This is a genomic window from uncultured Bradyrhizobium sp., assembly GCF_936928535.1.
Lineage (GTDB): Bacteria > Pseudomonadota > Alphaproteobacteria > Rhizobiales > Xanthobacteraceae > Bradyrhizobium.
In genome coordinates this window covers 5,001-60,757 of sequence record NZ_CAKZHY010000052.1, presented here as the reverse complement: position 1 = coordinate 60,757, position 55,757 = coordinate 5,001, and the positions used below count along the sequence as shown (strand labels likewise).

The window sequence follows — 55,757 nt, the reverse complement described above, 5'->3', positions numbered from 1 at the left end:
GGCTGTCGGGAGCGGTGTCGATCCGCGCTCACAACGTCATGTCAGGCATGGTCGATTCCAAGTCCCAGTCCGAGGATATCGGCCTGTTCCCGCGCGCCGTCAAAATGGTCAGCGCCACCGACCGGGTGTTCGATGCGATCGTGGTCAACAAGGCCCGCGCGAGGGAAGAGCTGGAGAGCGACTGGACCTCGACCATGAACCTCGCCGAGCTGCTGCTGGAGGCGCACCAGATCCCGTTCCGCGTCGGGCATGGCTTTGCGTCACAAATGGTCAGCTATGCGCGGCCGCTGGATCTCACGCCCAAGACCATCCCCTTCAATGAAGTGACCGACCTGTTCGCCAAGACGCTTGCCAAATTCAACATGCCGGCAAGGCCGTTCCCGATGAGCGAGGCCGAATTCAGGGAGGTGATGTCACCGGAATGGATCGTGACGCACACCAAGGGCGTCGGCGGTCCGCAGCCGGAGGAGACTGCGCGGATGCTTAAGTCGTCGCAGCAGCGCCTCGATGCCGACAAGCTCTGGCTTGCCGCCCAGCGCGACAAGCTCACCAAGGCCGATACTGCGCTCGACCAGGCGTTTGCGACGCTGCTGCCGAACGGCGCGGCGAATTAACAGCGGACCGGGGCGCGTCATGCCGCGCCCCGCCCACTCACATCACTTCGCCATGTAATCGAACGCCACGCTGCCGAGCCCGAGCGTCAGGTCCGCCTTGAAGTGCAGCGCCGAGATCACCTCGCGCACCGGCAGGCGGGCGACATCGCAGAGCGCGTGAGGAAACAGGCCGAGCGCGGCGGGGCCGGTCCAGGCTTCCTTCAGCGTGATGTCCTCGAGATGGAAGCGCACCAGCTCGCAGATCCGGGGGGTGCCGTCGACATGCGGGATAATCTTCAGGATGAAGTTCGGCGTCTTCATCGGCTGCAGCACCGCGTCAAGGTCCACCTTGCGGTGCTTGTAGCCCATGGTCGCGGAGGCACAGAGCACCGAGCCGTAATGCAGCGAGCCGACCAGCACGTCGCTCTCGACCTCGATCTTCGGCCGCGCCAGCTTCTTCGGAAAGCCCCACAACTCGCGTCCGCCGGCGATCGGCCCCTCGTCGTCGAGATACATCGCGTGGGTGTAAGCGCCGAGCTCGCCCTTGAAGCGGACCGGGATCACCTGCCCGGTCTCGGTGTAATCGCCGAAGCCAGTCGAGTCGGGCATGCGGATGAATTCGTATTTCACCACCGGCTCCGCCACCTCAAGCGGCTCGGGCACGATGGCCGCAAGGGCTTCTGGATCGGTCCTGTAGGTGATGATGAAATACTCGCGGTTGAAAAAGCGATATGGCCCCGGCGGGAACGACGGGTTGGTGAGCGGCATCGAATAGGCGGTGCGGCGAACGTCCTCGATCTTCATGGGAGCCCCATCTGTCGTTGGTTCGACGGATTATGGAGCGGGCCGGGCGTCGAGGCGAGATCGTAAAAGCAGCAGCAATCGTCACATCCGCGTCAAAATGCGCGGCCTTTGATGCTACTTCTTCTCGAGCGGCGGAGCGACCTTCTCGGCGGGCGCCGGCGGAAGTGCCGGTTTGGTCGCCGCACCCTGCGTCTGCGGATCGGGGCGCGCCGGCTGGGGAGCAGGCGTGGTGGGACGCTCGCCGCCGGGCTTTGCCTCGGCGGGCATCTTGTCCTGATCGGTTGATGGGGTGCCCTGGAGCGGCTGCGTCGCCTGCGCCAGCTCAGTCCTGCTCTCGGCGCGAATTTGAGCCAGTGATATCACCGAGACAACGACGCCCGCTGCGAACAGCGAGCCGGCAATTGTGAGATCGAGCTTCTGGTTTCGCTTGTTCTGGCTGGGCATGTCGATCACCGCCTTTTGTCCGGGGGATCAACGAATTTCCACGATTGCAGTTCCACGCGTCGCTAGGCGGGAACCATGGTTCGGGGCGCTCAAATGCCGCGCTCAATCCGTGGTGCTGACTTCCCAGGTGGCGTGACGGACCCCCGGCAGGTGCTGGAGCTCGGTTGCCACCGCGTTGAGCTCGTTCGGATCGACCGCGGTCGCAACCAGCTCCGCGACGATCTCGATCAGATCGTCACCGGTCTCGACAATCTCGACATCGGCGACCGGATATTTTGCGTCCTCGAGCTTGTCGACGAGCCGGTCGCGCATGTCGGGCAAGGCGTCCAGCGCAACCGCGAGCTTGAAGTAATAGGTCGCCTCAAGCGACTTCACGTTCAGCGGAATGCGGTTGATGGCATTGACGAGGGGGCGTAGCAGCGTGTTGCCGGCAATGATGAACACGGTGAGCGCAGCCGCCTGCGCGACCATGTCGGCCCCGGCGCAGGAGCCGACGGCGGCGGAAGCCCATAGCGTCGCCGCGGTGTTGAGGCCACGGACGTCCATGCCCTGCTTCATGATGACGCCGGCGCCAAGAAAGCCGATGCCGGAGACGACATAGGCGATCACGCGGACCGCGCCGTCTGCGCCATCCAGATGCATGGCGAGATCGACGAAGGCGGCGGCGCCAACGGCGACCAGCACGTTGGTGCGCAGGCCCGCGGTGCGCTGGCGATATTGCCGCTCGGCACCGATCAGCGTGCCCAGCACGAAGGCTGTGAACAGGCTGATCAGGGTGTCGGCAAAATCAGCGAGCTGGAAGGTCGTGAGAAATCGCATGGTCCCCTATACGGCGGGAACCATGACAGATCAAAGCTCCAGCAGCCCGCCGTCCCCATTTTCGTGGGCGAAGGCGAGCAGCGTGCCCTTGGCGTTCCAGGCGAGCCCGGCGACCGGCGGCGCGCCATTGCGGCGGACCAGGATCTCCGCGCCGTCCTCCATCCGCACCATCAACACGGTGCCGTCAGCGTAGCCGCAGGCCAGGATGTCGTTCTTCGGATGGCAGGCGACAACCGAGACGCGGGCCTGCAGCGGCGCGAGCATCGCAGGCTCCTTGCCCATCGGGCCGTCCTTGGTGGCGAACGGCCAGATGATGACGGTGTCGGCGCCCGAGGTCGCCAGCCCCTTGCCGCCCGCGCTCCAGGACATCGAACGGACGCGGCCGGGATAGCCGGTCATGCGCATGTGCCTGTTGTCGGCAAGGCGCCAGCCATGCAGCGCCGCCTCATGCATCGAGGTGACCAGGAATTTGTTGTCCGGGCTGAAGGTGACGCCGAGATGCGAGCCGGCCCAGGGCAGGAATTCGGCCGACCCCTCCATGTTCGGAAACCACAGGGTGGCGCCATTGTAATGCGCGATCGCAAGCCGCAATCCCTTCGGCGCAAACCCAAGCCCGCCGACGGTCGAGGGAACATCGAGCGACTTCTCGGCCTTGCCGCTCTTGACGGTCGCCGTCTTGCCGGCGGACCAGGCGTAGGCGCCGTCGGGATGCAGCGCGACCGCATCGATCCAGCGCCGCTTCGGATCGGTCGCGAGCAGCGTCACCTCGCCCTTGGCGTCGACCGAGACGACCTTGCCGTCGTCGCCGCCCATCACGAGGCGCTTGCCGTCGGAGGCGACCGAGAGAATACCGCCGCTGTGCACGGCGACTGTAGTGACGTCGCCCTTGTCGTCGACGAACGCGACATTCTCCTCACCACCGACGAAGGCGGCGCGGGGGCCAAGGAAATGCACCGAGGTCACGCCCATGCCGAGCGCAACAGGCTTGACGCGGTCGGTGACGGAGACGATCGAGGCGGACTCGGGGGCCGGCGAAAACTCTTTCATCACGAGACGATGCAGCTCTCGAAGCCTTCGCGAATGGCCTTCTCCGGCAATTCGCGACCGATGAAGACGAGGCGGCTCTCGCGCTTCTCGCCGTCCTTCCATTTCCGCTGGTGGTTGCCCTCCAGCATCATGTGGACGCCCTGGAAGACGTAGCGGTCGTCGTCGTCGTGGAAGGCGAGGATGCCCTTCGAGCGCAGGATCTTGCCGCCCTCGACCTGCACCAGGTTCTGCAGCCAGGGCATGAACACGTTCGGATCGAGCGGCTTGTCGGTCTTGAGCGACAGCGACTGCATGTCCTCGTCGTGATAGTGCTTCAGGCCATGGCCGTGATCATGGTGGTGATGATCGTGGTCGTGATGGTGGTGATGATCATGATCGTGGTCATGATCGTCGGCCTCCAGGAATGAGGGCTCGATGTCGAGGATGCGGTCGAGGTCGAACGCGCCGCGATCGAGCACGTCGGCCAGCGCCACCGAGCAGCGCTCGGTGCGATGCAGCTTCGCATAGGGGTTGATGGCGCGGATGCGGGCCTCGACCTCGGCAAGCTCCGGCTTGGTCACGAGATCGGTCTTGTTCAGCACGATGACGTCGGCAAAGGCGATCTGGTTCTTGGCTTCGGGCGCGTCCTTCAAACGGTCGGACAACCATTTTGCGTCCGCGACCGTGACCACCGCATCGAGCCGGGCGTTCTTCTGCACGTCCTCATCGACGAAGAAGGTCTGGGCGACCGGCGCCGGATCGGCAAGGCCGGTGGTCTCGACGATGATGGCGTCGAACTTGCCCTTGCGCTTCATCAGGCCGTCCATGATGCGGACGAGGTCGCCGCGCACGGTGCAGCAGATGCAGCCGTTGTTCATTTCGAACACTTCCTCGTCGGCGCCGATGATGAGGTCGTTGTCGATGCCGATCTCGCCGAATTCGTTGACGATGACGGCGTATTTCTTGCCGTGGTTTTCCGACAGGATGCGGTTGAGGAGCGTGGTCTTGCCGGCACCGAGATAACCGGTCAGGACGGTCACGGGTATTTTGGAGGCGGTCGCTTCAGACATGAGAACTCCGGGTCGGGCTTTTCCGCGCGACGCACGGCGGGGTGGCCCCCTGCCCTATTGGTCAAGCGCGCTGGTCAGGGCCTTTATATTGTGCCTGACCATATCAATGTAAGTGGGTGCAGGCCCCTTTTCGCCGGTCAAACTGTCCGAAATCAGGGTCCCGCCGACCTTGGCGCCGGTCTCGGCCGCGATCCGCCGGATCAGGCGGTCATCGCTGATATTTTCAAGAAAAACCGCCGGGATCTTTTGGGCCCTGATCTGGCCGATAATGGTGGCGATGTCCCGCGCGCTGGGCTCGGTTTCCGTGGAGACGCCCAGGGGGGCCACGAACTGGACGCCATATTCGGCGGCGAAATAGCCGAAGGCATCGTGGGTCGAGATCACCTTGCGCCGTTCGGCCGGAATTTTGGCGACGGCGTCGCGGACCTCGCGGTCGAGCGCTTCGAGCTTTTCCAGGTAGGCCTTGGCCTGGGTACGGAAGACATCCGCATCGTCAGGATCGGCGGCGGCCAGCGCATTGACAATATCGGTGACGTACATCCTGGCGTTGGGGACGGACTGCCAGGCATGCGGATCGGCGGCCGAGCCGAGCTTCAGGGGCGCGATGCCGGCGCTCGCGGTCACCACCTGCGCCTTGCTGCCTGCGGATTGCACGAGGCGCGGCAGCCAGCCTTCCAGCCCGAGCCCGTTGACGATGACGAGCTTCGCCTCCGCGATTCGTTTCGCGTCGCCCGGTGCCGGCGTGTAGACGTGGACGTCGCAGTCGGGGCCAACCAGCGTGGTCAGATTGATGCGGTCGCCGCCGATCGTGCGGACGAAATCACCGAGGATCGAGAAGCTCGCAACGACATTGAGCCGCTCAGCCGCGTGCAACGGCGAGCCGATCAGCAGCAGGGCAAACAGCAGCAGGACGCGCATCGTCACGCCTCTAGATGCCGGCCGGGAAACAACTGCCTGACGATGCCGCCGACGCGGCCGAACAGGACGGAGACGATGTAGAACACCGTTGCCACCAGAATGATCGCAGGGCCCGAGGGCACGCGGGTCTGGAATGACAACACGAGGCCGGCATAGCCGGAGATCGCGGCCGCGACGACGGCGATGCAGATCATCACCGTGAGATCGCGGGACCAGAACCGTGCAATGCCTGCTGGCAGGATCATCAGGCCGACAGCGAGCAGCGTGCCGAGTGCCTGAAAGCCGTTGACGAGATTGACCACGACCAGCGCGAGGAAGGCGAGATGCGCGGCGCCGCCGGCCCGGCTGACCGTGCGCAGGAATAGCGGATCGACGCTCTCGATGACCAGCGGGCGATAGATCACCGCGAGCACCAGCAGCGTCACGGTGGCGTTGAAGGCGACCACCAGCAGCGTCTGGTCGTCCATCGCGAGGATGTTGCCGAACAAGACATGGAGCAGGTCGATATTGGTGCCCTTGATCGAGACGATGGTGACGCCCAGCGCCAGCGAGGCCAGATAGAAGGTCGCGAGCGATGCGTCCTCCTTCAGTCCGGTCGAGCGCGCGACCACGCCAGCGAGGATCGCGACCGCAAAGCCCGCAATCAGCCCGCCGGCCGTCATCGCGAACAGATTGAGGCCGGAGAGCAGGAAGCCGACCGCGGCGCCGGGCAGGATCGCATGCGCCATGGCATCGCCGACGAGGCTCATCCGCCGCAGCATCAGGAACACGCCGATCGGCGCGCCTGCCAGCGACAGCGCGATGACAGCAGCAAGTGCGCGCCGCATGAACTCGAACTCGGTGAATGGACCGATCAGCGCGTCATAAATCATCTGGGATCACGCCGCCCGCGAACGCGCATCGTCAGCCGCGCAGGCGGTGGCGCTGTCGTCGAACGCTTCGCACATCCGCATCGCGACCATCAGGTTTTCAGGAGTCAGCACCTCCGCCGTCGGGCCCCAGGCCACGGGGCCGCGCGCGAGCACCAGCGTCTCGCTGAAGTGGCTGCGCACCATCTCCATGTCGTGCAGCGCTGCGAGCACGGTACGGCCCTCGTGATGCCAGTGCTTCACCAGCGCGAGCAGATCGGCAATGGTCTTGCTGTCGATGGCGTTGAAGGGCTCGTCGAGCACGATCAGCCGCGCGTCCTGGAGCAGCACGCGCGCAAACAACACCCGCTGCATTTGGCCGCCCGAAAGCGTGCCGATGGGGCGGTTCTCGAAGCCGTTGAGGCCGACCGAGGCGATCGCGCGAAGAATCTTTTCGCGCGCGGCCTTGCCGATGCCGCCGAACAGGCCTGTCCCGCGCCACAACCCGGTACTCACGAAATCGAACACCGAGATCGGGAAGCTGCGGTCGATGTCCGCGCTCTGCGGCAAATAGGCGATGTCACGGGCATCCAACCCGCCGAGATGGATGCTGCCGTCGAGCGGCCGGAGAATGCCGACGATGCCGCGCAACAGGGTCGATTTGCCGGCGCCGTTGGGACCGATCACCGCGACCAGCGCGCCTGAAGCGATCTCGCCACTGAGATGATGCACGGCCGGGTGACGGTCATAGCCGAGCGTGACGTTGCGGAATGCGACCTGGGCCATGGTCACCTCATCGCCAAGAAGACGATGCCCCAGAGCACGGCACAGGCGGCAACCGCGGCCGAGAGGCGCCCTGCCATGGTCATGCGCAGGATCGACCAGGGCGCGTCCTGCGCCGGATGCGGCGAGGCCGCATCGTGGACATGGGCATGGGTGTGGTCGTGCCCGTGCGAATGCCCGTGGTCGTGGGAATGGTCATGGGTCTGGCCAGGAGAATGACCCGGGGCATGGTCGTGATGATGGGGGTGGGACGCGGCGGGAACCATGTCCAAGACGTTATATTATAACATTACGCCTGTCCACGTCCTCGCTCAAGCGGGGTCCCAAAGCGCTCTGTGCCGGGCAATTCCGTACAGCAAAAAAGGCGGCCGCGTCCGCGACCGCCTTTTGTTTGTGTCATTCCGGGGCGGCGTAGCCGAACCCGGAATCTCGAGATTCCGGGTTCGATGCTGCGCATCGCCCCGGAATGACGAGCAAGCCTTACGCCTTGTCGAACAGGGACTCGACGTATTCCCAGTTCACGAGGTTCTCGACGAACGCCTTCAGATAGTCCGGACGGCGGTTGCGATAGTCGATGTAGTAGGAGTGCTCCCAGACGTCGCAGCCGAGGATCGGGGTGGCGCCGTGCACCAGCGGATTCTCGCCGTTCGGGGTCTTGGCGATTTCGAGCTTGCCGTTCTTGACCTGGAGCCAGCACCAGCCGGAGCCGAACTGGCCGACGCCAGCCGCCTGGAAATCGGTCTTGAACTTCTCGAAGCCGCCGAGGTCCTCGTTGATCTTCTTCTCGAGCTTGCCCGGCAGCTTGGTGCCGCCGCCGTTGGGCTTCATCCAGCTCCAGAAGTGGATGTGGTTGTAGTGCTGGCCGGCATTGTTGAACACCGCGGGGTTCTTGCCGAACGAGCCCTTGACGATCTCCTCAAGGGACTTGCCTTCCCATTCGGTGCCCTTGAGCGCGTTGTTGCCGTTGGTGACGTAGGCCTGATGATGCTTGTCGTGGTGGAATTCCAGCGTCTCCTTCGACATAAACTGGCCGAGGGCGTCATAGGCGTAAGGGAGTGGGGGCAGCGTAAAGGTCATGGGTTCTTGTCCGCAACTGATGGGGAACGTGTTGTAACGGTCACCCCTTATAGAAGGTTCCGCCGCCGTTAAATACCGCCAATTTGCGCAATTGGATCATGCGGCCGCTTGGCCGGATTGCATAAAATCGACGCACGCGTGCGCAGCATTTCGACGAACTCCAAAATATCATTGCCTTTGAGGCGCTTATGGGAGAACGAACCTACCACGGCGCGAAGAGGCGAAAGAGAAGGCCATGAGCATCGAGATCGACATCCTCAACGGCGATGCCTCGTGGAAGATCGCGGAACCGCTGCATCAGGCGGTCTGGGGACCGCAGCAGATTGCGGGCAAGTCCTGGGCCCACGTCAAATGGGCCAATGCCGATCCGCGCGTGCTGATCGAGACACCCGAGGATGGCCTCGTCTGCCATGTCGGCATCTACTTCCGCACGGTCACCTGGAATGGACAGAAGGTGCATGTCGGCGGCATCGGCGGCGTCTGCACGCGCGAGGATCGCCGTAATAGCGGCTATGCAACGATGGCAATCGACGCGGCGGTGCATACCATGCGTGCCAACGAGGCAGTTCGTTTTGCGATCCTGTTCTGCGAGCCGCACAATTTCGCATTCTACCAGGCCCGCAGCTGGCTGCCCTTCAAAGGCGAGGTCTATTGCGAGCAGCCGGAAGGACGAATCCGCTTCGACCACATGGCGCCCTATGTCTTCAACATCGTGCGCGCACCGACCCTCGGCACCATCGACCTGTGCGGCCTGCCCTGGTGAGAGATTCGCCGGCGGCAGATGCGCGCGGGGATTTGATACTATCAGGCGTTGCACGATTGTATTTTGCTGCTACTGAGACGCCTCTATTCTGAGGTCCCCTTCCCATGTCCCGCAGATTTGCCGTTCTCGCCGTCCTTCTGGCTGCCCTGTCGGGCGCGACGACCGTCCAGGCCCAGAGCGCCGGGGCGAGCGGGACCTGGCTCACCCAGGCGGGCGATGCCCGCGTCAAAATCAGCAAATGTGGCGGCGGCATCTGCGGCCATATCGTCTGGCTGCGCGAGCCCATGGACACCGCGACCGGGCAGCCCGCGACTGACAGCAAGAATCCCAATCCGGCACTCGCCAAGCGGTCGATGATCGGACTGCCGCTGTTCTCCGGCATGCAGCCCGCAGGACCGAACAAATGGTCGGGCCAGATCTACAATGCCGACGACGGCAACACCTATGCGAGCAGCATCACGGTGACATCAGTCGAAACATTGCGGGTCGAAGGCTGCGTCGGCGCCCTCTGCGGCGGCGAAACCTGGACGCGGGCGGGACGCTAGCTCGCGGCCACCATGGTCTTCAGCACCGTAGCCGCCGAGGCATAGCCGCCGCGCGCGCCGTCGATGAAGTGCACATGATCACTGCGCAGCGCCGAGGGCGTGAAGCAAGTCATCATCGCCGCGTCCTGCTGATAGAGGCCATAGCGAACGACGCCGTCGCGCGCAGCGGTGGCGAGGCGATCGCTCAAGGCGCGCTCGAGCTCGCTCGTGCAGTCGAGGATCATGCGCAGGCCGTCGTCATATTTGCGGAAGTCGGAATTCTCGACCACCTGGCGCTTGTAGACTTTTGGCAGGAAGCCGCCGGCCTTGATGTCGAATCGCATCAGGACATAGGCAAAAAACGTGAAGGCGAGCAGGCGGGCGCGGCGCTGGAACAATGACCCGCCACGGGTCGCCCGCGCCTCATAGTCGAGCCCCTGCGGCGGCCATTTCAGCGGCGGCCCCTGCGGCGGCACGGGGCGACCCGCATCCGGACTGCGCTCGACCAGATGGATGATGTCCTCGATCACCCTGCGGAAGGCGCGCGGGTCGACCCCGGCAGCCGGCATCACCAGCACCGAAAGGATCAATCCGCGCGAGGCCGGGATCACCTCGAAGCGGCAGGACAGGCCGGAGAGATCCGGCTGCGTGCCCGGGGGCGCCTCGGCCACGGCAAACTCGCCGCGTTTCATCGCCGCGTCAGCCCAGGCAAGCCCGCCGCCGGAGAACATGGCATAGGACAAATTGGCCGACGGGCCGAAACGCGCAACGCGCACGTCGAGCCCCTTGGCGCGAATGGCACTGACGGGTACCAGCGCGACCCGCATCTTCAGATCAAGGTCTTCCCGCACCCAGGTCGCGGTCGCGGCCAGCGCTTCGCGCGCCAGCGCGAGATCATCAGGTGCAACGGCAAAACTCGCGCCATCTCCGCCGAACACGAAAGGAAATTCGCGTCCTCCCAAGGCATTCGTCACCGCCGCGATCACGGCGGCCCCGGCCATGTTGACCGCCTTGTAGCGCTGCGCCGCGATGGCCTTCGTGGAATCGACGATATCGGCGACGCCGATGCACCAGTCGTCAGGCAGCGGTGAATACAGCGCGGGATCCATCAGGCTGGTGAAGCCCCGGAAGACACGGATACGGCTGTAAAAGGATTCGCCTGAGTTCATCTGACGATGCCGGATGGCTGGGACGCATTCGAGCGAGATACGTGGCAGGAGCCATCCGGGTTCACCCCGAGCGGTCCCATTCGAGGCCTTGATCTTTGGCCGAAATGGTGCCGGACGACAAGGTCGCGCCGCGCCGCAATGCCGCATCTCGTCATTGATCGACATCAAACAGCAGGTCGGGGATGACGCTTACGATTGACTGTCTATGGGTGACACGGGACATCAGGGGTGTCTGACTTCGGCAACAAGGATTCCGCCCGTCCGGTACGTCGACGTACCGGCCTCGACATCATCAGTGCCGTCAAGATGCCGGAAGACCTGACTGCGGCCGTGGACGCCTGGGCCGAGACCCAGCAATTGTCGCGTGCAAGTGCGATCTGCAAACTGGTCGAGCTGGGTCTCAAGATCGCTCCGGCAGCGTCGGCCTCACAGCAAATCACCATCGCATCCGACGCCGCCAGGATCGAAGAGATCGCCGTGCACGAGATCGAGGGACTGCTCGATCCCGCCTTGCCCGCAGACGAACGCGAACGCCGCATTCGCCGTCTGACCGAAGGGCCGCCGGAGTTCTCGCATGCTCGGATTGATCTGCCGAAACCGGAGACGTGAGCGCGGCCGCGCTAGTGCAGCTTCTCGTCCTGGCGCTTGCGCAGGCTCGGCGACGGCGCGACATGACAGCCGATCAGCCGCACGAACTGCTGCGGATACATTTCGTAGCCGTGGCTGCCGGAGTTTTGATGCGACATCGGCGGGCAGCGGGCAGCGTCCAGCTTCGCAGGCGATGGCTCAGCGGATACCCGGCCTTGACTCATAGCGTTGACGCTTGGCGTTGCCATGGACTGCTCCCTTTCGTTTAGGGCAGTTCGATTGACGTACCTCAATCGATGACGTGGCATCTTACGACCAAATCCGGCTCGTTGTCATTGTGCCGGATCAACGTCCTTTTATCGGACGGGTTCCGTCTCAGGCCGTGTTCCCGGCGTCGATCGTGAACACGGTGCCGGTCACGTTGCGACCGCCGTCGCCGAGCAAATATTCAACCATGCGCGCAACGTCCTCGGTTTCGGGCAGACGTCGCAGCGCGCTACGGCCGGCGATGCGCTTGCGACCCTCGTCGGAGAGATTGTGCGTGAGCTCGGTGTCGATGAAACCGGGCGAGATTGCGTTTACGGTGATGCCGAGCTTGCCGACCTCGCGCGCGAGCGAGCGGGTAAAGCCGGTCGCCGCCGCCTTGGTCGCACCATAAACCGAGAGGCCGTTGTAGCCGGTCGTCGCGATGATCGAGGAGATGTTGATGATGCGGCCCGCGCCGTCCGCCATCATCTGGCGCGCGACATATTTGGTGAGGATGATCGGCGACAGCACGTTGAGCTGCACCAGCGCCTCGATCTCCGAATTATGCATGGTGGCGAGCAGGCCTTCGGTGCCGAGGCCGGCGTTGTTGACGAGCCCGTAAATCGGGCCGAATTCGTCGCGCACGAGCTTTGCGAACGCCGGGATCGCATCGATCACCGACAGATCACACGCGCGGAAATGCAGACGTCCCTCGGAAGCGGCGATCGCAGACTTGAGCTCGTCGCTCTCGCGCCGTGCGGCCGCGATCACGTTGTAGCCGGCACCGGCCAGGCGCTTGCCGATCGCAAGGCCAATGCCGCGGCTGCCGCCGGTGACGAGAACATTATGCATCGGTGCGCGCCAGTTTGCCGGCCGGAGTGACGTCGAGCGCCTCGACGAAGCGGATCACCGCCGGCACCTTGTGCGAGGCGAGCTGCGTGCGGCACTGATCCAGGATCTGATCGCGGATCTCTTTCGCCCGCGCTTGATCGGTGCCGTCGGCGAGGATCACGTCGGCGACGACGATGCCGCCGGTGATCGGACTCTTCCGCGACTTCGCCCGTGACATCCGCACGTCGGCGTGACGGTTGATCACCGCCTCGATCTCCTCGGGATGGACTTTCAGCCCGCCGATATTGATGATGCCGCCGCGGCGGCCGACGAAATAATAGCGGTCGCCCCGCAGCTCGACGATATCGCCACTGTCGACGAAACCATCGCCATCGGTCAGGGCCGCCGCGTTGCGTCCGATATAAGCGTGCGCCGTGCGCGTCGAACGGATGCGCAGCGAGCCGTCCACGACCTTCATCTCGACGCCATTGCGATTGCCGAGATAGCTGGCCGGAAAGCCTTCGAGCCCGTCATTGACGGCAAAGCCCACGCCGGCCTCGGTCGAGGCGTAGGCATGGCCGACGGAGGAGTCGGGGAATGCCGCTTTCAGACCGTCGAGCACCGCCTGGTCGGCGATCTCGCCGGAGAGACGGACATAGCCCGGCTTGAATTGCGCGGCCGCGCCGCTCATCAGCAGCTTGCGCCAGTGCGAGGGCGTGCCCGAGATGTGGGAGACGGCGTGCGCGTTCAGCCGGGCAACATGATCTGCGAGCGCTTCATGCGGGTCCGACAGCACCATCGAGCCGCCGGAGAGGATGGCGCGGAGGAAGATCTGCAAGCCGCCATAGCGGCGGATGTCGTAGAACGTGGCCCAGACCGGCGCAGGTCCCCTGGCCGGACCTTCGGCAACGATCGCGCCGGTGAGCGCTTCCAGCGTGTGACCGACGATCTTCGGCACGCCCGAGGTGCCCGAGGTCAGCATCAGCCATTCGGTCGCGCGCTCGGTCTTCACCGGCGTGGCGGCTTGAAGCGGCAATTGAGCGGTGACGACGAGCGAGACGCCGGTCTCAGCCCAGCGATCGGGCTCATCGGTAACGACGGCGTCGATCCCGGCATCGGCGATCAACGCGTCGAGATAGGCCGGGTTGAGATCAGGCGGGCACAGCAGCATGCGGCGCGCGATGCCGTCGAGCTCGATCATGGCAAGGCCCGAGCGGAGCTGGTCCGACAGCTTGAGCAGCACGGCGCGGCCGGACAGCTCGCGCAAGCGGTCGCCCAGCACGGTTTGCGACAGGATGTCGGTCAGCGACACGACTTCGTGCGCATCCGAGATCGTGCGGCCCTTCCGCTCCGGGCTCAGATAGTCGCGGAGCGCAAAAATCTCACGCGGGGACATTTTCGTAGGCCCGCACGAAATCACCCACGGTAGCGGGGAACGCGGCGTCCTCGGAAATGGTGAAGGGGTCGACGCCGGTCTCGTCCTCGAGACGGGCGACAAGGATCGCGAAGGCAAGCGAGTCGAAACCCGTCTCATGCAGGGACAGATCGTCCGTGAGCGCGGGAAGCGTGACGTTCTGTTCCTTGGCGATCTGCTGGATCGCCTCGATGACCTTGGACCGTACCGACATGGCTGGCTCGCCTCTTCGTTAGTTAATCGACTGTATGTCTTGCGGCGGCTCTTGATGACCGCCTCCCATGGGCGTCTGTTTACCCGACAGAAGTAAATGGCCTCTTGGACAATTCAGATAAAATTGGACCTATCTGCCGATTTTGCTGCGGCTACAGTCTGATCGTACCGTCGACGATCTGCGCAAAATGACCTGAATCGAGCGCGACATACGCGCCGGATTTCGGCTCCAGCACGAACAGCGGCTCGGCGATCGCGGCGGGGTCAAACCCTTCGCGCGCAAGGTCGCTCTTCTTCTGCTTGAAGGTCTCGGTCGCATCGAGCTCGCGCGAGATGCGGATGAAAACCGGGCGAGCATAGGCCGGCAGACGCTGAGCGAGATGAGCCGGCAGCGCTTCGATGTCAAAGCCCTCGTTAACCACGATTGCGCTCATGCCGGCACGGCCGTCAGTGCCGGGAATGCCGACGCCATAGGTCGTGGCATCGACCACGCCAGTGAAATCGCGCACGGCGTCATTGACCTCCGATGTCGCGACGTTCTCGCCCTTCCAGCGGAAGGTGTCGCCGATGCGATCTACGAAATGGAAAAATCCCTTGTCATCGAGCCGCATCAGATCGCCGGTGCGGAACCAGGCGTCACCCCTGGCGAAGACGTCGCGCAAGATCTTCTTCTCGGTCTCGCCCGCATCGGTATAGCCCTCGAAGCGGCCGCCCCCCTCCTCGGCCTTGCCGATGCGGCCAATCGCCTCGCCGGCCTCGCCGCGGGCGCAGGCGATGCAGAATCCCTCGTCATTGCGCAACGGCGCTCCGCTGTCGGGGTCAAGCTTGACGAGGCTTGCCGGAAAGCGATGCGCAAGCAGCGGCGGGATGCGGCCGATGGCGCCCGGCTGGCCCTCGACGTTGAACAGCGAGAAATTGCCTTCGGTCGCGGCATAGAATTCGAGGATGCGCGGAATGGCGAAACGGCTCTGGAAATCCTCCCAGATATCGCCGCGCAGGCCGTTGCCGCAGACCAGTCGCAGGCGATGGCGGTTCTCGTATTCCGACGGCGGCGCCTTGAGCAAATAGCGGCAGAGCTCGCCGATATATTGAAACAGCGTACAATCGTGCCTGACAATGTCGGGCCAGAAGTTCGAGGCCGAAAACTTTTCCGCGATCACCACCGATCCGCCGGCGGCCAGCATGCTGCAGGGCGCCACGATGCCGCCGACCGAATGGAACAGCGGCAGGCAGTCATAGAGCCTGTCCTGCGGCGTCGCCCCAGTGAGGCCGGCGAACCAGAAGCCCCAATTGAGGATGCGGCGATGGCTGATGCTGGCGGCCTTCGGCAGGCCGGTCGTGCCCGAGGTGTAGATCAGCAGCGCGCGGTCATCGATGGTGACGTCGCCATGCTCCTCCGGCAACAGCGGCCCGTCATCGAGCGCAGCGAGGGCGACATCGATCGCCCGCTCGCTGCGGGCGTCGCCATGGGTCCAGATCTTTGTCTCGGTCTTCAGATGCGGCGTTGCGCTGTCCAGCGTCTCCGTCAACGCGTGTGCGACGATGAGATGGGTGGGTTTTGCCACATCGATGCAATGCGCGAGCGACCGGCCGACGAGCTTGGTGTTCAGCAGAGCCACCACGCCGCCGACGCGGCTGATGCCAAGCCAGGCTGCGACGTAGTCAATGCCATTTGGCATGATCAGGCCGACTGTGTCGCCCTTGACGACGCCCACCGAGCGCGCCCACCGCGCATAGCAATTGATGCGCTTCGACAGACCGTCATAGTCGAGCGCGGCATCGTCCGTGACCAGTGCGAGCCGGTCGGGCTGGCGCCGCGCCCAATCGTCGACGACGTCAGCGAACAGCCGGCCGGGCAGCGTCTCGATCCGCGCGGTCAGCTCGATCGCCTTCAGCCAGATCTTTGAGGCCGAAGGCGCACGCGCGGCCTTGGCTTGCTCGATGACGCCAGTGGTCATGCCGTTCATTCTTTCGGGCGGTATCCGCTTGTTCCCGCAAGCTTAGCCCGCGCACTTTGCCCAGGTGTTAAGAGACAAGGTAAAACTCGGTTAGCTCTCGATTAACCGCGATCATCCTTTACCAAGTCAGCGGGATCGGCGTGCGGCCTGGCGCAATTCTTGCGATAGCAAGTCCAGTCATTCGGACGCGCCGCGCGCGCGATGAACTGGAGGCCACGATGATCAGCAGGCGACGTTTCGTTCAGACTGCCGCATGCGCCGCAGCCGCGCTTGCCGCACCGCTCGCCTTTGCGATCGGCAACCCATCCTATCCCTCGCGCAACGTGAAATGGGTGGTCCCTTACGCACCGGGCGGGGCCACCGATGTGCTGTCACGGCTGATCTGCCAGCGGCTGTCCGACCGGCTCGGGCAAACTTTTGTGGTCGAGAACAAGCCGGGGGCCGGTAGCAATATCGGAACGCAGGCCGTGATCACCTCGGCACCGGACGGATACACGCTGCTGCTGACCTCGACCGCAAACGCGATCAACGCCTCATTCGATCCGGCCCTGCCCTATGATTTTGCCAAGGGCATCGCACCGGTCGCCGGCGTCGCACGCATTCCGTTGGTGCTGGTCGTCAGCAATGATCTGCCGGTCAGAAGCGTCGCCGACTTCATCGCCTATGCCAAGGCAAATCCCGGCAAGATGTCGATCGCGTCCTCCGGCATCGGCACGTCGTTGCACCTCTCCGGCGAACTGTTCAAGTCGATGGCCGGCGTGCAGTTTACGCACGTGCCGTATCGCGGTTCCGCACCGGGCCTGACCGACGTGATGAGCGGCCAGATCCAGGGCATGTTCGACAACGTCACCTCGTCCTTCGAGCTGGTGCGGGCGGGCAAGCTGCGTGCGCTCGGCGTCACCACGCGCGAGCGTTCGGAGATCCTGGCCGACGTGCCGCCGATCGCGGACACGCTTGCGGGCTATGAGACATCGTCCTTTTACGGCGTCGGCGCGCCTCACGACACGCCGCGCGAAATCATCGATCTGCTCAATCGCGAGGTCGACGCGGCCTTGTCCGACGCGGAGATCAAGGCCCGCATCGCCGAGCTCGGCGCGATCCCGCTGCATGGCAATGCCGGCGAGTTCAGTACCATGCTCACCGCGGAGACCGAGCGCTGGCGCAAGGTGGTGGAGCTATCGGGAATCAAGAAGGAATAACCTGCGGCTCCCGCGCGAAAAGAGCACGCCGGGAGACGTACCACCGGCGATCAGTACACCTTCTTGTGACGCTTGCGGGGCTGCGGCTCGTTGAAAGCGTAGTAGGGATTGACGTCACAGGTGGCTGCGAGACCTGACGCTGTTGCGCGGCACTGCTCCAGCGACGTGAACGAGCAGTCGAACCAGTTGTTGCCGCCGCCACTCCTGCCGCCCCCCGCGTAAACGTGCATGCACACCGGATAGTGCGGATCATAGGTCTGGGCGCTGGCATCTGCCGCGACGAACAGCGTGGAAATCGCGGTGAGGGTCAGGAGAGCGAGACGCATCGGACGTTTCCTCGAATCGGTAACAACGGCAGGTGTTATGCCATTTCGATATGGCACAGTGGCGCGAAACAAGCGACCTTCGCGGCTTATACCTCTCCTGTTTGTGAGAAGCAGCAAAAACAGCGGGGCGCAGCGCCGTAACGATCCGGAACCGCGCAAGCGCTCTGCGGCTGCGCCTGCATTGCACGCATATCTCGATACGACCGTTCTTCGACAAAGGTCGCAATTCCCCGGCGCAGGAATCCGTTCACGGGCCCCGGGCGAACAGACTAGTCTTTCGACCACAACGCCGGCCCCGGACCGACGACGATCCAGGGCAATCAACAAACATATCGGCTGAAGGAAACGCACATTCGCGCTCGGGCTTATCGAGTGCGGCTCTGCCGTGCGCGGCGAGAAGATGCGCTGGCCGATCCGTGGTCCCGGGGCATGCAAAAGAGCTTCTCATCTCCCTTCATCCGCTATCCGATCGGCACCTCGCTACTGATGGCCGGCATTCTGTTCGTAGGCCTCGTAGCCTATCCGCTACTACCGGTTGCGCCGCTGCCGCAGGTCGACTTTCCGACGATCCAGGTGTCCGCCTCGCTGCCGGGCGGCAGCCCCGAGACCATGGCTTCCTCCGTGGCGCAGCCGCTCGAGCGCCAGCTCGCGCAAATCCCCGGCATCACGCAGATGACCTCGACGAGCTCGCTCGGCTCGGCATCGATCACCATCCAGTTCGATCTCAACCGGCTGATCGACGCCGCGGCCAACGACGTGCAGGCGGCAATCAACGCAGCAAGCGGCCAATTGCCGAAGAACCTGCCTTCGCCGCCGAACTACCGGAAGGTGAACCCTGCCGATTCGCCGATCATGATCCTGTCGGCAACCTCGGAGACGCTGCCTCTCACCACCGTCAGCGACCGCACCGACGCCCAGCTCGCGCAGCAGCTCAGCCAAATTCCCGGCGTCGCGCAGGTGTTTGTCGGCGGCCAGCAGAAGCCCGCGGTGCGCATCCAGATCGATCCCGCCAAGCTGGTCGCCAAGGGGCTGTCCTTGGAGGACGTGCGCAGCCAGATCGCGATCGCGACCACGGACAGCCCAAAGGGCAATATCGATGGCATCAGGCGCGCCTATACTGTCTACGCCAACGACCAGTTGCTCGAGGCCGCGCAGTGGCAGGATGTGATTATCGCCTATCGCAACGGCGCGCCTTTGCGGATTCGCGACATCGGTGAAGCGGTGTCGGGACCGGAGGACATGAAGACCGCGGCGTGGGCGGACGGCAAGCGTGGCGTGTTCCTCGTCATCTTCAAGCAACCCGGCGCCAACGTCATCGAGACGGTCAATCGCATCAAGGAGAAGCTGCCGCGGCTGATCGGAGCGATCCCGCCCGCGATCAAGATCAAGATCATCAGCGACCGCACCATCACCATCCGCGCTGCGGTCGACGACGTGCAGATCACGCTCATGATCACCATCGTGCTGGTGGTGATGGTGATCTTCATCTTCCTGCGCAGCTTCTGGGCCACGATCATCCCGAGCATCACCGTGCCGCTGGCGCTGCTCGGCGCCTGCTCGCTGATGTGGGTGTTCGGCTATTCGCTGGACAATCTCTCGCTGATGGCGCTGACCATCGCGGTCGGCTTCGTGGTCGACGACGCCATCGTGATGCTGGAGAACATCACGCGCTATGTCGAGCGCGGCGAGAACCCGGTCACCGCCGCCTACAAGGGCGCAGCCGAGATCGGCTTCACCATCGTCTCCATCAGCATCTCCCTGATCGCCGTGCTGATCCCGCTGCTGCTGATGGGCGGCATCATCGGACGGCTGTTCCGCGAATTCGCGGTGACGCTGTCGATGGCGATCTTCGTCTCGCTCGTGGTCTCGCTGAGCCTGACGCCGATGATGGCATCGCGCTTCCTGCGCTCCGATCACGAAGCCCGCCACGGCCGCTTCTACCAATGGAGCGAGCGGCTGTTCGAGCGGCTGCTCGGCGCCTATGAGCGCGGGCTCGACCTCGCGTTGCGGCACAGCCTCGTCACGCTCTGCATCTTCTTCGCCACCGTCGCCCTGTCGGGGCTGCTGTTCGTCCTGATCCCGAAGGGCTTCTTCCCGCAGCAGGACAATGGCTTTCTCACCGCTGTCTCGGAGATGCCCCAGGACATCTCCTTCGCCGAGATGAAGCGGCGGCAGGAGGAGCTCAATGCCATCGTGCAGGCCGACCCTGCCGTCGATTCCATCGCGATGTTCATCGGCGGAGGCGGCACGGCGCTGAATTCGGGGCGCATGTATGTTACGCTGAAGCCGATCGGGGAACGCGATGCCAATGCGCAACAGATCATCGCGCGACTGCGACCAAAGCTCGCCAAGGTCGAGGGCGCGCGCCTCTATATGCAGGCCTCACAAGACGTGCGTCTCGGCGGCCGTGCCACCCGCACCCAGTTCGAATTCACGCTCCAGGACGCCAATCTGTCCGAGTTGAACAGCTGGGCGCCGAAAATCCTGATGCACATGAAGGGCCTGCCGGAGCTTCATGATGTCGCCACCGACCAGCAGACCGAAGGCACCACGCTTCAGCTCACGATCAATCGCGACACGGCGGCACGCTACGGCATCCAACCGCAGTTGATCGACGACACGCTCTACGACGCGTTCGGCCAGCGCCAGGTGGCGCAGTATTTCACGCAGACCAACAGCTATCACGTGGTGCTCGAGATCACGCCTGCGCTGCAAGGCAAGCTCGACACGCTCAACAAGCTCTACATCACCTCGCCGCTGACCGGCGGCGAGGTTCCGCTCTCGGTCATCTGCAAATGGAACAACGAGCCGGTGCGGCCGCTTGCGATCGCACATCAGAGCCAGTTTCCGGCGGTGACGATCAGCTTCAACCTTGCCGAGGGCGTTGCGCTCGGACAGGCAACCGCGGCCGTCATGCGCGCGGTGAGCGAGATGGGCGCGCCACCGACGCTGTCGATGAGCTTTCAGGGGACGGCCCAGGCGTTCCAGCAATCGCTGGGCACCGTGCCGATGCTGATCCTCGCGGCGCTCGTCGTGGTCTATCTGGTGCTGGGCGTGCTCTACGAGAGCTACATCCATCCGCTGACCATCCTGTCCACGTTGCCATCGGCCGGCGTCGGTGCAATCGCGATCCTGATGATATCAGGCTTCGATTTCAGCCTGATCGCCCTGATCGGGGTCATCCTCCTGATCGGCATCGTCAAGAAGAACGGCATCATGATGGTCGATTTCGCCATCGTCGCGGAGCGCGAGCAGCACCTGACGCCGGAGCAATCGATCCGGCAGGCGGCGCTGCTGCGTTTCCGGCCCATCATGATGACGACAATGGCGGCGTTGCTCGGCGGCGTACCGCTGATGCTCGGCACCGGCACGGGTGCCGAGATCCGCCAACCGCTCGGCTACGCCATGGTCGGCGGCCTCATCGTCAGCCAGGCGCTGACCCTGTTCACGACGCCGGTCGTCTACCTCTACCTCGACCGCCTCTCCAACACGCTGTCACGCTGGATGGAGAGCAAGCCAAGCGTGGAGGAAGAGGGCGAAGAACAGAAGGATGCGGCGGAGTAGGCCGGCTCGCGTCAACCCAGCCCCTGCAACACCAGCCGGTTCAACCTTGCCGCAAACGCGGCCGGATCTTCCGGCAACTCGCCATCCAAGATCTGCGCCTGTTCGAGCAGGAGCAGGCTGAGGTCGTCGACCGTCGTGGAGCCGGCCTGGGCCCTGGTAATCGCCGTGACCATGGGGTGGCGGAGATTGATCTCCAGGATCGGCTTGGTACGCATGCCGCGGTTCTGCTGCGCCAGGATGCGCTCGAGCTCGCGGCTCGGGCCCTGGCTGTCGGCGACGAGGCACGAGGCCGAGCTGGTCAGGCGGGTCGAGGCCTTGACATCGCTGACGCGCTCGCCAAGCGCCGCCTTGATCACCGCGATGGTGGCGGCCTCATCCGCGGCGGGCTCGTCCTTCTTCGCCTCGTCCTTGTCGTCGACGCGGGGGATCAGATCGAGATTGAGATCGCCCTGGCTCAACGACTTCAGCGGCTTGCCCTCAAACTCTGATGGCATTGAGGTCCAGAACGCATCGACCGGATCGGACAGCAGCAGCACCTCAATGCCGCGTGCGGTCGCGGCCTCCAGCCGCGGGCTGGACTTCAGCCGCTCGATGCTGTCACCGACGAGATAATAGATCTCGGCCTGGTTCGGCTTGAAATCGGCGACGACGTCCTTGAGCGCGCGCTTCTCGCCTGTCGTGGTGGTGAAGCGCGACAGCGCCAGCAGCTTCTCGCGACGCTCGAAATCCTCGTAGATGCCCTCTTTCAGCACCGCACCGAAGGCCTCCCAGATCTTTGCGAAATTCTCCGCGTCCTTCTCGGCGAGGCTTTCGAGCTCGTTGACGACGCGGGTCGCCACGGCTTTGCGGATCTGCGCCAGCTGCGGATTGTTCTGCAGCATCTCGCGCGAGATGTTGAGCGGGAGATCCTCGCTGTCGACGACGCCGCGGATGAAGCGCAGATAGCCGGGCAAGAGGTCGGCATCATCCGTGATGAAGACGCGGCGGACATAGAGCTTGACGCGGCCCTTCCGGTTCGGCTCGAACAGGTCGAACGGCTTGGTCGAGGGCGCAAACAGCAGCACGGCATAGGAGTAACGCCCTTCCGCGCGGTAGTGCAGCGTCATCGCGGGATCGTCGAAGGCGGACGCGATCTGCTGATAGGCCTTCTTGTAGTCCTCAGGCGTCAGCTCGGATTTCGAGCGCTGCCACAGCGCGCTCGCCGAATTGATCTGGCGCGGCTCGCCTTCTTCCGGCGCCAGCTCGATCGGAAACAGGATGTTGTCCGAATAGGCGCTGACGATGCGCTCGATCTCGTATGTTTCGAGATATTTCTTGGCGTCGTCCTTCAGGTGCAGGACGATCTCGGTGCCACGCTTCACACGCGCCGCCTCCTCGTCGCTGGCGCGCGCGATCTCGAAGCCGGAGCCGCCTGACGAAGACCAGGTCCAGACGTCGCTCTCGCCGGCGCGGCGGCTGAGCACGACGATCTTCTCGGCGACCATGAAGGCGGAATAGAAACCGACGCCGAACTGGCCGATCAGGCCGAGGCCGTCCTTGGCCTCTTTTAGTTTCGACACGAACGCCTTGGTGCCGGAGCGGGCGATGGTGCCGAGATGGTCTATCAGCTCCTGCCGCTCCATGCCGATGCCGTTGTCGGCAATGGTCAGCGTTGCGGCCGCCTTGTTCGGGATAATGCGGATCTTGAGCGCATCCCCCTCGCCCAGCAGCGCCGGATTGGCGATCGCTTCATAGCGCAGCTTGTCACAGGCATCCGAGGCGTTGGAGACGAGCTCGCGCAGGAAGATGTCGGTCTCCGAGTAAACGGAATGCACCATCAGGTGCAGCAGCTCGGAAACCTCGGCTTGGAAAGGCTGCGTATGCGTGGCCGTATCGGACGTCATCATGCGTTTACCCGGTCAATCAGAAATGGAGAAAGCCGGGATATAACGCGATGGGATAGCGGATCAAGGGGATGCGCAGAGCCGCCCTCCGGGCAGGAGGGCGCTATGGCGCGAGGGCGGCGTCGATCAGGTCACGCAGCGGCCGGGCTGCAGCAGCTTGGCGACCTCGGTCAGGGAGCTGACCATCGGCTCGCAGGCGATCGTGGGCTTGCGGCCCGGCGTCAGCAGCAGCGGCGTCGGCTTGGCGTTGCCGGTCTCGATGGTCGCGGGGACCCGCAGCAGCACGGACGTATCGGCAAGGTCGTTCAGCCGCATCGAGACCGTACGGGTCGGAACCGCCGCCGGCTTGAGGTCGGCGAGCCGGTCGGACTTGCCGGCGCGGTTGACGTTATGATTGGCGAGGTTGCGGCCCGATTGATTGGCGACCGCTTCCCAGCGGTCGGCCAGATCGTGGCCGGAGGCTAGTTGCATGGCACCAACCTGGACGGCGCCGACCTGCACAGCACCAAGCGTCGCGACGAGTGCGACGGCACCAAAAAATACCTTTTGAATCTGTGACATGACGATCGATCCCTCGCCCCATGGCGATCGCGGGAACAACGCGAGGGAAGGACCAGAGTTTCCCACAGGTTAAGATCACTTAACCGTGTGCCAAATTCACGCCGGGCCGCACAAAAATCGGCAAAAAAATTTGCCACCGGCTGGAACGTCTCTCGTGCCTGGGAGTCGTCTCAACAGCCGGCTATTCCCCCCTGCCCCATAAGCCGGCGACGTAGGGCGCGACTGTGGTGATGCCAGTCGCGCCTTACTTTTGTCTGGGGGCGGCTTTTGGCCCGACGCCGAACTATGGGGTCTTGCCCACGGGAGACGGATCGGGCCGCTTCAAATCCGCCCGCGGATAGTTCGGAGCGAACAGACAATCCTGCATCCAGGGCTCATCATAACCAGCAGGGCCGTCGGGGTCATATTTCCAGAGGCTGCCAAGGCGCGGTGGAGCGAGATCACCGGGAGATATCTGAGGGTTCGTGTCCCAATGAGCGGCGGCCCCGACGTCCGGGTCTGGGCAGCTATGCCCTTCATACCCTGTGTAGCAACTCGCGACTGGTCTGGCTTCGCCATTCGTCACAACGCTGACCAGCCGTCGTTCAGTCGTGTGACCGCTGGCCCACTCCTCTCCGACACTACAGATTCGGTCCTTGTGCTGGCGATGCGTAGAAATCCAGCAGGCATACTCCCAGTGACCATAGCGTGGGGGCATAAAGCCGCAGGGACCCTCATAGCCTGCGAGCGGTCCACCGCTGTCCTTGGACGCGACTTTTCGCTGAAGCTCCATCCTGCGGATGGGCTCGTTTCCTTTCAGGAAGTCGAGACGATCCTTCGTGATCTTCAGCAACACCTTGCGATCGTCGGGCTCTTCGTCTTGCTCCCCATCGATTCTCGGAACGCCACCCGAACGCGCCTCGATCCATCGCCGCTGACTGCGTACGAGTCCCTCGCGGAAGTCCGGGTCCGTTGTCCGGCGCAGCAACGCGAAGTAGGCGGCGCTCATCGCCGCATCCGCCTCCCTCGCCTCCGGAGAAGAGCAGATGAGCTTCTCAGCCTTCAGCGCCGCCTTCGCGCAGTCAAGCGCGTGAACGACACTTGGCGAAATGACGGCGCAAACGGTCAGCGCCAGAACGAAAGCAGGTTTCATTGCCATGTCCAAGGGAAGGGCTCGTCAAACCAGGATCCGACCGTGTCTGGGGCCCACTTTCACTTGCCCGCCAGCCAATCCCGCCCCTCGCCATAGAGCTTCTCGACCTCGGGGCCGATCAGCCCGGGCATATCGCGCTTGACCTTGTAGCCGATCAGCTCCTGCATGTAGGCGAGATGGCGATAACCTTCGGGCAGCGCAGCGAGCGCCTGCTGGTCGAGGCGAAGCGTCGCGGCGGGATCGACCGGGTCGATCCTGTCCTTCTCGTAGATCGGCTGGCGGCGGACGATGCCCCACCGGCCCTTTCGCTTCTCGAGGAAATCATAGAAGCGTCCGGTGCAGACGACGTCGCAGAGCACGTCGTGCACCAGGGCCCGCTGCGAGATCGTCATCTTGGTTTGCGCAATGGCACGCTCGCCCGAGAGGTCGATACTGGTGCCGCCGAGGAAGTGCAGGATGCGTACGCCCTTGGCAAAGCCCTCCTGGCTGACGCGCATGAAGTCCCGCGCCGGTCCCTGAAACCAGGTCGCAGACATCCAGCCTTCCTCGTGCCAGACGGTGGCAAAGCGCTCCCAGTCGCCGGCATCGCGCCACAGCGCCCAGTTCTCGACGAGGTCGCGGATGGCGAGGCGGTCGAGCAGTTGCTGGTCCATCGGCACATCTCCAATTGGTGCAATGCGCGAGGTATGGGCGGCGAACGCGACACCCGTCAAGCGGGCACGAAAAATCCGGCGTGCCTCGCAGCACGCCGGATCCAATCACCTCGTCAGACAGCGGCGCTTCTTACGCCGCGGGCGCCTTGTCAGGCCGCGGGCGCTTTCGGCGCGCGGTTGCGCGAGTTGCGCTGGAAGAACAGCGCCTGGCTCGCCACGGCAGACACCATCGCGGGCTGGAACGGCTTTGAGATCAGGAAGGCCGGCTCGGGGCGCTCGCCGGTGAGGAAGCGCTCGGGATAGGCGGTGATGAACACCACCGGCACCTCGAAGGTGCGGAGCAGCTCGTTGACGGCGTCAAGGCCCGACGAGCCGTCGGCAAGCTGGATATCGGCGAGGATGAGGCCAGGCCGCTTGTTCTTGGCCAGCGCCACGGCATCGGCATGGGTGCGCGCCACACCGACGACGTTGTGGCCGAGATTCTTCACCAGGCTCTCGAGGTCCATGGCGATGAAAGTCTCGTCCTCGATGATCAGCACGTCGGTGGCGATCTCTGCCGCCATCTCGCGGCCGGCGGCATCGGCCAGCCGGCGCGTCTCGGCAACATCGGTGCCGAGGACAAAGGCGACTTCCTCTTCCGAAAAGCCCTCGAGCGAGAGCAACAGAAAGGCCTGCCGCGGCAGCGGCGTGATATTGGACAGCCGGCGTTCCGGCGGCATCGGCAGCGTCGTGACCTCGGAATCGTCATTGACCGAAACCGAATTCCAGATCTGGGTGAACAGGCGAAACAGGCCGGCCCGCGGCCCATGACTCTCGTCGAGCACGCTGGGATCTCCAAGCATGGCTTCCAACATGGCTGCGACATAGGCGTCGCCGGAGGCCTGGCTGCCCGTCAGGGCGCGCGCATACCGGCGCAACAACGGCAAGTGTTCAGCAACGAGCTGTGAACGGGACATCCCCACTCCATTCATCATCGGGCCAACCTTGAAGAACCAGGCAATATGAGGGGAGGCCCGGGTTCCCCTGCTGGGGCTGATTACGCCTCAGGATAAGAAAAGTTCCCGTTGGCTGGGAACTTTTTGTCGAACCTGGAATTGAACTCGTCCAGGGAACGGCTCCCGGTTGAGAAAACTTCTCTATTTTGCAGTCACTTAACTCGGGGAAACGTGGAACAGGTCATGAAAGATCTCAAGTCTCAAGCCAGCAAAAGCACGACCCCCGGCAAGGGAGGCCTCACTCCGGAGATCCAATCCCGGATCGGCCATCAACTGCGCGCGATGTATGATGACGTCGTGCGGCAAGGGGTTCCGGACCGGTTCGCGGAGCTCATCAAAAAGCTTGATGCGCCGGGAGGTGGTTCTCCAAACGAGAATGGGGCTGGGGGCTCCAACGACAACAATGGGAGGGACTAATGCCTCTCACGAACTCCCTGCGTGACGACATTCTGGCGGCCGTGCCAAGCCTGCGCGCGTTCGCCATATCGCTCAGCGGCAACGCCGACCGCGCCGACGATCTGGTGCAGGAGACGCTGCTCCGCGCTCTCGCCAACATCGACTCGTTCCAGCCCGGCTCCAATCTGCCGGCGTGGCTGTTCACGATCCTGCGCAACCTGTTCCGCTCCGACTATCGCAAGCGGCGCCGCGAGGTCGAGGATGCCGAGGGCAACTATGCCAAGACGCTGAAGACGCAGCCTTCGCAGAACGCCCATCTCGAGTTCGAGGAGTTTCGCACCGCGCTCGACAAGCTTCCGCAGGACCAGCGCGAAGCCTTGATCCTGGTCGGGGCCTCCGGCTTCTCCTATGAGGACGCGGCCTCAATCTGCGGCTGTGCGGTCGGCACCATCAAGAGCCGCGTCAACCGCGCGCGCTCGAAGCTCGCCGCGCTGCTCTATGTCGACGGCGCCGAGGATTTCGGGCCCGACGAGACCGTGCGCGCCGTGATCGGCGGCAGCGGCGGATAGCGCGTCAATCGACTGAAGGCGACAGCTCGCGAAGGCGGCCGTTTGCGCGGCCGTCTTCGTGCGCGCGCGAGTTACTTCTCGACGAACGTCACCGTCTCGGCGACTGATGCGCGCGAGGTACGGTAACTGTTCACCTTGTGTGCGTGGTCGGCGTAGCCGAACGAGATGCCGCAGACGACGCGGCGATCGTCCGGCAAATTGAAGTGACGGCGGATCAGGCCGGAATGACGCGCCAAAGCGGCCTGCGGGATCGTGCCGAGGCCGAGCGCTTGCGCGGCAAGCATGAAGTTCGAGACATAGGCACCGCAGTCGATCGCACCGTAGATGCCGAGCGGCTCGTTGGTGTGAATGATCGCGACATGCGGCGCGCCGAAGAAATTGTAGTTCTCCAGCGCCTGCTTGGCGTAAGCGCTTCTGTCGCCCCTGACGATGCCGAGCGTGTTGTAGAGCTGAAATCCGCTCTCCCGGCGGCGCTCGAGATAGACGCCGACATATTCGCGCGGCGGCGTGAAATCATAATCGTCGCCGAGGCCGCCTGATGCCTCCTTGTAGATCAGCTGGCGGAAACGCTCCTTGGCTTCGCCGCTGGCGATGATGACCTGCCAGGGCTGGCTGTTGCACCAGGACGCGGTGCGCTGCGCGGTCGTCAGCACGTGCTCGATGGTGGAGCGGTCGACTTCTTTCGGCAGGAAGGCGCGCACGGAGTAGCGCTCGTTGAGCAGCTCTTCGAGCACGCCGATGCGGTCGGCCTGGTTCACTTTTGCATCCATGGATCAGCTCGCGCTCTCACCGCCCCTTGGTGGGAATCTTGTTGTAGGGCACATCCTTGTCGACGCGGATATCCCCAGGAAGACCCAGCACGCGCTCGGCGATGATGTTGCGCAGGATCTCATCGGTGCCACCAGCGATGCGCATCGATGGCGAGGACAGCAGCATCTGCTGGAACTGGCCGTGCACCGTCTCCTCGTCCGCGCCGGTGAGAACACCCGCCGCGCCTTGCAGGTCCATGGCGTAGGTCGCGATGTCCTGCAGCATCATGCCGGAGACGAGCTTGCCGATCGAGTTCTCCGGGCCCGGCCGCTCACCCTTCGACAGCGCCGAGATCGCGCGATAGCTGGTATATTTCAGCCCGCTCGACTTCACGGCCCAGCTCGCAAGCTTCGAGCGCACCGCGGGATCGTCGATGGCGAGACCATCCTCCAGCATCAGGTTCGAGCAGAACTCGAACATTTCAGGCACTCCGGTCGCAAGCCGCGCGCCGATCGACATGCGCTCGTTCATCAGCGTGGTCAGCGACACGCTCCAGCCCTCGCCGACGGCGCCTAACCGCTGGCTGTCCGGAATCACGACGTCGGTGAAATAGACCTCGTTGAACTCCTGCATGCCGTTGGCCTGCCTGATCGGCCGCACCTCGACCCCCTCGCTCTTCATGTCCAGGAAGAACATGGTGAGGCCTTTGTGCTTGGGCACATTTGGATCGGTGCGCGCGATCAACAGGCCGTAATCGGAGTAGTGCGCGCCCGAGGTCCAGATCTTCTGACCGTTGACGACCCAGTTGTCGCCCTTCTTTTCGGCGCGCGTGCGCAGGCCCGCGACATCGGAGCCGGCCGACGGCTCGGAGAACAGCTGACACCAGATCTCCTCGCCCGAGGCGAGCTTCGGCAAGTACCGGCGCTTGGCGTCCTCGCTGCCCCAGGCCATTACGGTCGGACCACACATGCCTTCGCCAATCTGGAACGGCTGCGTCAGCTTGCCGTAGACGCCCTCTTCCTGCTGCCAGATCACGCGCTCGATCGGCGTTGCGCCACGGCCGCCATATTCCCTAGGCCAGTGCAGGCAGGCCCAGCCGCCTTCGGCCTTCTTCTTCTGCCAGGCCTTGCCGACCTCGACCATGTCATGCTTCGCAAGCCTGATGCGGCCGAGCGAAGATTTTGACAGCTCCTGCTCGAACTCTTTCGGCGCATTGGCGGCGATCCACTTGCGTGCAGTCTCACGGAATGCGGCTTCCTGCGGGGTGTCGTCGAAATTCATGGCGCTTCCCTTTTTGTCATTCCGGGGCGCGCAACGCGCGAACCCGGAAGCCAGAGGTTACCTACACATCTCGAGATTCCGGGTTCGGCTCTTCGAGCCGCCCCGGAATGACGGCTAATTTCTTCCCTTGGTCGGGATCTTGTTGAACGGCACGTCCTTGTCGACCCTGATATCACCGGGCAGGCCCAGCACCCGCTCGGCGATGATGTTGCGCATGATCTCGTCGGTGCCGCCTTCGACGCGGGTCCCGGGCGCACGCAGCAGCATCGCCTGGAAACGGCCCGCGAGCTCGGCATCCTCGCCGCTGACCACGCCGCCGGCGCCCTGCAAGTCCAGTGCGTAGGTGGCGACGTCCTGGATCATCGAGCCCGCGACCAGCTTGCCGATGGAGTTTTCCGGCCCTGGCCGTTCGCCCCGCGACAGCGCCGAGATCGCGCGCATGCTGGTGTATTTCAGCCCGCTCGCTTTCACGGCCCAGTTGGCGAGCTTCGAGCGCACCGCGCGATCCTCGATCGCCGGACCGTCGTCGAGCATCAGGCTGGAGCAATATTCGAAGAGTTCCGGGAAACCGGTCGAAACGGCCGCACCGATCGCGCTGCGCTCGTTCATCAGGGTCGTCAGCGAGACGTTCCAGCCGTCACCGACCTCGCCAAGGCGCTGATGGTCTGGGATGCGGACATCAGTGAAATAGACCTCGTTGAAGTCCGAAGCGCCGCTCGCCTGCTTGATCGGCCGCACCTCGACGCCCGGGCTCTTCATGTCTAGGAAGAACATGGTGAGACCCTTGTGTTTGGGCACGGTGGGATCGGTGCGCGTCAGCAGGATGCCGTAGTCGGAATAATGCGCGCCCGAGGTCCAGATCTTCTGGCCGTTGATGACCCAGTCGTCGCCGTCCTTTTCTGCGCGCGTCCGCAGACCTGCGACGTCGGAGCCGCCGGCCGGCTCGGAGAACAGCTGGCACCAGACCTTCTCGCCGGAGGCGAGCGGCGGCAAATATGTCCGCTTATGCTCCTCGCGCGCGAACGCCATCATGGTCGGCCCGCACATGCCGTGGCCGATGATAAACATGCGGGACAGCTGGCCGAACGGCCCTTCTTCCTGCGACCAGATCACACGCTCGATCGGCGAGGCGCCACGGCCGCCATATTCCTTCGGCCAGTGCAGACAGGCCCAGCCGGCGTCGGCCTTCTTCTTCTGCCAGGCTTTTGCCACCTCGAGAATGTTGGCGTTCTTGAGCACCGTGCGGCCGAGCGAGGATTTGCGCAGCTCGTCTTCGTACTGCTTGGGCGCGTTGGCACCGATCCAGACGCGGGCGGTAGCGCGGAACTCGGCTTCCTGCGGGGTGTCGTCGAAATTCATGGTCTCATCTCTCGGTTTCGTTCCCCGGACGCTGCGCAGCACGAAGTGGTGCGCTGCAGATCCGGGGTCCATTGCGGCCCCTGGGTCCCGGCTCTGCGAAGCGGCATTGCATGCCGCATCGCGTCCGGGACACGAGCCGCGGATTACGCCGCGTTCTTCTTGCGCATGCGGTCGATCAGCTGGTCTTCCCAATAGGACAGGCTGCCAAGCCCGAGCGCCATCGCATTGGCGCGGCGGTAGTACATGTGGCAGTCGAACTCCCAGGTGAAACCCATGCCGCCGTGAACCTGGATGTTGTTCTTGGCGCAGTGCTGGAACGCCTGCGTCGCACTGATGCGCGCGGCGGCGGCGGCTTCCGGCAGCTCGGCCGCGTTGGTCGAAAGCGCCCAGGCGCCGTAATAGCTGTTGGAACGCGCCAGCGTCGCCGAGACATACATGTCGGCCAGCATGTGCTTGATCGCCTGGAATGAGCCGATCTGGCGGCCGAAGGCGATGCGGTCGAGCGCGTAGTCACGGCCCATCTCCAGAGCGCGGTCAGCGCCGCCGACCTGCTCGAACGCACACAACACCGCGGCGCGATCGAGCACCTGGGCCAGGATGCTCCAGCCCTCCCCGGCAGCGCCGAGCGGCTCGGCCTTGCAATCTCTAAAGGTGATCTCGGCCTGTCCGCGAGTCGGATCGAGATTGGTGAGGCTCTTCACCTCAACACCGCCAGCCTTGAGGTCGACCAGGAACAGCGAAATGTCGCTGTCGCGGCCGCCCGAACCGGTGCGCGCCGCAACCACCGCGAAGTCGGCGATCGCACCATCAGCGACCGGCTTCTTGACGCCGTTCAGCACGCCATTCGCAGCCGCCAGCTTGACGTTCTTCGGCGCGGGATTGCCCTTGCCCTCGAACAGCGCCAGCGTGCCGATCGCTTCGCCGGAAGCGATCGCGGGCAGCCACTTCTTCTTTTGCGCGTCGCTGCCGGCGATCAACAGCGCTTCCGCCGCGAGATAGACGGTCGAGGAGAACGGCACCGGCGCATTGGCCCGGCCCATCTCCTCCGCAATGACGCAAAGCTCGAGATGGCCGGCGCCAGCGCCACCGAACTCCTCGGGAATCGCAACGCCGAGAAAACCCATCTCGGCAAGGCCCTTCCACAGCTCCTTATCGTAGGGCGCCTTGCCGTCGAGCACGACGCGCACCGCCTTGGGCGAGCATTTTTCGGCGAGGAATTTGCGCGCCTGGTCGCGGAGCTGCTTCTGGTCGTCAGAGAAATCGAAATTCATGGCGCGTACCCGTGTTGATGATGTCGACTACTTGAGAATGATGACGTCTTGATCCGGTTTGTCGGCATAGAGCCGCTCGACCAGCGCCGCGCGGCGTTCGAGGCCGGCCCGCTGGTTGATGTAGCCCTTGTCCGTGAGCTCGTTGCCGTCGATCGAGGGCGGCTCGGCCATCAGCATGGCGCGCGCGATGATGCGGCTGCTGGCGCCTTCACACTCCTTGTTGTGAGTCTGGAGCCCGCGCTTGAAGCAGGCGATCACATCAGGGTGCTTCACCGCATCCTCGAAGCTGAGATCGGGATTGCCGACGAGCTGCCGGCAGGCGTGCAAATTCGGCCAGGCAAGCAGCCCGATGAAAGGGCGATCCTGTCCCGCGACCAGCGCGTCATGCACGACCGGTGTTGCGGCCGCGATCGCGTCGGTGCGGAGCGAGCCGACATGCACGAAGGTGCCGGTGGTGAGCTTGAAGTCTTCGACCACGCGGCCGGCGAAGATGATGCCCTTCACCGGATCGGCATCGTCGACGAAGATACCGGCGTCGCCGATGCAGTAGAATCCTTCCTCGTCGAACATCTTCTTCGTCAGCTCCGGCTGGCCGAAATAGCCAGGCGTGACGTTGACGCCGCGCAGGCGCAGCTCGTATTTCGAGCGGCACGGCACCATCTTCAGCTCGACGCCCGGGAACGGCAGGCCGATCAGGCCGACACGCTCGGTGTCCCAATAGGTGCCGGTCGAGGTCGGTGCGGTCTCGGTCGAGCCCCAGCCGGTGTAGAACACGATACGCTCGCCGGTGGTCTTCACGGCGAGGGCCTGCATGCGGTCGTAGAGATCATCGGGCAGCCGCGCACCGCCATAGGCCATGATCGACAGGTTCTTGAAGAAGGATCGGCACAGCGCGTCGTCCTTCTCCATCGCGGCAGCGAGTGCGGCATAGCCTGCCGGCACATTGGCGTAATAGGTCGGCGAGATCTCGCGCAGGTTCTTGATGGTCTCTTCGAGCTGCCCCGGCATCGGCCGTCCGTCGTCGATATAGAGCGTCCCGCCGTCGACGAGCACCGGATGGAACGCGGCATTGCCGCCCATGGTGTGATTCCACGGCATCCAGTCGAGCACGGTCGCGAGCGGGCCGCCCGGCGTGCGCGGTCGCACCTGCATCATCATCGCGGCGTTGGCGCACATCATTTCCTGCGTGTTGATGACGGCCTTGGGCATACCGGTCGAGCCCGATGTAAATAGCAGCTTGCCCACGGTGTCGGGCGTGATCTTTGCGATCGACGCCTCGACATCAGCCGTCACTGGCGTCGCGGCGAGCTCGGCAAAACTGACGCTCTTAACGCCTTCACAGGGCCGCACGACGTGAACGACGGTGACGCCGGCGAGATCGAGCGCGCTCAGCGCCTTCTCGAAGGTCGGGCCGTCCTGCACCATCACCACGGCCGGCTTGATCAGGTCGAACAGGTACTTCAGCTTGACGTGATCGTGGCTCATCAGCGAGTAGGCCGGCGACACCGGCGCGGCGGGCGAGCGCGCCTGCATCGCGGCCTGCGTCATCAGCGCATGCTCGATCGAATTGCCAGACAGGATCGCAACCGGGCGTCCGTCGAGCTGGAGATTGAGGAGCGCCTGGGTCAGCGCATCGACGGCGCGCTTGGCTTCACCGTAGGAGACCTTGCGCCATTCGCGGTTTGGTCCGCCGCGCTGCGCCAGCCAGATGCGCTCGGGCGCTTCCTTCGCCCATTTCGCTAGCGAGGCCGGAAGATGCTTCTCATAAGGCTGCAGTGGAATGCGCGACTTCAGCACCACCGTGCCGTCAGCGCGGCGCTCGACATCGATATCGCGCGCCAGCCACTCGACCTTGCGAAAGGCGGGCTTCGCCATCACCGCCGCCGCGCTTCCACTCATTTTGCGTCTCCCGGAATTATTGTCCTTCGCGGATCTTCGTTGTTTCAGCGTTTGATATAGACAGGCTTTCGCTTCTCAAGGAAGGCCCTGATGCCTTCCGAAAACTCCTCGGAGCGGCTGCACAGGACCTGGTTGCGGTCCTCCATCGCGATCGCGGCTTCCAGCGATCCCGCATCGACGCTCATGTTGAGACATTCTTTCGACAAGCGCAGCCCCACGGGCGAGGCCGTCATCATCGCGTCGACATAAGGCTCGGCGGCTTCATCGAGCTTGTCCTCGTCGACGACTTCCGAGACGAGCCCGACGGCAAGCGCGCGTTCGGCGCCGATGAACCGTCCAGTGAGGATCAACTCCGACGCCACGGAAACACCAACGAGCCGCGGCAGAAAATAGCTGGTGCCAATGTCGCAGCCGCCAAGGCCGAGCTTGATGAAGGCACAGTTCATCCGCGCCGATTTCGTCGCGATGCGGATGTCAGAAGCGAGCGCCAGCGCAAAGCCGCCGCCAGCTGCCGCGCCCTGCACCAGCGACAGGATCGGCTGGGGACAGCGCCGCATCAGCATCACGATGTCGGCGATACGTCGCTGCGAGTCCAGCGACTCGGTGACGCCGGGCGGCTCCTGCTGTCCCGCGCGCCGCTGCATCGCGGCCTTGAGGTCGAGACCGGCGCAGAAATTCTTGCCCGCGCCCTTCAGCACGACGACACGCGTGTCGCGATTACGCTGGAGCCCCTGGAAGTAGGCGTTGAGCGCGTCGATCAGCGACGGATCAAGCGCATTTAGACTGTCCGGACGATTGAGCGTCACCCGGTCGACGCCGTCGTCATGCTCGATCAGCAGCGGTTGGGACATACGCGATTTTCCTCCATCCGCAACGATGGTGCCGATTGCTGCGCCCTCTCCCCTTGTGGGAGAGGGCATGTACATCGCTGACCAAGAACTCGCTTGGGTGAGGGGTCCATCTCCACAGATGAGATCGCGGAGGGAAACCCCTCATCCGGCGCTTCGCGCCACCTTCTCCCACAGGGGGAGAAGGGAAGAAAAACCCTACCGCGGGGCCATGCGGATGGCGCCGTCGAGACGGATGGTCTCGCCGTTGAGCATCGCGTTCTCGACGATGTGCACGGCGAGCGCGCCGTACTCCTTGGCATCGCCAAGGCGCGAGGGATGCGGCACCTGGGCGCCGAGGCTCTTGCGGGCTTCCTCGTTCAGGCCCATCAGCAGCGGCGTGAAGAACAGGCCGGGCGCGATGGTGTTGACGCGGATCTTCTGGCTGGCGAGGTCGCGCGCGGCCGGCAGCGTGAGCCCGACGACGCCGCCCTTCGAGGCCGAATAGGCGATCTGGCCGATCTGGCCTTCATAGGCCGCCACCGAGGCGGTGTTGATGATGACGCCGCGCTCTTCACCGACAGGCTCGATGGTGACGAGGCGCTCGGCGAACAGGCGCAGGCAGTTGAACGTGCCGATCAAATTGACGTTGATGATGCGCGCGAATTTTTCGAGGGGATAGACGCCGTCGCGACCGACGATTCGCTGCGAGCCGCCGATGCCGGCGCAGTTCATCAGCACGCGGGCGACGCCATGCGCAGCTTCGGCCTTGGCGATCGCCGCCTTGATCTGCTCTTCGCTGGTGACGTCGGCATGCAGCGCGACGCCCTTCACCTCCGCGGCGACCTTCTCGGCGTTCTCCTTGTTCTGGTCGATCACGCCGATCTTGGCGCCCTTGGCCGCCATGGCGCGCGCGGTCGCTTCGCCGAGACCCGAACCACCGCCGGTGATGAGAACGGCTACGTCTTTCAATTCCATGACAGGCTACCTTTCCTTGGACGTTTCTTCTCTAGACTTATGAGTTCTGGCCGGATTATCCGGCCGCGACAGCTTCCTCGGCTTGCGTGAGGATGCCGCCGCAAATCAGCGTTTCCATGTGCTTGATGTATTGCCGGCAGACGTCGTCGGTGACCGGACCGACGCCGGTCGCGCGAGACATCGCGTGCCGGCCGAAGAACAGATGATCGCAGGCGCCGATCAGGCTGGTGTAGAACAGCACCGGATCGGTCTGGCGGAACTCGCCGCGGCTGACGCCTTCGGCGAGCAGGCGGCGATGAAAGTCGAGCAGCGGCGCAACGAAGAATTTCGAGACTTCGTCCGCGGAGCCCGCAACGCTCTCGTGCAGGAGATAGTGGATCAGCCGGTTCATATACGGGAACCGGTGATAGGCGCGAATGATGCCGGCGATGTGCAGCTTCAGCTTCGCGGTCGCCGTGATCGGCTGCGCCAGCAGATATTCGAGATTGGACATCTCGGTGGCGGCATCGCGCGCGAGCAACGCCAGCAACAGGCCGTCCTTGTTGCCGAAGTGATATTTGACCAGCGCGGCGTTCGCGCCCGACTTCTGCGCGATGTCCGAGAGCGAGATCTCGATCGAGGAGCGTTCGATCATCAGCTCGCTCGCGGCCACGAGCAATTTCTCTGCCGTGGAATTCTTTCCGCTCGGGAGCCTGTTCGGTACGCTGGTAGTCACGGAGATCCCTTGTTCTCGCCGCTCGAGGCGGGCCGCAGATAAGCCGAAGCAGCGCCTCCCCACAAGAGTTAATTGATCGATTGACTAAACGATATCCCGCCCATTAAATCCGCCCCCGACAACCCCAAGCTATCAAAAACAATCACGGGAGAGACCGAAATGGCCGAGGCTTATATCGTCGCCGCTGCGCGTACCGCGGGCGGGCGCAAGGGGGGCCGCCTCGCCGGCTGGCACCCGGCCGATCTCGCCGCAAAAGTGCTGGACGAGCTGGTCGATCGCACCAAGGTCGATCCGGCCCTCGTCGAGGACGTGATCATGGGCTGCGTGATGCAGGTCGGCGAACAGTCCAACAACGTGGCGCGCAACGCGATCATGGCCTCGAAGCTGCCGGAGAGCGTGCCGGGCACCTCGATCGACCGTCAGTGCGGCTCGTCGCAGCAGGCGCTGCACTTCGCGGCACAGGCCGTGATGTCCGGCACCATGGACGTGGTGATCGCGGCCGGCGTGGAATCCATGACACGCGTGCCGATGGGCCTATCCTCGCAATTGCCTGCCAAGAACGGTTTCGGCAATTACAAGAGCCCGGGCATCGAGGCGAGATATCCGAACATCGTATTCAGCCAGTTCACCGGCGCCGAGATGATGGCCGAGAAGTACGGCCTGTCGAAGGACGATCTCGACGAATTTTCCTTCCAGAGCCATCAGCGCGCGATTGCCGCCACGCAAGCCGGTCACTTCAAGAAGGAGATCGTGCCGCTGGAGATCGTCAGGGCCGACGGCAGCAAGGATACCCACCACATCGACGAAGGCATCCGCTTCGATGCCACGCTCGACGGCATCAAGGGCGTCAAGCTGATCGCTGAGAACGGCAAGCTCACCGCCGCAAGCGCCAGCCAGATCTGCGACGGCGCCTCCGGCGTGATGGTCGTCAACGAGCGCGGCCTCAAGCAGCTCGGCGTCAAGCCGCTCGCGCGCATCCACCACATGACCATGACCGGCGGCGACCCCGTCATCATGCTCGACGCTCCCTTGCATGCCACCAAGAAGGCACTGGAAAAGGCCGGCATGAAGGTCGACGACATCGACCTGTTCGAGGTCAACGAGGCCTTCGCCTCGGTGCCGACAGGCTGGCTCAAGACCACCGGCGCCGATCCGGCACGCCTGAATGTCAACGGCGGCGCGATTGCGCTCGGCCATCCCCTCGGCGGCTCCGGCACCAAGCTGATGACGACGCTGGTCCACGCCCTGCATCAGCGCGGCAAGCGCTACGGCCTGCAGACCATGTGCGAAGGCGGCGGCATGGCCAACGTGACGATCGTGGAGCGGCTGTAGGCCGAGCCGCGGCATCGCTCACGCGTTGCCACACGAAAGGTGTCGTCCCGGCGAAGGCCGGGACCTATATCCACAAATGTTCGTGGTTGGGGCGAGCTGGGGCGACATCGCATTTCAACAATTTCGATCGGTGGTTATGGATCCCGGCCTTCGCCGGGATGACACCTTTGTTGTTGTGAGACCAACTTTCATGACCCACCCCTCCATCCACGCCCGCACCACGCCCAACAAGATCGCCTACCAGATGGCCGGGACCGGCAAGGCGATCACCTATCGCGAGCTGGACGAACTCTCGAACCAGGGCGCAAACCTGTTCCGTTCGCTCGGCCTGAAGGCAGGCGACCACATCGCGCTTTTGATGGAAAACCGCCTCGCCTTCATGGAGATCTGCTGGGCGGCGCAGCGCAGCGGGCTCTATTACACCGCGATCAGTCGCTATCTGAAGCAGGACGAGATCGACTACATCATCGGCGATTGCGGCGCCAAGGTCGTGATCACCACGCCGAAATGCGCCGAGCAGATCAAGAACCTGGTCAAGGGCAAGCCCGGCGAGCCGATTTTCTACATGGTCGATGAGCCCCAGCCCGGCTTCCGTTCCTACGACAGGGAAACCGCCGCACAGCCGACCACGCCGATCGCGGACGAAGTCGCCGGCTACGACATGCTGTATTCCTCAGGCACCACCGGCCGCCCCAAGGGCATCAAGAAGGCCTTCGAGGGCAACAAGATCGACGCGCCGAATGCCTTCCTGCGCGTGCTCTGCGCCGACATGTGCGGCATGAATGCCGGGAGCACCTACCTGTCGCCAGCGCCGCTCTATCACGCGGCTCCGCTGCGGTTCAACATGATGGCGATCGTGCTCGGCGGCACCTCCATCATCATGGAGCATTTCGACGCCGAGGATTTTCTGAGGCTGGTCGAGAACTACAAGGTCACGCAGTCGCAACTGGTGCCAACCATGTTCGTGCGCATGCTGAAGCTGCCGGACGACGTCCGCGCCAAGTACGATGTCTCGACGTTGAAAGGCGCGATCCACGCCGCCGCGCCCTGCCCGGTCGACGTCAAGGCCAAGATGATCGAATGGTGGGGACCGATCCTGATCGAGTACTACGCAGGCTCAGAAGGCAATGGCGTCACCGTCTGCAGTTCGCAGCAATGGCTGGAGCATCGCGGCAGCGTCGGCCGTGCCGTCGTCGGCAAGATCAAGATCCTGGACGAAAACGACGAGGAGCAGCCAGTCGGCGAAATCGGCACGGTCTATTTCGCCGACGCGCCCGCCTTCACCTATCACAACGACCCGGAGAAGACGAAGAAGGCCTACAACGCCAAGGGCTGGTCGACGCTCGGAGACGTCGGCTATCTCGACAAGGACGGCTTCCTGTTCCTCACGGACCGCAAGTCCTACATGATCATCTCCGGCGGGGTGAATATCTACCCGCAGGAGACCGAGGATGTCCTCATCACCCACCCCGAGATCGCTGACGTCGCCGTATTCGGCGTCCCCAACGAGGAGATGGGCGAAGAAGTGAAGGCCGTGGTGCAGCCGCACGATATGAGCCGGGCCGGCAAGGCGCTCGAGGCCGAGCTGATCGCCTACTGCAAGACGCGCCTCTCGGCGATCAAGTGTCCCCGCTCGATCGATTTCGAAGCCGAGTTGCCGCGCACGCCAACGGGCAAGCTGGTCAAGCGGCATCTGCGCGACCGGTATTGGCCGAAGACGGCGGCGAAGATTTGAGGAAGGTCTCGTGTCCCGGACGCGGCGCAGCGCATAGCGGAGCGCCGCAGAGCCGGGACCATCTCGCCTGGTCTGGGCCCCTGCTCAGCAGTGCAGCACTTTGTGCCGCACTGCGTCCGGGGCACGACCAACACTACCTCAATCAAACAAGCTCGGCGTATGGTTCACCAGCGCGCCCTCGATCTCGAGCATCTTCAGCTTGGTCACCACACCGCCATTCGCCGAGAAGCCGCCGGGCTTGTTGCCAGCAGCGAGCACGCGATGGCAGGGCACGACGATCGGGCACGGGTTGCGGCCGAGCGCCTGGCCGACGTCGCGCGACAGCTGGACGCCGCCGAGCTGCTTGGCGATGTCGCCATAAGTGATGGTCTTGCCGGGCGGGATCGCGCGGGCGATCTCGTAGACGCCGCGATTGAACTCGGGCACGCCGTCGAGATCGAGCTCGATATCGGCGAGGTCGTCGTGCCCACCCGCAAGCAATTTCGTCATGCGGTCGATCGCGTGCTGCACCTCGGGCGTCGGTTCGGCTTCGGTGGCATCAGCATGACGCTGGCTGATGCGGGTGCGGATCTTCTGTTCGCCGCCCATCGGCAGCTGCGTGCCGTTGATGCCGCGCGGTCCCCAGGCGATGGCGCAGAGGCCGATCTTGGTGTCGAACAGAGCAAAATGCTGGTCGGTCATGGCTTGGTTCCTGGGCTTGCGTCCTTCTCGCGTGCCCCCATTGTCATCTAGGCCCAAATCTAGGCTTGGAAATAGTTGCGATCCACCCGGTTTCCGGGAATCTTGCACAGGAGTTCCGCGCCCCTTCCGACGAGCCCCGAATGCAAAGCCTCCACGTCCTTGGATACGACATGCCCTATCTCGACGTGGGCGAGGACCGAGACAGGCCGCCGCTGGTCTGCGTACACGGCTCGCTTTCGGACTTCCGCGTCTGGGGCTGCGTGCTTGGGCCGCTGACGCAGCGGCACCGGATGATCGTCCCCAGCCTCCGGCACTTCTTCCCGGCAAAATGGGACGGCGTCGGCGACACCTATTCGATCGCCCAGCATGTCAGTGACGTCATCGCCTTCATCGAGAAGCTCGATCTCGGCCCCGTCGATCTGATGGGCCATTCCCGCGGCGGCCACATCTGCTTCCGCGTGGCGCAGCAGCGGCCCGATCTGCTGCGGCGACTGGTGCTCGCCGAACCCGGCGGCGAGCTCGACGCGAGCCTTGACCCTGACTATGCCGGCGGCCCCTCGCCGCCGCTGGCGCGTTTCACCGCCTCGGCCGAGAAGATCGCGGCAGGCGATGTCGACGGCGGGCTTGCCGTCTTCGTCGACACGCTGGAAGGCGCCGGCACCTGGTCGCGGCTGCCGGCGATGGTGAAGCAAAATCTACGAGACAATGCCTATACGCTGATCGGTCAGGTCCGCGACAACCGTCCGCCGTTCTCGAAAGCGGATTCGGAGGCGATCAGGATGCCGACACTGTTCATCCTGGGCGCGCGGACCAAGGGCCTGCTGCCGAAAGTGCTGCATGCGCTGGCCGCGCACGTACCCTATTCCAAAACGGCGATCATCCCGAACGCGACGCATCCGATGTTCGAGCAGGCGCCGCAAAAATACTCCGAAGTGGTCCTGGATTTCCTGGCGAGCTGATCATGCAGAGCTTTCGCGTCAATGGTTACGACATGGCCTATCTCGAAGTCGGCGAGGGCCATCCGCTGGTCTGCGTGCACGGCACGCTCGGCGATTTCCGCACCTGGTATTCGGTGCTCGGCCCGCTGTCGAAGAACCACCGCGTGATCGCGGTCAGCTTGCGGCATTTCTTTCCCGAGCATTGGGACGCCGTCGGCGACGATTACAAGATGGCGCAGCACGTCTCCGACGTGATTGCCTTCATCGAACAGGTCAAGTCAGGACCGGTCGACCTGATGGGCCATTCGCGTGGCGGGCACATCGCGTTTCGTGTCGCGCAGGCGCGGCCTGACCTATTGCGAAAACTGGTGCTGGCCGAGCCGGGCGGCGATCTCGACGCCAGCCTGCCGGTGCCGGAAGGCACGCCGGCATATCCACCGCTCGCGGCGAAGACGATACGCTCGGTCGAGATGATCCGCGCCGGCGACATCGAGGGCGCGCTGCAAAACTTCCATGAAGGCATCGAAGGCGATGGCTCGTGGCGGCGCGTGCCGGCGGCTGCAAAACAGCAATTGCGCGACAACGCGCTGACCTTCCTCGGCCAGATCAATGAGCAGCGCCGGCCTTATACGCTCAGCGATGCGCAGGCGATCAAGACGCCGACGCTGCTGATCGGCGGCGGCGCCACCACCGGCAGCCTGTCGGTGATGTGGCGCGTGCTGGCCGCGCACATCGCGGGCGCGCAGACGGCGGTGATTCCCAATGCCGGACACTGGATGTTCGAGCAGGCGCCGCAGGAATTCGGCGACGCCGTGAGCCAGTTCCTCACGGCGTAGCACTCTCCCCGCGTCCCGGGGGAGAGTGGGAGTAAAAGGCCTCACACCTTCCAGACGCCGACTGGCATCTTGATGGTCGCATTCAGCCGGTTCCAGACGTTGATTGTCGCGATCGCGAGGATCAGGGTTGCAAGCTCGCGTTCGTCAAAATGTTTGGAGGCCTCGTTCCAGATCGCATCCGGCACCGGGTCCTCACGATCGGCAACGCGCGTGACCGCCTCCGTCAGCGCCAGCGCCGCGCGTTCGGCGTCGGTGAAATAGGGCACCTCGCGCCAGGCGGAGACTGCGAACAGCCGCTCGTCGGTTTCGCCGAGCTTGCGGGCGATCTTGGGATGCATGTCGACACAGACGCTGCAGCCGTTGATCTGGCTGGCGCGCAGATGCACCAGTTCCAGGAGCTTTTCCGGCAGACCCTGCTTGGTGAGGTTGGCGAGGGCTTGCAGGTGGTTCATGGCCTCGGGCAGGACCATCACCGGGTGATTCATGCGGGCGTGCATCATGTCGCGTCTCCATCTATCGAACTTCGAAGGTTCCGGTCACATCGGCCGGATTGGCTTCGTCATGGGCATGACGGATCGCGACGAGGGAATGTGACTGATGACTGACGAAAATTTTCTGACCCGGCAGTTCGAGGCCAACCGCGATTACTTGCGCGCCGTCGCCTACCGGATATTGGGTGCGCGCGGCGAGGTCGACGACGCCGTGCAGGAAGCCTGGCTGCGGCTGAGCCGGAGCGATACGTCCGATGTCGCAAACCTCAAGGGCTGGCTGACCACCGTGGTCGCACGGATCTGCCTCGACATGCTGCGCGCGCGCAAGTCGCGCAAGGAAGATCCGATGAGCCCGGATGTGCCCGAGCCGGTCGACGAGACGCAGGCGCGCGAGGCGGAGATGGCCGATTCCGTCGGCGCGGCCCTTCTCGTCGTGCTCGAGACATTGCAGCCTGCGGAGCGGCTTGCCTTCGTGCTGCACGACATGTTCGCGGTGCCCTTCGAGGAGATCGCGCCGATCGTCGGCCGCTCGGTCGATGCCTCCCGGCAATTGGCGAGCCGGGCAAGGCGGCGCGTGCAGGGCGCACCGGTGCCGGAGGCGGACCTGTCGCATCAGCGCATGATCGTCGATGCGTTCCTCAAGGCCTCACGCGAGGGCGATTTCGAAGGGCTGCTGGCGGTGCTCGACCCTGACGTCGTGTTCCGCGCCGACGACGCCGTGGTGCGGCTCGGCACGCTGCCGGAGATCCGCGGCGCGGCGGCAGTCGCCCAGCTCTACAAGGGCCGCGCGCAGGCGGCACGCACCGCGCTGGTCGATGGCGAGATGGGGGTCGCTGTCATCCTCGGCGGACATCTGCGCATTGCGCTGCGCTTCAGCTTCAGCGGCGGCCGCATCGCCGGGATCGAGGCGTTGGCCGATGCCGAGCGGATTGCGACGCTGGATGTGGAGGTGCTTGAGCGCTGAACTCGAAAACAACCCCATGCACAGTAGACCCCTTCAATAAAATCAAAGGCTTACGCGACAAAGCCCGGCATTGACGGCTCTGCCCTCCTGAGATACCTTTGAATACGGAATTCCGTATTCCCTTTTCGGAGCCGCCGGCGTGATTCCTCTCGACCCGCTCCCGAACCTGATCGACCAGGTCTACGCAAGGATCCTGGAAGCGATCTCCGATCGCACGCTCCAGCCCGGCCAGCGCATCCGGCAGAACGAGCTTGCCGACAAGCTCGGCGTCTCGCGCCAGCCGGTGTCGCATGCGCTGCATCTGTTGCACCGGCAGGGTCTCGTGGCCGAAAGCGGCAAGCGCGGCTTTGAAGTCACCCAGCTCGATCCCGCGCGCATCCGCCAGCTCTACGAGGTGCGCGGCGCCATCGACGCGCTCGCGGCCCGCCTTGCAGCCCAGCGTGCCGGAACCGACGCGGCCGGATGCGCGCGGCTGGAGGCAGCGCTCGCCGCCGCACGCGGCATCGATCGCAAGACTGCGCTCGCTGACCTGATCGCGCTCGATGTCGAATTCCACCGCGCCATCTATCAGCTCGCCGGCAATCCCGTGATCGAGGAAACGATCACGCCGCAATGGCCCCATATGCGCCGCTCGATGGCAACCGTGCTGTCGGAGCTCGATTACCGCGGCAGCGCTTGGGCGGAGCATGCCGACATCGCAAAACACATTCTCGCGGGCGACGCTGATGCGGCCGAGCGCGCGGCGCTTGCGCACGCGCAGACAGCGGGACGGATGACCGAGGAGAGATTGAGGGCGACGGACGAGGTGGCGGCGTAGCCGTCATTCCGGGGCGCGAGCCCGGAATCCATCGAACGGCACGCGCTGCGGATAAATAGATTCCGGGCTCGCGGCTTCGTCGCGCCCCGGAATGACAAAATAACAGGAGGACGACCCATGAAACTGTCCCAGGAGCAATTGGAGTTCTTCGACCGCGAGGGCTGGCTGTTCCTGCCCGAATTGTTCACCCAGGAAGAGGTCGATTTCCTCGCCCATGAGGCCGTCGGGATTTACGATACCAACCGGCCGGAGGTCTGGCGCGAGAAGAGCGGCGCGCCGCGCACGGCCTTTGCCGCGCATCTCTACAACGAGGCTTTCGGCGTGCTCGGCGCCCATCCGCGCATGATCGATCCGGTCGAGCAGGTGTTCGGCGAGCCCGTCTACATGCACCAGTTCAAGATCAACGCGAAATCGGCCTTCACCGGCGACGTCTGGCAGTGGCACCAGGATTACGGCACCTGGAAGCGCGACGACGGCATGCCGGAGCCGCGCGCGATGAACATTGCGATCTTCCTCGACGAGGTGATGCCGATCAACGGCCCCCTGATGCTGGTGCCGCGCAGCCAGAATGCCGGCGATCTCGAGGCCTCGCATGACCTCGCCACCACCTCCTATCCGCTGTGGACACTGGACGAGGACACCGTGACGCGCCTCGTCAAGCAGGGCGGCATCGTCGCGCCGACCGGCAAACCCGGCGGCATGCTGATGTTCCACGGCAATCTGGTGCACGGATCAAGCGGCAACATCACGCCCTACCCGCGCAAGATCGTGTACCTGACGCTCAACGCCGTCTCGAACTACATCCGCACCCCGACGCGGCCGGAATATATCGCGCATCGCGATTTCACGCCGATCAAGACGGTGGATGATGACGCCCTGGTGCGGCTGGCTCGTGCGCCAAGGCAGGCGGCGGAGTAAGACACGCTCGTGCCCCGGCCGCAGCGCAGCGTCTCTTCGACGGTGCGCTGCAGAGCCGGGGCCCATGCCACGCGGATAGTTTTCTTTTCTGGGTCCCGGCTCTGCGGAGCGGCACCATAGCGCGTCGAAGACGCGCGTGAACGCGCTGGTGGCGCCGCACCGCGTCCGGGACACGATCATTGTCAGGACACACCGCCATGAACCTCTTCCGCCTCCTCCAGGCCCGCGCGTCCGCCGGCAAGCCTGTCCGTGTCGCGCTTGTCGGCGCCGGCAAATTCGGCTCGATGTTTCTGGCGCAGGTGCCGCACACGCCGGGGCTCGAGGTGCCCATCATCGTCGATATCGACCGCGACCGCGCGCGCGAGGCCTGCCGCACCGTGGGGTGGAGCGCCGAGCGCATCGCCGCGACCGTCTTCACCGATGATGGCGCACGCGCAATTGCCGGCGGCGCGATGGATGTCGTGGTGGAGGCGACCGGCAACCCGGCCGTCGGCATCCGCCACGCGCGCGCCGCGATCGCGGCGGGCAAGCATATCGTGATGGTCAATGTCGAGGCTGACGTGCTCGCCGGCCCGCTGCTTGCCGAGGAAGCGCGCAAGGCGGGCGTGGTCTATTCGCTCGCCTATGGCGACCAGCCGGCGCTGACGGCCGAGATGGTCGACTGGGCTCGTGCCACCGGCTTCCACGTCGTCGCCGCCGGCAAAGGGACAAAATATCTGCCTGCCTATCACGACGTGACGCCCCACGGCGTCTGGCAGCATTATGGTCTGACCGCGGGCGAGGCGCAGTCGGCCGGCATGAACCCGCAGATGTTCAACTCCTTCCTCGACGGCACCAAATCGGCGATCGAGATGGCTGCGATCGCAAATGCCTGCGCCCTCGACGTGCCCTCAGAGGGATTGCTGTTTCCGCCCTGCGGCGTCGACGATTTGCCGCACATCATGCGGCCGCGGTCGCGCGGCGGCGTGCTGGAGCGGTCGGGTGTCGTGGAAGTGGTTTCCTCGCTCGAACGCGACGGCCGGCCGGTGTTTCGCGACTTGCGCTGGGGCGTCTATGTCGTGCTGGAGGCACCGAACGACTACGCGGCGGACTGTTTCAAGCAATACGGCCTGAAGACCGATGCCAGCGGGCGCTTTGCGGCGATGTACAAGCCCTATCATCTGATCGGGCTCGAGCTGAACATCTCGGTGCTGTCGGCGGCGCTGCGGGGCGAGCCGACCGGGCAGGCTTTCGGCTTCCGCGGCGACGTCGCCTCGGTCGCAAAACGCAATTTGCGCGCCGGCGAGATGCTGGACGGCGAAGGCGGCTACACGGTGTGGGGCAAGCTGGTGCCGGCGGCCGCGAGCCTGAAGGCAGGCGCCCTGCCGATCGGCCTCGCCCACCGCCTCAAGCTGAAGCACGACGTCGCCCATGGCGAGATCGTGCGCTGGAGCGACGTCGAGTTCGACGCGGGCAACGAGACGATCAAGACAAGGAAGGCGATGGAGACGGCGTTCGCAAAATAGCGACCGGCTGCCGAACGCGTGCGACCGTCAGGCTTTCATCGCAAATCCGATCTCCAAAGCGTAGGCGCGGCTCTCGCCGGGCATCAGCACCGCTTCTGACCCATTCACCTTGGCGCTCGTGCAGGGCTCGATCGCGAGCACGCAAGCCTGCGGCCGCAGATCGTGCCAGAGCTGAAGATGCGGAAGCGTGCTGACGTCGAAGCTGACGGCAATCTCCAGCGTCGCGCCGTGCTCCAGCGGTGTCGCGAGCCTGCAAACGGCGGAAGCGCCATCACCGTCAGCCGGAAAGCTGACGGATTCGGACAACAAGGATGTATCCGGCAGCGCCTCGACCTCGAGCAGCCGCCGCGAGCCAAGGGTCACGGACGATCCCGGCGCGAGCGCCGGGTAACCGAAATTGAAGTGATAGAGGCTTGCCTGCGGCGTGGGCTCGCTCGACAGGTTGGTCACCTCGTCGCGAATGCGCAGCAGGCTGCCGCCGATCGGCGCCTCGAGCTGACGCTTCAGACGCAGTGCTTCGCCGCCGAACCGGAACTGCATGACCTCGCCCTCGCAGAACAGTACGGGCTCACCCCGATTCCAGTCTTCGCCGTGTGCGGTCACGCGCGCCGGCGTGAACGGCAGCCGGCCGTGCATGGGATGACCCGGCACGGGCTGTCGAAAATGATCGAGGCCGCAAGTGACGAGGAATCCGGAATTGGTGCGGCTGTAGCCGCGCCCGCCATCCTCCTCCGGATGGTGCAAATGCGGACTGCGGAAGCCGGCCATGCTCTGCCAGGCGATCGGCATGCCTTTCCACCACAGCGGCCCGATGTCGAGCGATCGGTCCGCGAGCGCCCAGAAATCGAGTCCACTTCCATTGGAGAAGGCAAGCGCGGCGACGCCGCGCTCCACACCCTCGTCGAGCACGATGCGGCGCACGCTCGCAAACTGCCTGAGATCGCCGACCTTGGCGCGCAGATCGTCGTCGGTCACGACGACATCTCGCGTTGGGCTGTCGGCTCGTGCAGGTCGAGCCTGCCGAACGCTTCGGGCGGGGCCTCGTTGGCAGCCATCAGCCGCGCCATCAACGCCACCAGACGCGCCTCCTGCTCCTCGTTCTTCACGGGCTGCTGCTGGCCAGGATCCCTCGCGAGATCATAGAGCCGCGTGTCGTTCTCGAGGAGCGCGCCCGGGCCGTAGTTGAGATACATCGGCGAGCGTTCGATCACGGGGACCTTGAGCAGCTTTGCGCCCTTGGTGAACGGGAAACCCTCCGACAGCGACGCGCCGGCGAGCTCCTCCGGCAGGAACGGCGAGCGGATATGCGTCGGCATCACCGTGTACTGGAAGATCTCCTGCGTCTTCAGATCGGCGGGAAAGCGGTGATAGGTGTAGTGCCCGTCGGTGATGTTCACCGCGCCGCCGAAATAGCCGAACAACGCCGCTTCGCGTAAGGCCTGCGTGGATCGCGCGGCCTTCAGGATCGAATGGCCCTCCATCTCGCGCGGCGGCGCCACATCGAACAGGTCGAGGAATGTCGGCGCGAGGTCGATCGACTGAGTGAGGACCCCGCTTCGCGCGCCGGGTTGCGGGCGCCGCGGATCGTGCACGAACAACGGAATGTGCACGATCTCTTCATAGAGGTTCATGCGGTTCTTGGCCCAGAAATCGTGCTCGCCGAGCAGGAAGCCGTGATCTGTCGTGACGACGAGCGCGGTGTCCTTCCACATGTCGCGGCGGTCGAAATCGTCGAGCAACTGCCCGAGCAGGAAATCGCACATCGACACAACGGCATAATAGTTTGCGCGCAATTCCTCGCATTCGGCCGGCAGCTCGTCGACCCGGCCATAGCGCGGCCAGTCGCGGATCGGCCCGTTCCAGCCGCTGTCGAACGGCGCCTTGAACCTGACAGGCGCGTGGAACGGCTCGTGCGGATCGAAGGTCTCCAGCTGGAGCAACCAGTTGTCGGCGTCGTAATTGCGATCGAGAAAGTCGAAGGCGTGGGCGAAGCACTGCACCGACGGGAAATCCTTCTCCTCCTTGATGAACTCGCGGTTGATGATGTTCTGCGAGTGATATTTGCGCCGGTCAGTGGTGAACTGGCGCGCATGATACATCTCGCGCAGACGCTCCCAATGCGGCTGCACCATTGCCTTCCAAGGATCGCCCTCCTGGCCGCGCACGAACTCATAGCTGTCGTAGCGGTTGTGATAGGTCGCGCCGCCGTCCTCCCAATAGTGGAAATGATCGGTGATGAGATGGCTGTAGATACCGGCGTGATGCAAAAGCTCCGGCATGGCGTTGTCGAACGGCTCGAGCGGGCCCCAGCTGCGGTGCAGGAAGCTGAGCCGGCCGGTGAGCAGATCGCGCCGCGCCGGCATGCACGGCAGGCTGCCGACGTAATGCCGGTCGAAGGTCAGCGTCTTCGCGGCGAGGCGGTCGAAGTTCGGCGTCGGAATCCTGGTGCCGCCATAGGCGCCTAGCAGATGGCGATTGAGGGAATCGAAAAGAACGAAGACCGTCTTCATGGCATTTCCTTCGCTGGTCGCGTCTTATTTCACGGCGCCCTGGGTGAGACCCGCCACGATGTAGCGCTGGCCGATGATGAGCAGCACCAGGGCCGGCAGGATCGACAGCGCGGCGGCGGCCGCCATCTGCGTGTAGAGAATCTCGTATTCCTGGGCGAATTTGGCGATCGCGACCGGCACCGTCGCGGTCTGCTTCATGGTCAGCGTCAGGGCGACCCCGAAATCGTTCCAGCTGAACACGAAGGTCAGGATGGCGGTCGCGGCAAGGCCCGGCGCAATGATCGGCAGGACAATCCGCCACAACAGGACCGGCGTCGTGGCGCCGTCGAGCCGGGCGGCTTCCTCGAGCTCGACCGGAACGTCGCGCACGAACACGCCCATCAGCCACAGCGCCATCGGCAGGTTGAGCACGGTATGCGCGAGCACTACGGCGGTCAGCGTGTTATCGAGACCGACCGTGCGCATGATCGTGAACCATGCGCTCGCGAGCGCCAATGGCGGAAACATGTGAAACACCAGTGCCCAGCCGAGAAAGACGTGCACGAACCAGCGCGGCCACGACATCCGGTTGAGCGACCACGCGGCCAGGGTGGCCGCGACGAGGCAGATCAGCGTGCTCAGCGTGCCGACGACGAGCGAGTTGCGATAGTTGACGAGAAAGTCGGAAGTCTTGGAGAACAGCACCTCGTTGAAGTTCTTCAGGACCGGCGTGAACCAGAACGCACCCGAGAGCAGCGAGATCTGGGTGCGGAATCCGGCAGCCACGACCCAGACGACGGGGATGAGCACGAGCAGGGCCGCCGCGATCAACAGGGCATGAATGGCCAGGGCGCGCGCCCTCGGAGACGTCGTCATTTCGTGGCTCCCGTCCGTCCACGCGCCGCGAAGGCGGCTGAGAGCAGAATGCAGGTCATGAAGATGATCGCGACCGACATGGCCGAGCCATATCCGGTCTGATCCTCGCGGAAGAAGCGCTGGTAGAGCGTGAAGCTCATGACCTGGGTCGATGTCCCCGGTCCGCCACCGGTCAGCAGATAGACCTCGTCGAAGACCTTGAAGGCCAGCACGAGGCGGAAGGCAAAGGTCACCATGATGGTGGGCAGCATCATCGGCAGCGTCACATAGGTGAGCTCCTGCCAACCGGAGGCCCCATCGATCTTCGCGGCCTCGTAGACATCCTGCGGCAACGATTGCAGACCGGCCAGGAACAGCAGGAAGCAGAAGGGCGTCCAGTGCCAGATGTCGACGAAGATCACCGAAGCCAGGGCCGTGTTGGCCGACCCGAGCCAGTTGAGGGGATCGATGCCGACCAGCGCGATGGCCTGGTTGACCAGGCCGAAATCGAAGTTGAGCAGCAGTTTCCATATCGCGCCGACGACGATACCGGGAACCAGGATCGGCAGGATGAAGATGGTGCGATAAAGCAAACGTCCGCGGGTGACGCCGGTGCAGAGCAGTGCGAGCACGAAGCCGCACAGCATCTGACCACCGACGGCAAACAGCGCGAACAGGATGGTGTTGAGAATGCCGGCGCGGAACAGCGTATCGCCGGCAAGCGCGCGGTAATTGTTCAGGCCCGCGGCGGAGAAGCTCGAATGGCCGCCACTCCAGCTCACGGTGAAAAAGCTCGTCGCGAACAGATTGGCGAGCGGCAGCACGCTGAGTGCCAGCAACAGCAGCAATGCCGGCGACAGCGTCAGCCAGCGCCACAGCCGCTCGTCGAGGCCGCGCTGGAAATCGGACGCGCTCGACTGGCTCGCCGGTGCGGATGGCTCTGCGACCACCGCGGCGATGTGCGCGGTGGCGCTCGCGGTCGGCTTCATCGTCGGCCTCAGGGCAGTGCGGGCAGTTTGCCGGTGTTGTAGTTGCGTTTCGACATGACGCCAAAGATCTGCTCGGCCATGCTATTGAGCGCCTGCACCGACGTCGTGTTGCCGGCGACGGCCTGGTTGAGGCCGAGCTCGAGGATCGAGATCACCTCGCTCGCCTCCGGGAACTGATAGATGTTGACCGCGTGCGGCAAGGCTTCGCCGAGTGGTTTCATCCAGCGATAGCGGCGCTCCTGCGCGATCGGATCGCGATAGGTCGCCGCGCTGATGGGAATGCCGCCGAACTTGGCGTGCGCAAGCTGGGCCTCCTTGGTCTGGTACCAGCGGAGGAATTCGAGCGCGCTGCGCTTGCGATCGTCAGGCACGTTGCGCGCGATGCCGCCGAGCCAGTGGCCGAGGCCGGGACTGGTTGAGAAGCCCTCCGCATGCGGTGTGACCGCGAACTCGACCTTGTCGACTACGGCGGATTTGTCGGGATCATCCATCTGCGACCACGCCGAGACCACCACCATGATATGGGCGGCCTTGCCGGTCAGCATGTTCTGGATCACCTCGGCCTGTTCGAGCGAGGCGGTCTGCGGATGGCCGGCTTCCTTGGCGAGCCGCAGGTAATAGTCTAGCGCGGTGCGACCAGCCTCGTTGTTGAGCGTGACCGTGTAGTCGCCGGCCGCCTGGTTCTTGAAGATGCCGCCGCCAAAACCGTAGAGGTAGGGATAGAAGTCGTAGCTGACGGTGGCAGGCCCCCGGGCGCCGCGCTGGACGATGCCATAGCGGCTCGGCGGCTTGTGCAGCTTCTTGGCGTTGGCTTCGAGCTCGGCAAACGTCTCCGGCACCTTCAGGCCCGCGTCCTTGTAGAGATCGCCGCGATAATAAAGCAGCGGAATCAGCGGCGAGATCGGCACCGACATCAGCTTGCCCCCCGCCGTCATCGTCTTCTTGTCGGCGTTGAAATAGACGGTGTTGTCGAGCGTGTAGACATCGGGGTCGAGCTTGAAGGACGGATCGATCGCCGCGATCGGCTCGACGAAGCCGCCGAAATACATCTCGGCGACCCATCCGGAGTTCATGATCAGCAGGTCGTACTGGCCGTTCGCGGCACGCACGGAGTTGCGTTGCTTCTCCAGCGATCCCGCGAAGGGGTTGACGTCGAGCTCGACCTGGTTGCCGCTCTCCTTCTCGTAGAGCTCGACCATCTTGCGGAAGCTGTCGAACCAGGGCGACTGGTTGATCACGATGGTCATCGGCGCGACCTTGGCGGCCGCCGCGTAGCGCCATGGGACAGCGAGCCCGAGCGCGGCCGCACCACCAGCACCAACGACCTGACGGCGCGTCAGGCCACGCTTCCCGCTCTGTCTCAGCATCCCAATCCTCCCGCCCGCATGTCGGCCGATTCCGGCTCTCTCGGACGCCAAGCAAAACAGGATTCAGGTATTCTTACAAAGAGATAATTATGCCGTAGGTATAGATGAAAGCTATGGCTTGCCTTTGCGGCCCGCGCTCTCCGCGGCACAGATGGCCTTGAGCGCATCGATGATCCCCGCGGCGGCCGTTGAGACCCAGCCGTCCTTGCGCGTGATGATGCCGGCATCGCGCGTCAGCCCAAGCTCGGGAACATCGAGCATCACGAGGCCCTCGCCCTCAGGCGTTTGCAGCGTTTTCGATACGGTGGTGGCGAGTGCGTCCGATTGCCTGAGGACGTTGAGTTGAAGGGCGACGGATCCGCTTTCAAGCACACTCGAGGGCGGCGGGAGATCGTTCGCGACGAACAGCGCGTCGAGCCGGCGATGAGCCCGCGTCGCATGTGGCGGCTTGATCCACGGATATTGCAAGAGGTCGCGCATGTTGACCCGCCGGCGCCGGGTCAGCGGATGGCCGCGCCGGCAGCAGACGCCGAGCCGGTCCGATGTGAGCGTCAGGGCCTCGAACTCCCGCCGGTCCTCGGGCGAGGGAATCTCGGCGACGACGAAGTCGAGCTCGCCTTGTCGCAGCGCACGAAGCAGCGATTCATCGAAACCGGCCTCAATGCGGACGCGAACCAGCGGATGCGCCGAGAAGGTGCGCGCCAGCGCCGCCGGGAGATAGCGCCGCAACCATGTCGGACCCGCTCCGATCACGACCACGCCGACGGCGCCGGAGCGCTGCGCGGCAATCTCGTGACCGGCATCCCTGAGCTGGACATGCACGGCCTCCGCATGGCGGAGCAGCGTGGTTCCGAACGATGTCAGGGCCACGCCGCGCGGCAGGCGCTCGAACAGCTTCACGCCAAGCTGCTCCTCGAGCAGCTTGATGCTCTTGGTGAGCGTCGGCTGCGCAATGTTCAGATCGGCCGCGGCAAGCGAGATGTTCTTGCGCTGCGCGACGCGCAGGAAATATTCGAGCTGCCGGAAGTCCATCGCTGCCCCGTACCCCCGAGTCTCTGCTTTCAACATGTCCAGCGCGCCGGAAAAGAGCGCCGGGCTAGCGGGCTTGCCTGGCGTTCGGCACCAGGTCGATCAAGCCCAGATCCACCAGCGTGCGATGGAAGCGACGTTTGCGTTCGGAGGCTGACGCGAAATAGGCGTCGCCGCAATCGTCCAGCAGGCTCGCGCGCGTGGCAAAGACCGGATCGAGTGCAATGCCCGCCCGTTGCAGGGCCACAGTTCCGAGAAAGGCGATGTCGAGGTCGGCGCCCCTGCCGGGGCTGAAGTCGGGGATATTCAAGGCTTCGATCGCGTAAAATGTGCGGAACGGGCGCCTGTGATCGCCTGATAGCTTCAGCTGGCGCTCGATCTGTTTCGTCAGCACCGGTTGATGGTCCCCGTAGTGCACGATCAGAACAGGGCGTCCAGGGAAGCTGTTGGTTAGTCTTTCCTTGAGGCCTTGCCAGGCAGACGCGGTCTGCGCCAATCGCGTGTAGTACTCGGCATATCCAGCGTCGGGGAAGCTGGCCGCGGCAAAGGCGCGCTCCTTCTCGAATTGACCTGGTGGCACGAGCTGCCTGTTGTGCGGACCGTGGTTGAAGTTGGTCAGCGCATAAAGAAATCTCGGCGTCGGGTCGTGAGCCACCCTTTTGGCATACGCATCGATGACCGCATCCAGAAACACCGCGTCGGAATTGGTGGCCTCGAAACGCCTGACATCGAATGGCGGAGGAAGCTCGTCGGCGAAGATGCGCTCGTCGATGCCGATCGAGCCATAGAACTTATCGTAGCTGAGAAAGGCGCGTCGGCAGCTGGATATCAGGGACGTCTTGTAGCCGAGCGACGCCAGCGAGCGCGGCAGGCTGCTGTGAAAACGGCCGGCGCCCTTCTGGAAGAGGTAGTAGCCGCTTGAACCGAAGCTGGCACTGGAAAGGCCGGTCAGCAGGCTGAATTCGGTCTGCCACGAACCTCCGCCGAAGATGTCGACGTTCAGTCGCCCGAATTCCCCATCTGGCGGGGACAGGAAGGCTTCGACTGACGGTTCGACCGGCAGATCGAAAATCCGGGGGTCGAAGACGGATTCGTGCTGGACGACGATGATATCAGGGGAACAGGCGGACCGCGCAGGCAGCCCCTCCCTCAATGGCAGGGGTTCGCTAGCGATATCGCTCAGCGCCAACGCGCCGAACTGTCGCCAGCAAGCGGGGTCGACCAGCGAGGCCATGAAGGTCGCATAGAAGCTCCGACCTTGCGTCAGAGTGAGCCGCAAGGACCTGACGCCCTGTGACAGGGAAGCCTTTGCAAAGACAATGAGCGCAAGGCAAAGCAAGAGGATTCGAAACGCGATCGGAAGGGGAGATCCCGCCGCGTAGAGCAGGATTGCGCTCGAAGCAGCGATGAAGACCACGGCACCCGCCAGGACACCCAGCATCATGCGCGGGTATTGCAGCACGAAGAACGGGACTGTGCCGGCAAACGCCAGCGGCAGATCGGAGACGGTCAGTTTGAGCGCGCTGTGATGGAACTTGACCGACGATATGCCGGCGATGGCGATCGCCAGCACGCCGGACAGCAGGATCGACCGCTCGAGATCGCCAACAAACAGCAGCAGCAAAGCGGCGTCGAAGAGGAGAGCTGCGACCGCAAACGGAAGATGTTCAACGCTCCGTTCCGTCAACGCGACAACGGCAATGACCGTCACAAGGATCAAAATCGAAATCATGGGTAGCAGGATGCCCCGGGCATCGCGATTTTTCAATTTGCTGAGTCGGATTCCTCACGCGTGATGTGCCGTCATTGCCAGCTATCGGTTCCGCAGCGCAACAAGACCGATGTCTGGCGTCCATGGTCCGACGACGCGGTGGGGCGCAAACGACAAAAGCCCCGGAGGATGCTCCGGGGCTGTCTGCTGTTGGCGCAACTCTCGTTTGGCGGAAGGTGTCATTGCCCGCGAAAGCGGGCGATCCAGTATCCCAGAGGGCCTCTATTGGAGGGCTCGCTCGTCACGCCCGCCCCGGTCAAGCCAGGGCAGCGCAGGTGTGGGTGTGGCGCGCGCTATATCGTCAGTTCTGGTCGTCGCCCAGCGCAGCAACGAGCTTGTCGTAGTACTTGCCGACGAGATCGATGTTGGCCTTGTTCTCGACCGCGGGTGCCGGGGTCTTCAAGGCCTGGTTGAGCTCGTCGAGCGCTTCCTTCTTGTCCTTGGCCGGCATCTTCTTGTCGGCCTCGACCTGCGCGATCTGCGATTTGATCACGGCATCGTTGCCGACATATTTTTTGGTCGTGGGGTCGAAGCCGCCGAGCACCAGGCTGATGTTGTCGACGACGTTGTTGTAGTCGTCATAGCTGGCAAAAC

At 64.0% G+C, this 55,757-nt stretch carries 56 protein-coding genes (2 of these 56 cut by a window edge); 16 read left to right on the top strand and 40 right to left on the bottom strand.

Annotated elements, in window-relative coordinates:
- Positions 1-614 carry the 3' end of a lyase family protein gene (locus Q0687_RS06320; RefSeq protein ID WP_298873550.1) on the top strand. 994 nt of this gene lie to the left of the window's left edge, so 614 of the gene's 1,608 nt are visible here — the last part of the coding sequence; its start codon lies beyond the left edge, outside the window; it ends in the stop codon at positions 612-614.
- Between the two features lie 42 nt (positions 615-656).
- Here Q0687_RS06320 and Q0687_RS06315 read toward each other — a convergent pair whose 3' ends face one another.
- The 10 genes from Q0687_RS06315 to Q0687_RS06270 all read right to left on the bottom strand — a co-directional run bounded on the left by Q0687_RS06315 (position 657) and on the right by Q0687_RS06270 (position 8,382).
- The gene (locus Q0687_RS06315; protein WP_298873548.1) at positions 657-1,397 is read right to left on the bottom strand and encodes an acetoacetate decarboxylase; all 741 of its coding nucleotides are present in this window, start codon (positions 1,395-1,397) and stop codon (positions 657-659) included.
- Positions 1,398-1,511: 114 nt separating this feature from the next.
- Positions 1,512-1,841, bottom strand: coding sequence for a hypothetical protein (locus Q0687_RS06310; RefSeq protein ID WP_298873547.1), 330 nt, complete (start codon positions 1,839-1,841; stop codon positions 1,512-1,514).
- Between the two features lie 102 nt (positions 1,842-1,943).
- Positions 1,944-2,660: an MgtC/SapB family protein gene (locus tag Q0687_RS06305; protein WP_298873545.1), complete on the bottom strand. Its 717-nt coding sequence runs from the start codon at positions 2,658-2,660 to the stop codon at positions 1,944-1,946.
- Positions 2,661-2,690: 30 nt separating this feature from the next.
- On the bottom strand, positions 2,691-3,707 hold the full coding sequence (locus Q0687_RS06300) for a WD40 repeat domain-containing protein (protein WP_298873543.1): 1,017 nt from the start codon (positions 3,705-3,707) through the stop codon (positions 2,691-2,693).
- Positions 3,707-4,756 (bottom strand): GTP-binding protein, encoded by a 1,050-nt coding sequence (locus Q0687_RS06295; RefSeq protein ID WP_298873541.1) that lies wholly within the window; start codon positions 4,754-4,756, stop codon positions 3,707-3,709. The genes Q0687_RS06300 and Q0687_RS06295 overlap by 1 nt, the downstream gene beginning before the upstream one ends.
- Positions 4,757-4,810: 54 nt before the next feature.
- On the bottom strand, positions 4,811-5,674 hold the full coding sequence (locus tag Q0687_RS06290) for a zinc ABC transporter substrate-binding protein (protein ID WP_298873539.1): 864 nt from the start codon (positions 5,672-5,674) through the stop codon (positions 4,811-4,813).
- Between the two features lie 2 nt (positions 5,675-5,676).
- Complete coding sequence (locus Q0687_RS06285; RefSeq protein WP_298873537.1) at positions 5,677-6,546, bottom strand: metal ABC transporter permease; 870 nt, start codon at positions 6,544-6,546, stop codon at positions 5,677-5,679.
- 6 nt (positions 6,547-6,552) lie between these two features.
- The gene (locus Q0687_RS06280; protein ID WP_298873535.1) at positions 6,553-7,308 is read right to left on the bottom strand and encodes an ABC transporter ATP-binding protein; all 756 of its coding nucleotides are present in this window, start codon (positions 7,306-7,308) and stop codon (positions 6,553-6,555) included.
- A gap of 2 nt (positions 7,309-7,310) precedes the next feature.
- The gene (locus Q0687_RS06275) at positions 7,311-7,571 is read right to left on the bottom strand and encodes a hypothetical protein (protein ID WP_298873589.1); all 261 of its coding nucleotides are present in this window, start codon (positions 7,569-7,571) and stop codon (positions 7,311-7,313) included.
- A gap of 214 nt (positions 7,572-7,785) precedes the next feature.
- Positions 7,786-8,382: a superoxide dismutase gene (locus Q0687_RS06270; RefSeq protein WP_211381291.1), complete on the bottom strand. Its 597-nt coding sequence runs from the start codon at positions 8,380-8,382 to the stop codon at positions 7,786-7,788.
- 235 nt (positions 8,383-8,617) lie between these two features.
- Here Q0687_RS06270 and Q0687_RS06265 point away from each other — a divergent pair, with 235 nt between their 5' ends.
- Positions 8,618-9,145 (top strand): GNAT family N-acetyltransferase, encoded by a 528-nt coding sequence (locus Q0687_RS06265; protein WP_298873531.1) that lies wholly within the window; start codon positions 8,618-8,620, stop codon positions 9,143-9,145.
- 104 nt (positions 9,146-9,249) lie between these two features.
- Positions 9,250-9,690, top strand: a complete 441-nt coding sequence (locus Q0687_RS06260) for a DUF2147 domain-containing protein (RefSeq protein ID WP_298873529.1) — start codon at positions 9,250-9,252, stop codon at positions 9,688-9,690.
- On the opposite strand, the gene Q0687_RS06255 is transcribed toward Q0687_RS06260, so the two are convergent.
- Positions 9,687-10,838 carry a DUF3095 domain-containing protein gene (locus Q0687_RS06255; protein WP_298873528.1) on the bottom strand — a complete coding sequence of 384 codons (1,152 nt, stop codon included), beginning with the start codon at positions 10,836-10,838 and terminating at the stop codon, positions 9,687-9,689. The two genes, Q0687_RS06260 and Q0687_RS06255, sit on opposite strands and share 4 nt — an antisense overlap.
- Before the next feature lie 228 nt (positions 10,839-11,066).
- On the opposite strand from Q0687_RS06255, the gene Q0687_RS06250 reads away from it, so the two are divergent.
- The gene (locus tag Q0687_RS06250; protein WP_298873526.1) at positions 11,067-11,447 is read left to right on the top strand and encodes a hypothetical protein; all 381 of its coding nucleotides are present in this window, start codon (positions 11,067-11,069) and stop codon (positions 11,445-11,447) included.
- An 11-nt stretch (positions 11,448-11,458) separates the two neighbouring features.
- Here the strand turns inward: Q0687_RS06250 and Q0687_RS06245 are convergent, their stop codons facing one another.
- The 5 genes from Q0687_RS06245 to Q0687_RS06225 form a co-directional block, all read right to left on the bottom strand.
- The gene (locus Q0687_RS06245; protein WP_298873524.1) at positions 11,459-11,674 is read right to left on the bottom strand and encodes a hypothetical protein; all 216 of its coding nucleotides are present in this window, start codon (positions 11,672-11,674) and stop codon (positions 11,459-11,461) included.
- A gap of 127 nt (positions 11,675-11,801) precedes the next feature.
- Positions 11,802-12,524, bottom strand: coding sequence for an SDR family NAD(P)-dependent oxidoreductase (locus Q0687_RS06240; RefSeq protein ID WP_298873523.1), 723 nt, complete (start codon positions 12,522-12,524; stop codon positions 11,802-11,804).
- Complete coding sequence (locus Q0687_RS06235) at positions 12,517-13,899, bottom strand: fatty acid--CoA ligase family protein (protein ID WP_298873520.1); 1,383 nt, start codon at positions 13,897-13,899, stop codon at positions 12,517-12,519. The genes Q0687_RS06240 and Q0687_RS06235 overlap by 8 nt, the downstream gene beginning before the upstream one ends.
- A complete protein-coding gene (locus tag Q0687_RS06230) occupies positions 13,886-14,131 on the bottom strand; it encodes an acyl carrier protein (RefSeq protein WP_298873518.1) in 246 nt (81 codons plus the stop codon). The genes Q0687_RS06235 and Q0687_RS06230 overlap by 14 nt, the downstream gene beginning before the upstream one ends.
- Before the next feature lie 151 nt (positions 14,132-14,282).
- Positions 14,283-16,097 (bottom strand): long-chain-acyl-CoA synthetase, encoded by a 1,815-nt coding sequence (locus Q0687_RS06225; RefSeq protein WP_298873516.1) that lies wholly within the window; start codon positions 16,095-16,097, stop codon positions 14,283-14,285.
- A gap of 209 nt (positions 16,098-16,306) precedes the next feature.
- On the opposite strand from Q0687_RS06225, the gene Q0687_RS06220 reads away from it, so the two are divergent.
- A complete protein-coding gene (locus tag Q0687_RS06220) occupies positions 16,307-17,287 on the top strand; it encodes a tripartite tricarboxylate transporter substrate binding protein (RefSeq protein WP_298873514.1) in 981 nt (326 codons plus the stop codon).
- Positions 17,288-17,337: 50 nt separating this feature from the next.
- Here Q0687_RS06220 and Q0687_RS06215 read toward each other — a convergent pair whose 3' ends face one another.
- Positions 17,338-17,613: a DUF3551 domain-containing protein gene (locus Q0687_RS06215; RefSeq protein ID WP_298873512.1), complete on the bottom strand. Its 276-nt coding sequence runs from the start codon at positions 17,611-17,613 to the stop codon at positions 17,338-17,340.
- A 429-nt stretch (positions 17,614-18,042) separates the two neighbouring features.
- Between Q0687_RS06215 and Q0687_RS06210 the strand changes: the two genes are divergently transcribed.
- Entirely contained in the window at positions 18,043-21,177 is a 3,135-nt protein-coding gene (locus Q0687_RS06210) for an efflux RND transporter permease subunit (RefSeq protein WP_298873510.1), read from the top strand.
- Between the two features lie 11 nt (positions 21,178-21,188).
- Here the strand turns inward: Q0687_RS06210 and htpG are convergent, their stop codons facing one another.
- The 5 genes from htpG to Q0687_RS06185 all read right to left on the bottom strand — a co-directional run bounded on the left by htpG (position 21,189) and on the right by Q0687_RS06185 (position 26,362).
- Positions 21,189-23,063 (bottom strand): molecular chaperone HtpG, encoded by a 1,875-nt coding sequence (gene htpG, locus Q0687_RS06205; RefSeq protein ID WP_298873508.1) that lies wholly within the window; start codon positions 23,061-23,063, stop codon positions 21,189-21,191.
- 123 nt (positions 23,064-23,186) lie between these two features.
- Positions 23,187-23,621: a hypothetical protein gene (locus Q0687_RS06200; protein WP_298873505.1), complete on the bottom strand. Its 435-nt coding sequence runs from the start codon at positions 23,619-23,621 to the stop codon at positions 23,187-23,189.
- A gap of 283 nt (positions 23,622-23,904) precedes the next feature.
- The gene (locus tag Q0687_RS06195; RefSeq protein WP_298873503.1) at positions 23,905-24,753 is read right to left on the bottom strand and encodes a lysozyme inhibitor LprI family protein; all 849 of its coding nucleotides are present in this window, start codon (positions 24,751-24,753) and stop codon (positions 23,905-23,907) included.
- A gap of 59 nt (positions 24,754-24,812) precedes the next feature.
- A complete protein-coding gene (locus Q0687_RS06190; RefSeq protein ID WP_298873501.1) occupies positions 24,813-25,406 on the bottom strand; it encodes a nuclear transport factor 2 family protein in 594 nt (197 codons plus the stop codon).
- Between the two features lie 149 nt (positions 25,407-25,555).
- A complete protein-coding gene (locus Q0687_RS06185) occupies positions 25,556-26,362 on the bottom strand; it encodes a response regulator (RefSeq protein ID WP_298873499.1) in 807 nt (268 codons plus the stop codon).
- A 222-nt stretch (positions 26,363-26,584) separates the two neighbouring features.
- Between Q0687_RS06185 and Q0687_RS06180 the strand changes: the two genes are divergently transcribed.
- Together Q0687_RS06180 and Q0687_RS06175 are read left to right on the top strand one after the other, a co-directional pair.
- A complete protein-coding gene (locus Q0687_RS06180) occupies positions 26,585-26,818 on the top strand; it encodes a NepR family anti-sigma factor (RefSeq protein WP_194478017.1) in 234 nt (77 codons plus the stop codon).
- Entirely contained in the window at positions 26,818-27,366 is a 549-nt protein-coding gene (locus Q0687_RS06175) for a sigma-70 family RNA polymerase sigma factor (RefSeq protein ID WP_092288831.1), read from the top strand. Before Q0687_RS06180 ends, Q0687_RS06175 begins: the two co-directional genes overlap by 1 nt.
- Before the next feature lie 71 nt (positions 27,367-27,437).
- On the opposite strand, the gene Q0687_RS06170 is transcribed toward Q0687_RS06175, so the two are convergent.
- The 8 genes from Q0687_RS06170 to Q0687_RS06135 all read right to left on the bottom strand — a co-directional run bounded on the left by Q0687_RS06170 (position 27,438) and on the right by Q0687_RS06135 (position 36,365).
- A complete protein-coding gene (locus tag Q0687_RS06170) occupies positions 27,438-28,136 on the bottom strand; it encodes a nitroreductase (protein ID WP_298873484.1) in 699 nt (232 codons plus the stop codon).
- A 16-nt stretch (positions 28,137-28,152) separates the two neighbouring features.
- Entirely contained in the window at positions 28,153-29,397 is a 1,245-nt protein-coding gene (locus tag Q0687_RS06165; protein WP_298873482.1) for an acyl-CoA dehydrogenase, read from the bottom strand.
- Between the two features lie 114 nt (positions 29,398-29,511).
- Complete coding sequence (locus Q0687_RS06160) at positions 29,512-30,756, bottom strand: acyl-CoA dehydrogenase (protein ID WP_298873480.1); 1,245 nt, start codon at positions 30,754-30,756, stop codon at positions 29,512-29,514.
- Between the two features lie 143 nt (positions 30,757-30,899).
- Positions 30,900-32,027 carry an acyl-CoA dehydrogenase family protein gene (locus Q0687_RS06155; protein ID WP_298873478.1) on the bottom strand — a complete coding sequence of 376 codons (1,128 nt, stop codon included), beginning with the start codon at positions 32,025-32,027 and terminating at the stop codon, positions 30,900-30,902.
- Between the two features lie 27 nt (positions 32,028-32,054).
- On the bottom strand, positions 32,055-33,926 hold the full coding sequence (locus Q0687_RS06150) for an AMP-binding protein (protein ID WP_298873476.1): 1,872 nt from the start codon (positions 33,924-33,926) through the stop codon (positions 32,055-32,057).
- 44 nt (positions 33,927-33,970) lie between these two features.
- Positions 33,971-34,777: an enoyl-CoA hydratase/isomerase family protein gene (locus tag Q0687_RS06145; protein ID WP_298873474.1), complete on the bottom strand. Its 807-nt coding sequence runs from the start codon at positions 34,775-34,777 to the stop codon at positions 33,971-33,973.
- Between the two features lie 195 nt (positions 34,778-34,972).
- Positions 34,973-35,731 carry an SDR family NAD(P)-dependent oxidoreductase gene (locus Q0687_RS06140; protein ID WP_128954145.1) on the bottom strand — a complete coding sequence of 253 codons (759 nt, stop codon included), beginning with the start codon at positions 35,729-35,731 and terminating at the stop codon, positions 34,973-34,975.
- 55 nt (positions 35,732-35,786) lie between these two features.
- Complete coding sequence (locus Q0687_RS06135; protein WP_298873468.1) at positions 35,787-36,365, bottom strand: TetR family transcriptional regulator; 579 nt, start codon at positions 36,363-36,365, stop codon at positions 35,787-35,789.
- 240 nt (positions 36,366-36,605) lie between these two features.
- Here Q0687_RS06135 and Q0687_RS06130 point away from each other — a divergent pair, with 240 nt between their 5' ends.
- The gene (locus Q0687_RS06130; protein WP_298873467.1) at positions 36,606-37,778 is read left to right on the top strand and encodes an acetyl-CoA C-acetyltransferase; all 1,173 of its coding nucleotides are present in this window, start codon (positions 36,606-36,608) and stop codon (positions 37,776-37,778) included.
- 190 nt (positions 37,779-37,968) lie between these two features.
- Positions 37,969-39,513, top strand: coding sequence for an acyl-CoA synthetase (locus Q0687_RS06125; protein ID WP_298873466.1), 1,545 nt, complete (start codon positions 37,969-37,971; stop codon positions 39,511-39,513).
- 138 nt (positions 39,514-39,651) lie between these two features.
- Here the strand turns inward: Q0687_RS06125 and Q0687_RS06120 are convergent, their stop codons facing one another.
- The gene (locus Q0687_RS06120) at positions 39,652-40,194 is read right to left on the bottom strand and encodes a methylated-DNA--[protein]-cysteine S-methyltransferase (protein ID WP_298873464.1); all 543 of its coding nucleotides are present in this window, start codon (positions 40,192-40,194) and stop codon (positions 39,652-39,654) included.
- A gap of 140 nt (positions 40,195-40,334) precedes the next feature.
- Between Q0687_RS06120 and Q0687_RS06115 the strand changes: the two genes are divergently transcribed.
- Positions 40,335-41,153, top strand: a complete 819-nt coding sequence (locus Q0687_RS06115) for an alpha/beta hydrolase (protein ID WP_298873462.1) — start codon at positions 40,335-40,337, stop codon at positions 41,151-41,153.
- A gap of 2 nt (positions 41,154-41,155) precedes the next feature.
- Entirely contained in the window at positions 41,156-41,968 is an 813-nt protein-coding gene (locus tag Q0687_RS06110; protein WP_298873460.1) for an alpha/beta hydrolase, read from the top strand.
- Positions 41,969-42,009: 41 nt separating this feature from the next.
- Here the strand turns inward: Q0687_RS06110 and Q0687_RS06105 are convergent, their stop codons facing one another.
- Entirely contained in the window at positions 42,010-42,465 is a 456-nt protein-coding gene (locus tag Q0687_RS06105) for a carboxymuconolactone decarboxylase family protein (RefSeq protein ID WP_298873588.1), read from the bottom strand.
- A 100-nt stretch (positions 42,466-42,565) separates the two neighbouring features.
- On the opposite strand from Q0687_RS06105, the gene Q0687_RS06100 reads away from it, so the two are divergent.
- From Q0687_RS06100 to Q0687_RS06085, 4 genes are all read left to right on the top strand, one after another.
- Entirely contained in the window at positions 42,566-43,423 is an 858-nt protein-coding gene (locus Q0687_RS06100) for a sigma-70 family RNA polymerase sigma factor (protein ID WP_298873458.1), read from the top strand.
- 139 nt (positions 43,424-43,562) lie between these two features.
- On the top strand, positions 43,563-44,240 hold the full coding sequence (locus Q0687_RS06095) for a GntR family transcriptional regulator (protein WP_298873456.1): 678 nt from the start codon (positions 43,563-43,565) through the stop codon (positions 44,238-44,240).
- A 117-nt stretch (positions 44,241-44,357) separates the two neighbouring features.
- Positions 44,358-45,158 (top strand): phytanoyl-CoA dioxygenase family protein, encoded by an 801-nt coding sequence (locus tag Q0687_RS06090; protein WP_298873454.1) that lies wholly within the window; start codon positions 44,358-44,360, stop codon positions 45,156-45,158.
- 197 nt (positions 45,159-45,355) lie between these two features.
- Positions 45,356-46,663 carry a Gfo/Idh/MocA family oxidoreductase gene (locus Q0687_RS06085; RefSeq protein WP_298873452.1) on the top strand — a complete coding sequence of 436 codons (1,308 nt, stop codon included), beginning with the start codon at positions 45,356-45,358 and terminating at the stop codon, positions 46,661-46,663.
- A gap of 27 nt (positions 46,664-46,690) precedes the next feature.
- Here Q0687_RS06085 and Q0687_RS06080 read toward each other — a convergent pair whose 3' ends face one another.
- From Q0687_RS06080 to Q0687_RS06045, 8 genes are all read right to left on the bottom strand, one after another.
- On the bottom strand, positions 46,691-47,638 hold the full coding sequence (locus tag Q0687_RS06080) for a DUF4432 family protein (protein ID WP_298873451.1): 948 nt from the start codon (positions 47,636-47,638) through the stop codon (positions 46,691-46,693).
- Entirely contained in the window at positions 47,635-49,173 is a 1,539-nt protein-coding gene (locus Q0687_RS06075) for a sulfatase (RefSeq protein ID WP_298873449.1), read from the bottom strand. The genes Q0687_RS06080 and Q0687_RS06075 overlap by 4 nt, the downstream gene beginning before the upstream one ends.
- Before the next feature lie 24 nt (positions 49,174-49,197).
- Entirely contained in the window at positions 49,198-50,028 is an 831-nt protein-coding gene (locus Q0687_RS06070; protein ID WP_298873447.1) for a carbohydrate ABC transporter permease, read from the bottom strand.
- The gene (locus Q0687_RS06065; protein WP_298873445.1) at positions 50,025-50,996 is read right to left on the bottom strand and encodes a sugar ABC transporter permease; all 972 of its coding nucleotides are present in this window, start codon (positions 50,994-50,996) and stop codon (positions 50,025-50,027) included. The genes Q0687_RS06070 and Q0687_RS06065 overlap by 4 nt, the downstream gene beginning before the upstream one ends.
- An 8-nt stretch (positions 50,997-51,004) precedes the next feature.
- Positions 51,005-52,363 (bottom strand): extracellular solute-binding protein, encoded by a 1,359-nt coding sequence (locus tag Q0687_RS06060; protein ID WP_298873443.1) that lies wholly within the window; start codon positions 52,361-52,363, stop codon positions 51,005-51,007.
- Positions 52,364-52,474: 111 nt separating this feature from the next.
- On the bottom strand, positions 52,475-53,395 hold the full coding sequence (locus tag Q0687_RS06055) for a LysR family transcriptional regulator (protein WP_298873441.1): 921 nt from the start codon (positions 53,393-53,395) through the stop codon (positions 52,475-52,477).
- A gap of 64 nt (positions 53,396-53,459) precedes the next feature.
- Positions 53,460-55,160, bottom strand: a complete 1,701-nt coding sequence (locus tag Q0687_RS06050) for a sulfatase-like hydrolase/transferase (RefSeq protein WP_298873439.1) — start codon at positions 55,158-55,160, stop codon at positions 53,460-53,462.
- Between the two features lie 304 nt (positions 55,161-55,464).
- Positions 55,465-55,757, bottom strand: the final stretch of a protein-coding gene (locus Q0687_RS06045) for a hypothetical protein (RefSeq protein WP_298873437.1). Its footprint extends 298 nt past the window's final position; only the last 293 of its 591 coding nucleotides appear in the window; its start codon lies off the right edge, out of view — the gene reads right to left on this strand; its stop codon occupies positions 55,465-55,467.

Coding starts and splice junctions, on each gene's coding strand:
- Q0687_RS06180 (WP_194478017.1), top strand. CDS start 26,585: ATGAAAGATCTCAAGTCTCAAGCCAGCAAAAGCACGACCCCCGGCAAG.
- Q0687_RS06115 (WP_298873462.1), top strand. CDS start 40,335: ATGCAAAGCCTCCACGTCCTTGGATACGACATGCCCTATCTCGACGTG.
- Q0687_RS06220 (WP_298873514.1), top strand. CDS start 16,307: ATGATCAGCAGGCGACGTTTCGTTCAGACTGCCGCATGCGCCGCAGCC.
- Q0687_RS06130 (WP_298873467.1), top strand. CDS start 36,606: ATGGCCGAGGCTTATATCGTCGCCGCTGCGCGTACCGCGGGCGGGCGC.
- Q0687_RS06210 (WP_298873510.1), top strand. CDS start 18,043: ATGCAAAAGAGCTTCTCATCTCCCTTCATCCGCTATCCGATCGGCACC.
- Q0687_RS06140 (WP_128954145.1), bottom strand. CDS start 35,731: ATGGAATTGAAAGACGTAGCCGTTCTCATCACCGGCGGTGGTTCGGGT.
- Q0687_RS06155 (WP_298873478.1), bottom strand. CDS start 32,027: ATGAATTTCGATTTCTCTGACGACCAGAAGCAGCTCCGCGACCAGGCG.
- Q0687_RS06240 (WP_298873523.1), bottom strand. CDS start 12,524: ATGCATAATGTTCTCGTCACCGGCGGCAGCCGCGGCATTGGCCTTGCG.
- Q0687_RS06175 (WP_092288831.1), top strand. CDS start 26,818: ATGCCTCTCACGAACTCCCTGCGTGACGACATTCTGGCGGCCGTGCCA.
- Q0687_RS06225 (WP_298873516.1), bottom strand. CDS start 16,097: ATGAACGGCATGACCACTGGCGTCATCGAGCAAGCCAAGGCCGCGCGT.
- Q0687_RS06165 (WP_298873482.1), bottom strand. CDS start 29,397: ATGAATTTCGACGACACCCCGCAGGAAGCCGCATTCCGTGAGACTGCA.
- Q0687_RS06305 (WP_298873545.1), bottom strand. CDS start 2,660: ATGCGATTTCTCACGACCTTCCAGCTCGCTGATTTTGCCGACACCCTG.
- Q0687_RS06110 (WP_298873460.1), top strand. CDS start 41,156: ATGCAGAGCTTTCGCGTCAATGGTTACGACATGGCCTATCTCGAAGTC.
- htpG (WP_298873508.1), bottom strand. CDS start 23,063: ATGATGACGTCCGATACGGCCACGCATACGCAGCCTTTCCAAGCCGAG.
- Q0687_RS06150 (WP_298873476.1), bottom strand. CDS start 33,926: ATGAGTGGAAGCGCGGCGGCGGTGATGGCGAAGCCCGCCTTTCGCAAG.
- Q0687_RS06100 (WP_298873458.1), top strand. CDS start 42,566: ATGACTGACGAAAATTTTCTGACCCGGCAGTTCGAGGCCAACCGCGAT.
- Q0687_RS06285 (WP_298873537.1), bottom strand. CDS start 6,546: ATGATTTATGACGCGCTGATCGGTCCATTCACCGAGTTCGAGTTCATG.
- Q0687_RS06200 (WP_298873505.1), bottom strand. CDS start 23,621: ATGTCACAGATTCAAAAGGTATTTTTTGGTGCCGTCGCACTCGTCGCG.
- Q0687_RS06105 (WP_298873588.1), bottom strand. CDS start 42,465: ATGCACGCCCGCATGAATCACCCGGTGATGGTCCTGCCCGAGGCCATG.
- Q0687_RS06145 (WP_298873474.1), bottom strand. CDS start 34,777: ATGTCCCAACCGCTGCTGATCGAGCATGACGACGGCGTCGACCGGGTG.
- Q0687_RS06270 (WP_211381291.1), bottom strand. CDS start 8,382: ATGACCTTTACGCTGCCCCCACTCCCTTACGCCTATGACGCCCTCGGC.
- Q0687_RS06085 (WP_298873452.1), top strand. CDS start 45,356: ATGAACCTCTTCCGCCTCCTCCAGGCCCGCGCGTCCGCCGGCAAGCCT.
- Q0687_RS06315 (WP_298873548.1), bottom strand. CDS start 1,397: ATGAAGATCGAGGACGTTCGCCGCACCGCCTATTCGATGCCGCTCACC.
- Q0687_RS06185 (WP_298873499.1), bottom strand. CDS start 26,362: ATGTCCCGTTCACAGCTCGTTGCTGAACACTTGCCGTTGTTGCGCCGG.
- Q0687_RS06300 (WP_298873543.1), bottom strand. CDS start 3,707: ATGAAAGAGTTTTCGCCGGCCCCCGAGTCCGCCTCGATCGTCTCCGTC.
- Q0687_RS06065 (WP_298873445.1), bottom strand. CDS start 50,996: ATGAAGCCGACCGCGAGCGCCACCGCGCACATCGCCGCGGTGGTCGCA.
- Q0687_RS06290 (WP_298873539.1), bottom strand. CDS start 5,674: ATGCGCGTCCTGCTGCTGTTTGCCCTGCTGCTGATCGGCTCGCCGTTG.
- Q0687_RS06255 (WP_298873528.1), bottom strand. CDS start 10,838: ATGAACTCAGGCGAATCCTTTTACAGCCGTATCCGTGTCTTCCGGGGC.
- Q0687_RS06235 (WP_298873520.1), bottom strand. CDS start 13,899: ATGTCCCCGCGTGAGATTTTTGCGCTCCGCGACTATCTGAGCCCGGAG.
- Q0687_RS06190 (WP_298873501.1), bottom strand. CDS start 25,406: ATGGACCAGCAACTGCTCGACCGCCTCGCCATCCGCGACCTCGTCGAG.
- Q0687_RS06230 (WP_298873518.1), bottom strand. CDS start 14,131: ATGTCGGTACGGTCCAAGGTCATCGAGGCGATCCAGCAGATCGCCAAG.
- Q0687_RS06215 (WP_298873512.1), bottom strand. CDS start 17,613: ATGCGTCTCGCTCTCCTGACCCTCACCGCGATTTCCACGCTGTTCGTC.
- Q0687_RS06280 (WP_298873535.1), bottom strand. CDS start 7,308: ATGGCCCAGGTCGCATTCCGCAACGTCACGCTCGGCTATGACCGTCAC.
- Q0687_RS06170 (WP_298873484.1), bottom strand. CDS start 28,136: ATGGATGCAAAAGTGAACCAGGCCGACCGCATCGGCGTGCTCGAAGAG.
- Q0687_RS06275 (WP_298873589.1), bottom strand. CDS start 7,571: ATGGTTCCCGCCGCGTCCCACCCCCATCATCACGACCATGCCCCGGGT.
- Q0687_RS06125 (WP_298873466.1), top strand. CDS start 37,969: ATGACCCACCCCTCCATCCACGCCCGCACCACGCCCAACAAGATCGCC.
- Q0687_RS06075 (WP_298873449.1), bottom strand. CDS start 49,173: ATGAAGACGGTCTTCGTTCTTTTCGATTCCCTCAATCGCCATCTGCTA.
- Q0687_RS06120 (WP_298873464.1), bottom strand. CDS start 40,194: ATGACCGACCAGCATTTTGCTCTGTTCGACACCAAGATCGGCCTCTGC.
- Q0687_RS06295 (WP_298873541.1), bottom strand. CDS start 4,756: ATGTCTGAAGCGACCGCCTCCAAAATACCCGTGACCGTCCTGACCGGT.
- Q0687_RS06090 (WP_298873454.1), top strand. CDS start 44,358: ATGAAACTGTCCCAGGAGCAATTGGAGTTCTTCGACCGCGAGGGCTGG.
- Q0687_RS06260 (WP_298873529.1), top strand. CDS start 9,250: ATGTCCCGCAGATTTGCCGTTCTCGCCGTCCTTCTGGCTGCCCTGTCG.
- Q0687_RS06060 (WP_298873443.1), bottom strand. CDS start 52,363: ATGCTGAGACAGAGCGGGAAGCGTGGCCTGACGCGCCGTCAGGTCGTT.
- Q0687_RS06070 (WP_298873447.1), bottom strand. CDS start 50,028: ATGACGACGTCTCCGAGGGCGCGCGCCCTGGCCATTCATGCCCTGTTG.
- Q0687_RS06245 (WP_298873524.1), bottom strand. CDS start 11,674: ATGGCAACGCCAAGCGTCAACGCTATGAGTCAAGGCCGGGTATCCGCT.
- Q0687_RS06160 (WP_298873480.1), bottom strand. CDS start 30,756: ATGAATTTCGACGACACCCCGCAGGAAGCCGAGTTCCGCGCTACCGCC.
- Q0687_RS06310 (WP_298873547.1), bottom strand. CDS start 1,841: ATGCCCAGCCAGAACAAGCGAAACCAGAAGCTCGATCTCACAATTGCC.
- Q0687_RS06055 (WP_298873441.1), bottom strand. CDS start 53,395: ATGGACTTCCGGCAGCTCGAATATTTCCTGCGCGTCGCGCAGCGCAAG.
- Q0687_RS06135 (WP_298873468.1), bottom strand. CDS start 36,365: ATGATCGAACGCTCCTCGATCGAGATCTCGCTCTCGGACATCGCGCAG.
- Q0687_RS06265 (WP_298873531.1), top strand. CDS start 8,618: ATGAGCATCGAGATCGACATCCTCAACGGCGATGCCTCGTGGAAGATC.
- Q0687_RS06195 (WP_298873503.1), bottom strand. CDS start 24,753: ATGAAACCTGCTTTCGTTCTGGCGCTGACCGTTTGCGCCGTCATTTCG.